The organism is Rhodococcus sp. ACT016 (genome assembly GCF_050477185.1).
Lineage (GTDB): Bacteria > Actinomycetota > Actinomycetes > Mycobacteriales > Mycobacteriaceae > Prescottella.
Map to the genome: position 1 here is coordinate 3705800 of NZ_JBEAET010000001.1, position 55925 is coordinate 3761724.

Genomic DNA, 55925 nt, shown 5'->3' on the forward strand with positions numbered 1-55925 from the left:
GCCCACTCCTGCGCGTGCGGTTCGCCGTGCTCGCCGTTGCCGAAGAACACCGCGGTGTCGCCCTCCCGTACACCCGCACCGTCCGGCCCGAGATCGACCACGAGCTGATCCATGCAGACCCGGCCGATACCCGGCCGACGGTCGTCACCGAGCCACACGTCGAAGTGTCCACCCAACGCGCGCGGGATTCCGTCCGCGTATCCGACGGGCAGCAACGCCACCGTCGTGTCGCGCGGAGCGATCCATGTGTGCCCGTAGGACACGCCGTCACCGGCTGCCACCTTCTTCACCAGAGCCACCCTCGATCGGAACGTCATGACCGGCCGCAGGCCGAACGTCCCCAGATCGGGAACCGGGGACAGTCCGTATATCGCGATTCCCGGCCGAACCATGTCGAATCGCAGGTCAGCGCGGGTGAGGGTGGCCGCCGAGTTCGACAGGTGCGCGGCCTCCGGGACCAGACCGATGCGCTTGGCATCCGCGAGCGCCCCGACGAACCGCTCGCGCTGCTGGTCGATCACCGGGTGGTGCGGCTCGTCGGCGTGCGCGAGATGCGAGAAGACCCCCTTGAAGCGGACGGCGCCCTCCGCCTCGACCCGGGCGAGATCGTTCAGGAAGCCCGGCCATTCCTCGCGGGAGACCCCGTTGCGATTCAGGCCCGTGTCGACCTTGACCGTCACGGTCGCCGCCGTCCCCACCCGGCGGGCCGCCTCGACGACAGACGCGAGATGCCGCGGCGACGACAACCCCAACTCGACACCCGCGGCGATCGCCGGAGCGAAGTCGGAGTCCGCCGTGTGCAGCCACGACAGGACCGGTGCGGTGATACCGGCGTTCTTGAGTTCGAGCCCCTCGGCGAGCGTCGTGACACCCAGTTCCCGGGCACCGGCGGCGAGGGCCGCCTCGGCCACCGGGACGGCGCCGTGGTTGTACGCGTCGGCCTTGACCACCGCCATGACGGCCGCGTCGCCCGCGTGCTCGCGCAGGATGCCGACATTGTGTGCCACCGCGTCGAGATCGATCACTGCTTCGGCCTGAGGCGCCGCCGCCGGACGCGGAGTATCCGCTGCGGTGACGCTCGTGGTCTTCGGGTCGGTGTCAGGCTCCTGCGCGGTGGTGGTCACGGCATTCGATCCTGCCACTGATCGGGGCGAAACCGTCGTGCGGGTACAACCCGACCAGTCACGATTCGGGTACAGCTGAGCTCGGGAACACGCGCAGTATCCGAATCGCCGACCGAAGGTGCGCGAGGAGCGTCGACGCGGAGATCGGAGCGAGCCCGGCCTCCCCGACCTCCTCGGCTCCCTCCCGGGCACCCAGATTGGCGGCCAGCGAGTGCGCCCGCGCGCCCGCCGCCGCGGCGAGCGCCGGCTCGAGTCCCGTCGCCATCAGGGCGCCGACGATGCCGGACAGCACATCGCCCGACCCTGCCGTCGCCGCCCACGATCCGCCCGCGTCGTTGACGTGTGCCCGCCCGTGCGGATCGGCGATGACGGTGGCCCGCCCCTTGAGCAGGACCGTGACCCCCCACTCCGCGGCCAACGCCCGCGTCGCCGCGACCCGATCCGGGACCGGCGCCACCCGGGTGAGCCGCTCGAACTCGCCCGCGTGGGGGGTCAACAGGGTCGGGGCGCTGCGGCCACCAAGCTCGTGCACCAGGTCGTGCTGCTCGGCCAGCAGGTTCAGCCCGTCGGCGTCGACGAGCACCGGCACGTCCGACGCGAGCACCGTGCGCAGTTCGTCGAGGGCGTCCCCGTCCGTCCCGATTCCGGGCCCGACGATCCACGCCTGGACGCGTCCGGCCTCGGCCGGCGACGGCGCCGCGACGACCTCCGGCCAGTGATTCAGCACCTCGGTAGCGGCCCGACCCGCATACCGGACCATGCCCGCCGTCGCGGTCACCGCCGCCCCCGACGTCAGCACCGCAGCGCCGGGATAGCGTCCGCTGCCGGCGACGACCCCCACGACGCCCTGCGTGTACTTGTCGTCCGCGGCGCGAGGCACCGGCCACAGCCGGCCCACCTCGGCCGGGTCGAGCGCGGTCATGTCGGGATCCGGCAGGTCCAGACCGATCGGCACCAGCTCGACCCGCCCGCACCGCGCGGCGGCGAGCACGTGGACCGGTTTGAGCGCGCCGAACGCGACCGTCACCGCAGCCGTCACCGCGGGACCGTCGACCGCACCGGTGTCGGGGTCGACACCACTGGGCAGGTCCACCGCGACGATCGGCGCGTCCAGCTGCGCCACGATCGCGGCCGCGGTGGGACGCAACGGCCCCTTCCCGGAGATCCCGACGATGCCGTCGAGCACCAGATCCGGATCGCCCGGATCCGGCGACACGCGCCCGCCCGCGGCCTTCAGTGCCGCGAGACCGGCTGCGTGCGCCCGCTCCGGGTTCAGCAGTACCGCGGTGACCGCCGCCCCACGCCGGCGCAGCATCGCCCCGGCCCACAACGCGTCGCCGCCGTTGTCGCCGGAACCCACGAGCAGCGTGACGGCGCGGCCCGCCACTCCCCCGGTGCGGGCCCGCAACTCGTCGGCGGCGACCCGCGCCAACCCGTACGCGGCGCGCCGCATCAGGGTGCCCTCGGGCAGACTCTCGAGCAGCGGCGCCTCGGCGGCCTTGACCAGTGCGGTCGTGTAGAAGTCCCGCATGTCTATCCGGCCGCCACCGGTCCCGAGATCATGAACGGGGCACCGTTCGGATCCGCGACTCGAGCCATCCGGCCGTGCTCGGAATCCCACGGTTCGCGCAGCACGGTGCCACCGAGTTCGGTGATCCGGGCGACCGCGTCGTCCGTGTCGTCGACCTGAACGAACATTTGCCAGTGCGACGGCACCTCGGCGGGCAGCGCCTTGCCGGCATCGAAGATCCCGGCCAAATCGTCGCCGTCGAACCTGCCTGTCGAATAACGGAATTCGTCGGTGTCGCTCAACGTGGCGAGCTCCCAGCCGAAGACGTCGCGGTAGAACGGCAGGGCCGCGTCGTAGTCCTTGGTGACCAGCTCGAACCAGGCCGGGGCGCCGGTCTCGCCGATCACCCCGAAGCCCTTGTGCTCGGCCGGCTGCCACGCGCCGACCACGCCACCGGACGGGTCCATGAACATCGCCATCCGCCCCTGCTGGGGCACGGTCATCGGCTCCATCATCAGCTGCCCACCGGCGCCCTCGACGGCCTTCGCGGTGGCGTCGGCGTCGGACGTGGCCAGGTAGGTCGTCCATACGTCCACGTACGGGTTGCCCGGCTGACCGGGCATCATCCCGGCGATCGGCTTGCCGCCCGAATAGAACATCACGTAGCCGCCGTACTCCGCACCGGACGACTCGTGGGTCCAGCCGAAGAGGTGGTCGTAGAACGCGGCGGCGCGGTCGACGTCGGAGGTCTGCAGTTCGATCCAGCACGGGGCGCCGAGTGGCGCGGAATCACGGGTGGGCATGACAACTCCTCGCTCGGGGTGGTTCGAGGTCGCGGAGGTGCGCCAGGGCACACTCGTGCTCAGACTACGCTGAATCACATGAACGCACGCTGGTCTGCACTGATTGCGGGAATCGCTTTGGCCGCAAGCATTTCCGGATGTTCCACGGAAGCCGAGAAGGATGCGTCCGCCGACCCGGCCAGCGCGCTGACCGTCACCGTCTCGAACATGACGTACTCGCCGTCGTCCATCACGATCTCCGTCGGGCAGACCGTGACCTGGGTGTTCGACGACCGCGGCACCCCGCACGACGTCGTCGGGGTCGGCGACGCGAAGTCCGTCCTGCGCAGCCCCCTGCTGATGTCGGGCACGTGGGAGTTCACGTTCACCGCGCCGGGCACGTACGACTACACCTGCTCGCTGCACCCGGACATGCACGGTGTGGTCGTGGTGGTCTGACCTGGGATCCGACCGCCACGACCGCACCGGGCAATCACGGGTCTACTCGACCGTGACCGACTTCGCGAGGTTGCGCGGCTTGTCGACGTCCAGGCCGCGGGCCACCGCGACCTCGGCAGCGAACACCTGCAGCGGGACGGTCGACAGCAGCGGCTGCAGCAGCGTCGGCGCCGCGGGGATCTCGATGAGATGGTCGGCATGCGCCCGCACCGTCTCATCGCCCTCCTCCGCGATCACGATCGTGACGGCGCCGCGAGCCTTGATCTCCTGGATGTTGGAGACCAGCTTCGAGTGCAGCACCGCACGCCCCTTCGGCGACGGCATCACCACGATGACCGGTAGGCCATCCTCGATCAGCGCGATCGGGCCGTGCTTGAGCTCGCCTGCCGCGAAGCCCTCCGCGTGCATGTACGCGAGTTCCTTGAGCTTGAGCGCACCCTCGAGCGCCACCGGGTAGCCGACATGGCGACCCAGGAACAGCACCGCCGACGCGTCGGCGAACTCGCGCGCCAGGGCCCGCACCGGCTCGACGGTCTCGAGCACCCGCGCCACCAGGTCCGGCATCGCGGCCAGGTCGGCGTACTCGCGCGCGACCTCGTCGGGGTACTTGGTGCCCCGCGCCTGCGCCAAGGCCAGTCCCACCAGGTAATTCGCGGTCACCTGGGCGAGGAAGGCCTTGGTGGAGGCCACGGCGATCTCCGGACCGGCACGCGTGTAGAGGACGGCGTCGGCCTCGCGGGGAATCTGCGCCCCGTTGGTGTTGCAGATCGCGAGCACCCGGGCCTTCTGGTCCTTCGCGTGCTTGACCGCCTCGAGCGTGTCCGCGGTCTCACCCGACTGCGAGATCGCGACGACGAGCGTGGAGCGGTCCAGCACCGGGTCGCGGTAGCGGAACTCGCTGGCGAGCTCCACCTCGACGGGCAGGCGCGTCCAGTGCTCGATCGCATACTTCGCGAGCAGACCCGAGTGGTAGGCGCTGCCACACGCGACGACGAAGACCTTGTCGACGTCGCGTAGTTCCTGGTCCGACAGGCGCTGCTCGTCCAGGACGATGTGCCGGTCGACGAAATGTCCGCGCAGGGTGTCGGCGACCGCCTGCGGCTGCTCCTGGATCTCCTTGAGCATGAAGTAGTCGTGGCCACCCTTCTCGGCGGCCTGCAGGTCCCAGTCGATCCGGAACGGGCGCCCCTCCTGCTCGTTGCCGGAGAAGTCCGTGATCGAGTAGCCGTCCGCGGTGATGACCACCACCTGGTCCTGACCCAGTTCGATCGCGTCACGGGTGTGCTCGATGAACGCCGCGACGTCCGAGCCGACGAACATCTCACCCTCACCGACACCGACGACCAGCGGCGTCGAGCGGCGGGCGGCGATGATCATGTCCGGATGCTCGGCATGCGTGAACACGAGGGTGAACGCCCCCTCGAGCCGGCGCAGCACCGACAGCGTGCTCTGGAGGAAGTCTCCCTTGGTGGGGCCCTCGTCGAACGCGCGCGCGACCAGGTGGACCGCGACCTCCGAATCGGTGTCGCTCAACAGGTCGACCCCGGCCGCCTCGAGCTCGGCTCGCAGCGGCGCGAAGTTCTCGATGATGCCGTTGTGCACCACGGCGAACGCCCCGCTCGCGTCGCGATGCGGATGCGCGTTGCGGTCGGTCGGCTTGCCGTGGGTCGCCCAGCGGGTGTGCCCCATGCCGGTGGTTCCCACGAACTTCTCGCGGCCGACCTCGTCGAGTTCGGCCTGCAGGTTGGACAGACGTCCCGCCTTGCGCTCCGTCGCGAGACCGCCCGAGCCGTCCAGCACGGCGATGCCTGCAGAGTCGTAGCCGCGGTATTCCATTCGCTGCAGCGCCTTCTCCACGACGTCCAGAGCCTGGCGGTGGCCCACGTAACCCACGATTCCGCACATGGTTAACCAGCCTACTTGGGCGACCGTGCAGAGCGAACTCGGTCCGCGATCGGATAACGTCACACGCGTGGCGCAGACACCGAAGTCCCTGGTATCCAAGCTGTCCAAGCGTGGCCCGCACCGGGTGCTGCGCGGAGACCTCGCACTCGCGGGCCAGCCCGGCGTGGTGTACACCCCCGCCGAGGGCTTCAATCTGCCCGCGGTCGCCTTCTCCCACGACTGGCTGGCAGGCTCCGCGAACTACGCGAACACGCTCGAGCATCTCGCGTCGTGGGGCATCGTCGTCGCCGCGCCGAACACCGAACGCGGACCCGTGCCGTCGCATCTCGGGCTGGCCGCCGATCTGGGTACGGCCCTCGACATCTGCACCGGCGTGCGCCTCGGCCCCGGCCGGATCAGCGTCCACCCCGACCGCGTCGCGTTCGCCGGTCACGGCATGGGCGCAGGAGTCGCCGTCCTCGCCGCCGCACAGCAGGGCCGCGCGAAGGCCGTCGCGGCGCTGTTCCCCGCCCCGACGGCGCCGTCCGCGGTCACCGCGGCCGCCAAGGTCGAGGTGCCGGGGCTGATCCTCGCCGGCGCGACGGACGTCGATGCACTCAACAGCAACGCGCTCCAGCTGCACGACGCGTGGAAGGGCGAGAGCCTGCTCCGCGTCGTCGCCAAGGGCTCGAGCACGGGACTCGTCGAGGGCCGCCGACTGCTCGGATTCCTCGGCGTCGGCGGTGCCGAGCGCCGGACGCAGCACGTGACCCGCGCGCTGCTCACCGGGTTCCTGTTGCGGCACCTCACCGACGACAAGGCGTACGCCGTCTTCTCGGACGCCGACGCCCACTTCCCCGGAACCCACCCGGCGCACCATGACGACGTCGAGGGCGCCGAGGGCGCCGAGGGTTTCGAGGAGCTGGCCCGCCGGGAGGATGCGGCGGCACACCACCTGGGCAACCAGGTCGGTCAGCTTCTCGGCCGCTAGGTCACAGCGGCCCTGCCTCGGCGAGCACCGGTTCGTCGGCGCCAGACGGTACTGCCCCCACTTCCGCGAGCGTCGGTTCCTCGACGGCGCGGGCCGCAGGTGCTGGACGCCCACCGAGGGCCCGATGCGCCGACGGCGCGATCTGCGGCTCCGCTGACGGCTCCGCGGATTCGGGACTCGGCGCGCAGTAGTCGGGCGGGGATTCCGCATCCGGCGTGGCAACCTCGGGCTCAGGCACCGGTTCGAATACCGCCTCCGGCGCGGGACACTCGTCGACCGGTTCCGGCTCGGCCTGCGGTGGTGGCGACTCGTCGACGGTCTGCGCGGTCGGCGACGCGGGTTCGGGTTCGGGCTCGGCTTCGGGGGCGCACTGGGCCTCGGCCTCGGGGGCGCACTCGCACGCGCACGCGGATGCCGTCCCGAGATTCAGGCTGTTGCCGCCGCGCACCGATTCGCTCACCACGTCGACGATGCCGAGCGCCACCTCCGCGACCGCACCCGCGATCGCGCCGACCGCGCGCACCGCGGCCGCGGCGACGGCACCGTCGATCGACAGCGAGCCACCGATCACCGCACCACCGCCCGCCGCCCCGGCGCTCGTCACCGGGGCCTGGACCCCAACCAGGCCGGGCGTCACCGCCGCCACCGACGTGCCGGCCGAAGCGCCGAGGGCCATCGAGCCCGTCGCAACCGCCGGGACCGCCGGGACCGCCGGGACCGCCGGGACCGCCGGTGTCGGTGTCGGTGTCGGTGTCGCCGCCATGGTCGGCAGGTCGCCGCACGTCGGCGGCGCGGCCACCGGGCGGCACTCGACCACGAGGGGATCGGGAATCGGGAACGCGCCGTCGTCGATTCCAGTGAACACGCATTCGAGGTTCCGGTACACCTCGTCGACCGCGGTCTCCGTTTCGTCGCACAGAGTCGTGAACCGGCACACCGTCTCCCGCACGTGCGCCAGGAACTGTGCGCCGGGCTGTTCATCGCATGCGCTGCCCAGGAGGGTGCGATCAATCTCGTCCGGTGTCAGTCCCCCGGCGGTCGACGGATCGAGCGCTCCGACCCAGTCCGCCTTGCGGGTCCCGGCGTCGCGCAGCGCCCGGGCCGCCTCGACCAGCGCGCTCCGGACGTCGTGGGCACCGCGGCGCACGCCGTCGGCACGCTCGAGATGCTCGGCCAGGTGTTCTCGAGCCCAGTCCGCGGCGACACCGGTCCAGGCCTGCTCCAGTTCGGGCGGAACCGCCGCCTGCTCGTCGTACCGGTCGTCGAGATCGGCGGCGACGCGGGCCAGGATCTCGATGTCGTCGTCGAGCGCCCCCAGGTCGATGCCCCGCTGCTCGAAGTACCGGGCTTCGACGTCGTCGTACGTCGGAAACGCGTCACCGGTTCCCTGCCGGGCAGCAACCGCCGCCGCGCGGGGCAGGAAGAGGTCGAAATACCGCAGGCCCTGGGCACCGGACCGCAGAACGGCGTCCACTATCGCCCGCTCAGTGCGACGACGTTGCCCGCGGTGACCGCGTCCTGACGTTCGTGGACGTCGGCGGTCTGCGCGAGCACGCGCGCGGTGACGTCCGAGGCGTAGGACCACGCGCCGATCGCACGCGCCAACCGCAGATATCCCTCGCGGATCGCGCGCTGCCGTGCGCCATCTGCGCCGGTCGCCCCGAATCCGCAACCGGCGATCGTCCGCACCGTCCCGTCGAGGGCCTCACCGCTCGCGCGCAACCCGCGGGCCGCCGCCCGCACCCTCGCGACATCGATCGAAACCACGTCACCCATTCGCTCCGCCTTTCGTGCTGTCGATTCGGCTCCTTCGTCCTGTTCGACGCACGTCGCGGCGCGGTGGTTCCGCCCGATGCGGCAGTTAGGCCGAGGCCACCTGCTCCGCGAGCGTCTCGGCGATGCGCTGGGCCGTCTGTGGGTCTGCGGCTTCGACCATCACCCGCACCAGCTGCTCGGTTCCCGACGGACGCAGCAGGACCCGTCCGGTGTCGCCGAGTTCGGACTCGGCCGCACCGATCGCGGCCTGGACGTGCGGTGCCGCCGCGACGGCCGCCTTGTCCGCGACGCGGACGTTGATCAGCACCTGCGGCAGCGACGTCATCGCGCCGGCCAACTCCGCGAGCGACTGCCCCGTCGCCGCCATGCGCCCCATCAGGCGCAGGCCCGTGAGCACGCCGTCACCGGTCGTGCCGTGCCCGGGCAGCACGACGTGCCCCGACTGCTCACCGCCGAGGCTGAAGCCGCCCGCGCGCAGTTCCTCGAGCACGTAGCGGTCGCCGACCGCGGTGGTCCGGACCTCGATCCCGGCCGCCCGCATGGCGATGTGCAGTCCGAGGTTGCTCATCACCGTCGCGACGAGCGTGTTGTCGACCAGTTCACCGGAATCGCGCATACCGATCGCGAGAACGGTCATGATTGCGTCGCCGTCGACGACGGCACCGGTCGCATCCACCGCGAGGCAACGATCGGCATCACCGTCGTGCGCCAGACCGATGTCCGCGCCGTGCTCGACGACGGCGCGCTGCAGCACCTCGAGGTGCGTCGACCCGCAGCCGTCGTTGATGTTGAGACCGTCCGGGTCGGCGTTGATCGCGATCACGGTCGCGCCGGCGGCCCGGTAGGCGTCGGGCGCGACGGTCGACGCGGCGCCGTGCGCACAGTCGACGACCACGGTGAGCCCGTCCAGGCGGGTGTCGAGCGCGCCCGCCAAGTGAGCGAGGTAGCGGCTGGTGGCGTCGAACGCGACGTCGACGCGGCCGATGCCGGCGCCCGTCGGACGGCGCGTGGGGCCGGCTTCGATCGCGGCCTCGATGCGGTTCTCGACGTCGTCGTCGAGCTTGTGTCCGCCGGCCGCGAAGATCTTGATGCCGTTGTCGGGCATGGGGTTGTGCGAGGCGGAGATCATCACGCCGAGTGCGGCGTCGTACGCACCGGTCAGGAACGCCACCGCGGGCGTGGGCAGGATTCCGACGAGGATCACGTCGACACCGGCGGCGGTCAGTCCGGCGGTGACGGCGGCCTCGAGCATCTCGCCGCTCGCGCGGGGGTCACGGCCGACGACCGCGACGGGGCGCGCAGACGCGCCCACCTGCGACGCGAGGACCTCTGCGGCGGCCGCGGCAACCTTCAACGCCAGTTCCGCGGTCAGCTCGGCGTTCGCCAAGCCGCGCACGCCGTCCGTGCCGAACATACGACCCATATGAATCCGATCCCTCGCAATCCGGGTAGGCGATCCGGGTGAGCTCCCCGGTAAAACACAAGAGCAGGCGTCCGGTAGCGAAGAACTCTACGAACGCCTGCTCTCGTGGAAGAACAGGTGCCGGAGCCGGCAAGGATGCCGGCTCCGGCGACACATCAGCGCTTGGAGTACTGAGATGCCTTGCGGGCCTTCTTCAGGCCGTACTTCTTACGCTCGACGGCGCGGGCGTCACGCGTCAGGAAGCCGGCGCGCTTGAGCGCGGGGCGATCCTCAGCGGTGACCTCGATCAGAGCGCGGGAGATGGCGAGACGCAGCGCGCCTGCCTGGCCCGAGGGGCCGCCACCGGTCAGGAGAGCGGTGATGTCGAACGACTCGGTGCGCTCGACCAGGACCAGCGGAGCCTTGATGAGCTGCTGGTGCACCTTGTTCGGGAAGTAATCCTCGAGGGTGCGGCCGTTGAGCTTGAACTCACCGGTGCCGGGGGTCAGGCGGACGCGGACGACCGCCTCCTTACGACGGCCGACGGTCTGGACCGGGCGGTCGATGACGATCGGAGCCTGCGGAGCAGCCTCGTACACCTCGGTGACCTCGGTCTCGGTGGTGTACTCCGAGTGCTCGTCTGCCGCAGCCTCGACGGCCTCGTTGAAGTCTTCGTTGCTCACTGGGCGACCTGCTTGATCTCGAACGGAACCGGCTGCTGCGCGGCGTGGGGATGGGTCGGGCCTGCGTAGACCTTCAGCTTGCCCGCGATGGCGCGGCCCAGCTTGTTCTTGGGGAGCATGCCGACGACGGCCTTCTCCACGAGGCGATCCGGGTTCTTCTCGAGAACCTCGCCGACCGAACGGGACTTCAGGCCACCCGGATGTCCGGAGTGGTGGTACAGGAACTTGTCCGTACGCTTGTTGCCGCTGATGGCAACCTTGTCAGCGTTGATGATGACGACGAAGTCGCCGCCGTCAACGTGCGGTGCAAAGGTGGGCTTGTGCTTGCCGCGGAGCAGGTTGGCTGCCTGCACGGCAAGGCGACCGAGCACCACGTCAGTGGCGTCGATGACGTGCCAGGTACGGGTCACGTCTCCGGCCTTCGGGGAATACGTAGGCACAGAACTTCCTCGTCTGTTCGTTTCTGCTGCTGGCCGAGCATGCTGTACGGATGGTTCCCGGCGGCCAGTTGAGACCCGGGAACCATCTCTCACCGCACACAGAAGCGGGGGCGAGAGACGGCACGCCGACGTAGAACGATACCGGCTGGGACCGAGCAGGGTCAAAAACGCCGGTCAGCCGACGAGTGCATCCGCGAGACGTTCGACGGCCCACGTGAGATCGTCCCGGCTGATCACGAGGGGCGGAGCGATCCGGATCGTCCCTTCGTGGGCATCCTTCGCGAGGACGCGCCGGGCCAGCAGACGCTCACAGATCACCCGCGCCGGCGGCTGCCCCGGCGCCAACTCGACGCCGGCCCACAGCCCCCGGCCCCGCACCTCGGCGACGTGGTCGGCAGGCAACTGACGCAGCATTGCGTGCAGGTAGTCCCCCAGCTCACGACTGCGCCGCTGGTAGACACCGCTCTCCAGAAGTCGGACGACCCCACTGCCGATCGCGCACGCCAGCGGGTTGCCACCGAACGTGCTGCCGTGCTGGCCCGGGTGGATGACGTCCATGACGTCGCGGTTCGCGACCACGGCCGAGACCGGAACGATGCCGCCACCCAGCGCCTTCCCCAGGATGTAGACGTCGGGGACGACGCGCTCGTGGTCGCACGCGAAGGTGTCACCGGTCCGGCCCAGACCGCTCTGGATCTCGTCGGCGAGCATGAGAAGGCGGTGCTCGTCGCACAGGGCCCGCACGCCGGCCAGGTAACCGTCCGGCGGTACCAGCACACCGGCCTCGCCCTGGATCGGCTCGACGAGGACCGCGACGGTGTTCTCGGTGATCGCCGCCGCCAGCGCGTCGACGCTGCCGTACTCGACGGACGGGAACCCCGGAGGGAACGGACCGAAGCCGCCGCGCGCGTCCGGATCCGTCGAGAATCCGACGATCCCGATCGTGCGTCCGTGGAAGTTCCCCGCGCAGGTGATGATCTCGGCCCGATCGTCCGGCACGCCCTTGACGTCGTAGCCCCACTTGCGCGCCAGCTTGAGCGCGCTCTCCACGGCCTCGGCACCGGTGTTCATCGGGAGCACCGCGTCCTTGCGGCACAGCCGCGCCACGTCGGCGCAGAATTCGGCGAACCGATCGTGCTGGAAGGCGCGACTGGTGAGGGTGAGCCGAGCGATCTGCTCACGCGCGATGTCGACCAGCTCGGGGTGTGCGTGCCCGAAGTTCAGCGCCGAATACCCGGCGAGCACGTCGAGGTAGTCGACGCCGTCGATACCGCGGACCCAGGCCCCCTCACCCGACGTGATCACCACCGGCAACGGGCTGTAGTTGTGTGCGCTGCGCTCGTCCGCACGGGCGAGCTCAGCCGCCGTCCCGGCCGTGACCGGCACGAGTTCGGCATCGAGATGATGTCCCGTCGTCATAGGGTCCGCCTCCCGGCCCGGCGCCGCGCGCCACCGCTTTCGGGTCAGGCCAGTATCCGCCGACCGGCACTCGGCGGCAATCGTTCTCGGGCCCGGATACGCGTGTGCCCCGACGGCTCTCCTCCGTCGGGGCACACGTTTCAGGCGTAGTCGGACTACGCCCAGCTGTTGGCAGCGGCGGTGTTCACCTGCTGCATGTCCGCATTGCCCTGACCCACGACGCGGCCGACCGCATCGAGGATCTGGTTGAGCTCGAGCGCCGCGGAGTCCCACTTGGCCTGCTGCGCCTGGTACGCCTCCGACGCCGAACCCTCCCACTCTGCGACCATCGGCGCGATGTGGCCCTTGAGGTCGTCGAGCTTGGAGTTCATCTGGGCCTGGATCTGGTCGATCCGCGCCTTGAGCGCTTCGATCTGCGCGAACGAGTAACGCATGGTCATGACTGCTCCTGTCGGTACTGGTCTGAGAATTGAGGCGATCGGGGTCAGAAGTTCAGGCTGCTTGCGACGTTGTTGAGCGAGCTCGTGTGATCCTGCTGCGCGGTGTCGTACGAGACACTGTTCGACTTGATGTTCTCGCTGATCGCCTCCAGCGCCTGGTTCAGCTTGGTTGCGCTGCCATCCCATCGCTCCATGAGGCTCTGGAACGCGATCGCCGCCGAGCCCTCCCAGCCACCGCGGATTCCGTCGACCTCACCCTTGAGGGTGCCCAGCAGACCCTGGATCTCGTTCCGCACGTCGCTGACGCGACGCGAGGTGGCCTCCATGGTCTCGACGGTGGTCCTCATCTGATCGCTCACTTCGACTCCTTCGGATGCACTCGGATGCGCTCGGCATCGTTGTCCCACTTCCGCGTCCCGCCCACCGATCCCCCCAGGGACTCGTCGCAGTCAGTTCGCGCCTACATCTGGTTGGACGCACTCGTCCGCCGATTCGGTTCCATCGATCCCGGAACTTTTTCCGAGACCCGCGTTTTCACGCCGCACCCACCTCGACACTGCGGACGGCCTGCTCGCAATCCGCTGCCAACGCGTCCCACTCACCGTCCCGGAACTGGCAGCCGATGCTCACCTGCACGCCGCGTTCGACGAGGACGTGCCAACGCACGCGCGATCGGCCGTCGGGCGACTCGACGTACGAGATTGCCTGCCGGCCCGCGAACGCGGAGTCCGGGTCGAACTCGGAGAAGGGGCCGTCGGGACCGCGGTCGACTATGCGGCGCTCGAGCGCGCGGGCCACGTCGGCACGGTCCGACCCCTCGGCGATATCGGTGGGAATCACCACGATGCGGCGTCCGCCCACCCCCTGCGGCGTCAGGTCGAGCCGCCCGGGTTTGGCCGGTTGCGCGTTCCACCCACCCGGCAACTGCACACTCACCGAACCGATCTCGAAGCGCTGCAACGGTTCAGCGGTGTCGGAGGCGTTCGCTCGTTCCCAGGGTCGCCAGAACCCGACGACGCTACCGGCGGCGGCCGCCACGACGAGCACGGCGGCCGCCACCACCACCGCGGCGCGTCCCGGCCCGCGCTGTGGTGGTGGCGCCGGGCGATGATCGAGCCACGCGGCGGGGATCGAGTCACCGTCGGACAACTCCGCCTCCCCTGCCGGCGCCACGCGGGCGAGATCCGCATCCGGAACGACCACGACACTCGACCCGATTCCGGCGGTGAGGATTTCGACGACGTCGGGGTCGGCCGCACCGGTCACGAGCACGTGCTCGACCGGACGACCGTCGGCGACTGCACACACCAGCCGGTCGAGCACCGCGACGCGGTCGGGGTGCTCACGAAGATCGAGACTGCCGGTGTCCGAGGCTAGTTCGCACGCGCGGACGGTCGGTTCACCGCGGCCGGTGCGCTCGACCAGGCTCGCCGTGGTCGCCAGCGGCGCGCATTCGAGCACCACCCAGCGTGCCCAGTCCGGCGGCGCCGACACCGCGAGCGCGATCGGTAGCAGCGCCACTTCGTGGGCCGATCGTCGCGCGGCCGACTCGAGCACGCCCCGCCGCGCCGATCCCCAGTGGGACGGGTGTGTGACCGTCACCGAGGGTACGAAACCCGTTCCCTGCGTGCCCGTTCCGATCACGCGGTGAAGCGCAGTCGCGAGGGCGTCGACCGTCGCGACCGGCTGCGCACCCACGAGGACACGCTCGTCGTCGATGCACTCGAGACAGTGCTGGATTGCGTCGTCCCGCACGCGGACCACGCCGGACGACGACGCCACCCAGACGGCGCAATCCGCGAGGTGCAGCGCGACACTCGCTTCGGTCACAACGGCGGCAACCACGCGAGCTGGACGAGCGACGTCGCGCTCCGGGCGATGAAGGTTCCGCGTCCCGGCGGCTGCTCGCTGGGCCGGACCGTACCGATGAGGTTGCCCTCGTCGCGGCTGCCGCTCATCACCATTCCGGCGGGCACCAGGTCACGGATCCTCGCGATCACCGGCTCGTACAGCGCCCGGGACGCGCCGCCGGAACGACGGGCGACGATCAGGTGCAGGCCCAGATCCTTCGCGTGCGCAAGGTAGTCGAGCAACGGGGTCAGCGGGTTTCCACTCGACGTCGCCACCAGGTCGTAGTCGTCGACGACGACGTAGATCTCCGGACCCGACCACCAGGATCGTTCCCGCAGCTGTTGCTGCGTGGTGTCCGGACCCGGCATGCGGCCGGCGAGGATACCCGCGAGATCGTTCATCATCGTCGTGAACGTCGACGCCGAGGCGGCGTATCCGGCCAGGTGATCGCCCTCCACCACGCCGAGCATGGTCCGCCGGTAGTCGCCGATGATCAGCTTCGCCTGCTGCGGGGTGTTCGATTCCATCAGCCCCAGGCAGATTCCGCGCAGCAGCGTCGTCTTGCCGCATGCGCTGTCACCGAACATCAGGAAGTGCGGCTGATCGGCGAAATCGAGGTACACCGGCGCGAGTTCGGCCTCGTCGATACCGATCGGCACCGACAGGCACGCGCCGTTCGACCCGCCGGGTCGCGGCCAGTGTTCTGCGGTGGCGGCGAGCACGCCCTCCCGCGGTATCCGATCAGGCAGCATCCGCACGCGCGGCGCGAGCGCACCGGAGCGAACCGCCCCGAGTCGGGCGACGGCGTCGGCCACCCCGGCGCCGAGGTCGTCGCTGCGACAGATCCCGTCCACGCGCGGCAGCGCCACCAGCAGGTGCAGTCCCTCGCGGGTGATGCCGCGCCCCGGCCTCCCCGCCGGCACGAGCATCGCCTTGGCGCGGCCGACATCGGAGTCGGTCGGATCACCCAGCCGCAGTTCGATTCTCGTGCCGAGTTGATCCTTGAGCGCGGGCCGGATGTCGGCCCAGCGCGGAGTCGCCAGCACCACGTGCACACCGAACGACAGGCCCTGCCCCGCGAGGGCGGTTATCTGCGCTTCGAGCGCCTCGAAGTCCTGCCGGATGCTCGGCCAGCCGTCGACGACCAGGAAGACGTCCCCGAACTGGTCCTCGGCCGCCCCTTCCGCTGCCGGACCGTCGACTGCGCCGCCGCGCAGTTGCCGGAACTGCGCCATGGACTCGATGCCGAGTTGCCGGAATCGCCGCTCGCGCTGACGCACGAGGGTCGCCATCTCGGCCACCGTGCGCCGAACCAGGTCGACGTCGAGCCGGTTCGCGACCGAACCCACGTGCGGTAGCCCGGCCAGGCCCGAGAGCGTGCCGCCACCGAAATCGAGGCAGTAGAACTGCACCTGACGTGCCGAGTGCGTCGCCGCCATCGACATGATCAGCGTGCGCAGCAGCGTCGACTTGCCGGACTGCGGGCCGCCGACGACGGCGACGTTGCCCGTCGCGCCCGACAGGTCCGCCACCAGCAGGTCCCGGCGCTGGTCGAACGGTCGGTCGATCACGCCGATCGGCGCACGCAGCGAACTCACGGCGGGCACGGATTCCGTGATTGTGGCCGGCGGGAGGATCTGGTCGAGGGTGGGCGCGACATCGAGCGGCGACAGCCACACCTCGTGCGCTGCCGGCCCGCGGCCGCGGATGCGATCGACGAGGACCTCGAGGACCGACCGCTGATCGCCCCCGCCCTCGACGTCGGGCACCGGCTCCGGCACGATCGGGATCACCGGCTCCTCGAAGGGCAGGACGACCGGCGTCGCGGTGAACGGACGCGGGCGCAGGTCGACATTCGGCACGCGCCCGTCCGTCGACCGGCGCACCCGCTCGGTCTCGTAGGGGCCCGACACGTAGGAGGCCTGGAAGCGCACGATCTCCGCGGAGTCGCACTTGAGGTAGCCGGCGCCCGGCGACGCCGGCAGGTGGTAGGCGTCGGGCACGCCGAGCACGGTGCGGGACTCGTTGGCCGAGAAGGTCTTCAGGCCGATTCGGTAGGACAGGTGACTGTCGAGTCCCCGCAGCTTGCCCTCCTCGAGCCGCTGGCTCGCGAGCAGCAGGTGCATGTGCAGCGACCGTCCGAGTCGACCGATCGCGACGAACAGGTCCGCGAAGTCGGGCTGCTGACTGAGCAGTTCGGAGAACTCGTCCACCACGATGAACAGCGCCGGCATCGGCGCGAGGTCGGCGCCGGCGTTGCGCGCCTTCTCGTAGTCGGTGACGTTCGCGAAGTTCCCGGCCGCCCGGAGCAGTTCCTGGCGCCGGTTCATCTCACCGGCGAGCGCGTCCTTCATCCGATCCACCATCGCCAGTTCCTCGGCGAGGTTGGTGATGACCGCGGCGACGTGCGGCGCACCTTCGAGTCCGAGGAAGGTCGCACCACCCTTGAAGTCGACGAGGACCAGGTTGAGCGCCTCGGGTGAGTGGGTCGCGAGCAGACCGAGCACCAGGGTACGAAGGAACTCGGACTTGCCGGATCCGGTGGCGCCGATGCACAGGCCGTGCGGACCCATGCCGTTCTCGGCAGCCTCCTTGAGGTCCAGTTCGACCGGGCTGCCGTCGACCCCGATACCGATCGGGACGCGGAGCCGATCCCGTCCGTGCCTGGGCGCCCACCCGTGCACCGGGTCGAAGCGGCCGACGTCGCCGAGCCCCAGCAGCCGACTCCACCCGGCCGCGACGGGCGCCCCGTCGTCGTCCCCCGTGTCGGCGGCGGTGCGGGCGGCGATCCGGAACGGGGCGAGCCGCCGGGCAGCGGACAACGCTTCCTGCGCCGTCAGTGCGTCCGCGGTCGCGAACGTCTCGACACCGGCGCCGCTGCGCGCACCGAGGGCACCGTCGGTCGTCACGAGTTGCAGACCGCGGGTGGCCGCGAGCCGCGGGCAGTACCCGCTGAGGTCGAGCAAGGTGACCGAGTCCAGACCGCCGTCGGTGACGGCACCGCTGTCGCCGTCGAGAATGCCCCCGTCGATCACGACCACGAACTGCGGCACCCCGGCCGTCGGCGGGGCGCTGCGAGAAAATCGCCCTCGCATCGAGAAATGCTGTCCCAGAGCCATTTCGAGTTCGATGATCGACCCGAACACCATCCGGGCCGACCCCGCACCGTCGGACACGTCCGGGTGCTGCGCATGCGGAAGCCACTTGACCCAGTCCCATTCGGCGACGGTGTCGGGACCGCACACGACCGCGATCTGGAGCTGATCGGGTCCGTGGAACGTGCACAACTGGACCAGCATCGCCCGGACCAGTCCGCGCGCGCCGTCCGGGTCGCCGTCGACGGAGATCGCCGCAAATCCCCGCAGCGACACCGCCGTCGGCAGGTCCGGCACAACCGAATGGGCGCGCACGAACCGGCGCAGCGACACCGCGGCCACCGGCTCGAGGTCTTCGACCGGCCCGGTCTCCGGTGGGATGAGGCGGGTTGCGAGCCGCTGGCTGCCCCGGCCGACACGCACGTGGCAGTAGTCCGGATCGGTGGTGCGGCGCTCCCACATGCGGACCGATCCGGCCAGGGTCCACAGCGCCGCGGGATCCGGATGGCTCCACGCGAGCGCCTTGCGCTGCTGCGTCCCGGTGTCGAGCGCGGTGCGTCGCAGTTGGTCGAGGTAGCGCAGGTAGTCCTTGCGATCCTCGTTGGCCTCGGCCGCTTTCGCTCCCCCGCCGCGGCCCGACCCGGCCAGCATGCCGAGCATCGACACCACCATCATCACCGGGAAGAGCAGCGACATCGGGTTCGTGGCCATCCCCGAGGTGAACATCAGGGCGGTCATGCCGACCATGGCCGCGACCATCACGATCGGCAACAGCTTGGTCATCAGGTTGCCGGGCGTGATGCGGGGAATCTCGGGGGGCGTCTGCAGACTCACTTCACCGCCCGGCGTACGCGGAGCCTCTCGACGTGCCCGGCGCACGAAATGCACGGTGCCCATGCTTTTCCACCCCCACAACAAGGCCAGCCCTCGCCCGGCCGATCGCGTCGACCACACCGAGTCACCCCCCACGGGCTCCGGACTCGCGAACTGAGAAACTACAGCACGGCACCGACGATGCACAGGGTGGAGGACCGGGCCCCACTGCCGGTATGGTGCCGATGGTTTCGAAGTGGGCGGTGCGGATGGGGTTCCGGATCGCGGATCCGGGGGGATAATCGTGACAGCTCTGTCTGCCGAGCACGCAGTCGGCGGAGGTACGCGTCCGCGTGGGCCGGCCGATCTGTGTCGGCTCACGATTCTCGCGCCGCACACCCAGATCGATCTCGCGCTGCCGAATGCGATCCCCGTCGAACTCCTGATCCCGGGCATCGCCGATCTCGTCCGAAAGCACAGTGCCGCCAACGACTTCGATGTCGCAGAGGAGCGCACCGAGCCGGTCCGCTGGACCCTGTCCCGCGTCGGGACCCCACCGCTGTCGCCCGCACTGAGCCTGCAGGAGCACGGCGTCCTCGACGGCGAACTGCTGGTGTTCGACAGCGCCGAGGCCAGTCCGCCGCCGCCGCTGTTCGACGACATCATGTACAACGTCGCCGTCGCGGACACCGGTCACACCCACCCCTGGACGCCTCGGATCGCGCGCCTGACGGGCTCCGCGATCGCGGTGGCCGCCACCGTCGCCGGTTCCTTCGCGCTGCTGCAGGTCGAGGGTTCCGTGCAGTCCCTCGTCGGAGCCGGGTGTGCGCTGCTGGCGCTCGTCCTGTTCCTGGTCACCGGGGCAGTCGGGAGCCGGGTCTACGGCGACTCGGGCGCCGCCCTCACCCTCGGCGCCGCGGCACTGCCCCTGGCGTTCGCGTCGGGAATGCTGATGGTCCCCGGCGACCGGGGAGCGCCGCACGTGCTGTTGGGGCTCGTGATGGTGGGGGCCACTGCGGTGTTCGCGCTACGTGCCTGCGGTGTGGGGCACACCGTGTTCACCGCCGCTGCCGCAGTGTCGCTGCTCGGTGCCGGGGCCGCACTCGCAGCGACTCTCACCGAGCAACCGCTACGCGCCGTCGGTGGTGTGCTCGCCGGTGCGGCGCTGACCGGGTTGGTCGCCGCGCCGCGCGTCGCGATGCTGCTCGCGAAGCTTCCCCTTCCGCCGGTCCCCGCGCCGGGCACGTCGGTCGACCCGGCCGAGGACGATCCTGACGACACCCGCAGCGTGCCGTCGTACGAGTCCGTCGCGGCCCGCGCGGACCGGGCACGACGGTTCCTCACCGGACTGGTCTGCGCGATGACGCTGCTCACCGGTTTCGGTGTGCTCGCGGCCGCCGTCCCCTCCTCCGGCGCCGGGATCTACTGGCCGGGAACGGCCCTCGCCGTCGCGGCCGCGACCGTGCTGATGTTCCGGGGCCGCACGTACAGCGCAGCCGAACAGGCGGTGCCGTTGGTCGGCGGCGGTGGGGCGATCCTCGTGCTGCTGTGCGCCGTCACGGCGGTCGCGGTGCCGGACGCGGCACTCGGGTTGTTCGCCACCGCGGCACTGGTCGTGGTGGGAGCGCTGGCGCTCGGAATCGTCGCCCCGCGCAAGACCTTCTCGCCGGTGCAGCGGCGTGCCACCGAACTGCTCGACTATGCGGCGATCGCGGCCGTCGTTCCGCTGGCGTGCTGGGTGTCCGGAGTCTTCGCCACCGTCAGAGGGCTGTGAGCGGGATAGTGGCGGGTACCGCACGACGCCGAACGCTCGGCGCGTCGGCCGTCGCCGCGCTGGTGGCGTTGACCGCGTCACTCGGTCCGGGCGTGGCGGCCGCTGTCACCCCCGCGCCGATCGACCCCGGCAGGCTGCCGTCGCCCTCACGACCGGCCCCACTCGTGCCCACCGAGCAGCGCAACACGTGCGCGGTGGCGCTGCCGATGGGTGACGGCCCGGATGTGCCACTGCCCCAGCGCACGATGGATTTCGCGTCGGTGTGGCCGCTGACCCGCGGTCAGGGACAGACCGTCGCGGTCGTCGACACCGGCGTCACGCGGCATCCGCGGCTTCCCCACCTCATCCCCGGCGGCGACTACGTCTCGAACGGAGACGGGACCGGTGACTGCGACGCGCACGGCACCATAGTCGCCGGGCTGATCGCCGCCGCACCCGTCCCCGGATCGGGCTTCGCCGGCGGCGCCCCCGACGCTCGGATCATCACGATCCGCCAGTCCAGCGCGAACTTCTCCGAGGCACGGCGGCGAGACGATCCGAACGACGTGCAGAATTCGAGCGGCTACGGCAACACCCAGACGATGGCGATGGCGGTGCGGCAGGCGGCCGACATGGGTGCGACGGTCATCAACATCTCGGAAGTGGCGTGCCGGTCGGCCGCCGACGGCATCGGCGACCAGTCGCTCGGCGCCGCCGTCGAATACGCCGCCACCGTCAAGAACGTGGTGGTGGTCGCGGCCGCCGGGAACTACGGCTCGGGTGGGTGCGCAACACAGAATCCGCCGATCGATCCACTGAACCCGCATGCAAACCAATGGGACTCGGTGTCGATGATCGCGACGCCCGCCTGGTACGACGACTACGTCCTGACGGTCGGATCGGTGAATCCCGACGGCTCGGCGTCGGAGTTCAGCCTCGGCGGCCCGTGGGTCGACGTGGCCGCACCCGGCACCGGGATCGTGTCCCTGAGCTCCGACGGTCGCGGTCAGACGCGGCAGTGGGTGACGGCGCAGGGAGAGCAGAGGCCCTTCGACGGAACCAGTTTCGCGGCACCGCTCGTCTCCGCGACCGCCGCGCTGGTGCGCGCCCGCTACCCGCATCTGACGGCGCAGCAGGTGATCGCGCGGATCGAAGCCACCGCGCAGGCCCCCGCCGAGGGATGGAATCCGTTCGTTGGGCACGGGGTGGTCGATCCGGCGGCCGCCGTGAGCGCGGATGTACCCCTCGACGGCGTCGCCATCGACCTGGCACGCTCGGCGCCCATTGCGGCGCCCGCACCCGCGCCGACACCCGACACCCGGCCGCGCACGGTGGCGCTGGCCGCGACCGGCGGGATCGCCGCGGTGGTGGTGCTGGGAGTCCTCGCGTCGTATCCACTGCGGCGGCGCCGCAACATGTGACTGCGGCGGCGCCGCAATATGTGACTGCGGCGGCGTCGCAATATGTGACTGCGGCGCGGCCGGCGGGCGTCAGTTGCCGGCGGCCACCGGGGCGGCGGCGTCGTCCGGGGCGACGCCGTCGTGGGCGACGAGCGCTTCCTCGCGGCCGAGTGTAGGCCCGGGAGCGAGGAGTTCGACGATTCGCCACGGCGCCGGCGGACCGGGCACCTCGAATCCGAGGGCCTTGGCGGCGTCGGCGTTCTTGACGCCGTAGCGGACGCCGGTGTCGGCGACGAAGAACAGGCCACCCTTGCGGGTGCTGCCGGACTCGAGGCCTGTGGCTTGGACGAATCCGCTGCTGCCGGGGCGCACGTAGACGGCGTCGGCGTTGTCGCCGGGGCCGTCCGCCTGTGCCAGTCGGACGGTGCGAGCGTCGTCGGGGATTGGGAGCGCGCGGCCGGCCGACACGGCCAGCGTGGCGTCGACCCGGCCGGAGTCGTCGCCCTCGACGGATCCCTGCGGGGTCCAGGTGAGGCAGCCGACGGGCTCGTCGGTGTCACTGACCAGGCGTGGCGGGGCACTCGGGAACGTCGCGACGTCGAGCCCGTGCGAGGCGGGCGCCTTGGCGAGGGCGTCGGGCGCGACGGTGGGCACTTCCGACTGTCCCTGTGAGTCCGAGAAGTGGATGAGGACGGCTGTCGCCTCACTGACCTCCTGGACGCCGTCCTGCAGCACCACGTAGTAGCGGGCGTCGTCGCCGCGTTTGACCTTGACGACGGATCCCACTGTCCTTCCGGCTATTTCGTAGTTCGGCGCGGATCCTGCCCCGTCGACGGGGGGAGCCGCGATCGGCAGGGTCTCGGGGATCGCGTTGAGCATGCCGCGGCTGATCGGGCGCGGGTGTGCCCCCTCGAGCCCCAGCGCGCGGGTGACCGCCTGGTCGTCGAGATCGATGGGGGCGCGGTGCCCGTCGTACACCAGGAACGTCGCATCCGACTGCGACACGAGCAGGGCCTGCCCCGAATCGAGCTGTCCGACACGGTCACTCCACGTGGGTTCGCCCACCACGACCGTCGTCGTTGCAACCGATCGGCGCCCGTCCGGCGAGACGGTGTCGCACACGGTCCACGGCTGCCCTTCCGTGCCGCCGCCCGCAGGCAGCGCCGACGGCGCGCCAGGGATGCCGACCAGGGCGCCGCGGGGCCGGGTGTCGATCTCGGATTCCTTGATCATCACGGGCTTGGCGGATTCGCCGACGACGAGCCGCGCCGAGGCGAGGTTCAGGACCGGATGCAGGGTGCCGTCCATGACGACAAACATTGCGCCCGAGTCCTTTCCGACGACGATGGACGCGTTGCCGATCTTGTCCTGGGGCCTGATCAGCGCGAGGGCCGCGCACGCCGCAAGCCCGATGCAGGCGACGACCGCCCCCACCGCCAGTGCCCGCGACTGCGCTCGCATCGGGTCGTTGAGCATCCGCACGTCCCGCCGCACGAGCGCATGTTCCATGCGCCGAACCAGGAATCGGTACCCGCTGACCTGCCATCGCGTAGTCGGCTGTGCTGCCATGTTCCCTCCCCCATCAGGCGCACGCTACGGACCCACACAGTACAGTTTGCCTGCAATCACACTTCGGCGGGCGATGGTCCGTCTGGTTCAGGTATCGGGGAGGAACCGTGGACCAATTCCGTGCCGGGCGCCGTCCGTATGCGGCTGCAGCCACAGTGACGACGATCGTCGTCGCGCAGGTTCTCGCGGTCGCGGTCTGTCTGCTCGCGCTGGGGGCGGGGCCGCCGCTGTGGGCCGCGGGCGTCATCGCGCTGATGCCGTGTGCGGCGCTGTTCGTCCGGATCGGCGGTCGGCTGCCCGTGTCGTGGGCCGAGGCCGCCTGGCATTTCGCCCTGGGGCGGCGCCCCGGAATCGGTCGTGGGAAGGACTTCCATGCGCCCGGGGAGACGGTGGGGCTGCACTGGGTCGACGGACAGGTCCTGTCGGTGGTCGAACTGCTGCCTCCGGCGCGGAGCTGGACCCGGCTCACGCGTGAGACCTGTGAGTTCGCGGAGCATCTGCCGCTGGCGGCACTCGCGGACTGCCTCGAGCAGAACGACGTCTCCCTGAGCGGCATCGACGTGGTCAGCCACGGCAGCCGCGCGGTGGCGGGCACCCCGGCCGCCGACGTGTACGACACCTTGGTCGGCCCGCTGCCGGCCGCGGCGCAGCGGATCGTGTGGGTGGTCCTGCGGTTCGACGCGTCGGCAAACGAGGCGTCCGTCGCCCGTCGTGGCGGCGGCGTCGACGGGGCCTCGCGGACGCTCGCGGTCGCCGCCCGCCGGGTGGTGCGCGCGCTCGCCGACACCGGGTGCCGCTCGCGGATCCTGTCCGCTGCCGAGATCGAATCGGCATGCGCCCGGATCTGTCGCGGGGTGCACCCGGACACGATGGACCAGGAATGGGACCACGTGCCGCTCGCCGGAGTGCAAAACGTCGGGAACGCCGTCGATCCACGCCATCTCTCCCGGGAGCTGCTGACGGGCGTGTGGGCCGCACCGAGCCTCGGCACGACCGTCGCGGTGCGGCTGCGACCGGCGCAGCGAGCGGGAGCGGTCCAGGTGGGCGCGGCCTTTCGCCGCAGCACCCGCACCGCACCGGAACCGGTACAGCTACCCGGACTGATCTCGATGCAGGGCCGGCACCGTGATGCACTGCTCGCGCACTTGCCGGCGTCGTCGGCAGGCCTCGACGACCTCACACCGATGAGCGAGGTCGGGCCCGAGCAGCTCGACGCGTTGCGGCTTCCGGTAGCCGGGTGCGGTCAGCTCGTCGGCTCCGACGCCTACGGCTATGCGGTGACGGCGCGCCTCACCGGCCCGGGAGTCACGAAGGTCTACGTCGCGGGCGAGCTCTACCTGGCACAACAGCTGGTCTTCCGCGCGGTGGCGACGGGAGCGCGCGTACTCGTCCGGACCGACCGCCCGCACGCCTGGCACATGCTGGTCGAAACCGTCGGTACCCCGGTGCGGCTGCGTCTCGCACACGAATCCTCGTGGTCCGACACGGGATTCGACACCATCGTCGTCGACGGTGTTCCGGTTCCTCCCGCTCGCGCGGGGGTGACGACCGTCCACGTGCACCACGATCCGCGCACGTGGCCGCAGTCGGTCCCGGAGGTGGCGATCGCGCAACCGGGGGCGTCCGGCGACCGGATCGTGCTCACGGTCGGTGATCAGCGGGTCGACCTCGTGCTCGTGGCGATCGCGTCCGAAACAGCATTCGTGGGACGACCGGGCGGCACGTCGGCACGGCTCGCCGCGGTGCGCTGACCCCGTCAGCCCGGATACGGGGTGTGCGCGCGTTGGGTCCCGAGCGCGTCCGCCCACCACGCCAACTGGGTGAGCATCCGCTCGGCGGCGTCGTTCGCGGGACCGTCGTCCGGGTCGAAATGCTTGCGGGCCTGATGGAAACTGACCGCCTCGCGTATCGAGACCATGTGCAGTTCCGCCACCACCTGGCGCAACTGCTCGACCGCGCGCAACCCGCCCGACATCCCGCCGTACGCGACGAAGCCGATCGGTTTGGCGCGCCACTCGTACTTCACCGTGTCCAGCGCGGTCTTCAGGGCCGCCGGGTAGCCGTGGTTGTACTCGCTCGTGACGACGACGAACGCGTCGGCCCGCCCGATACGGTCGGTGAACGCGTCCACCTCAGCCGTATGCGAAAGATCCTGCGGCAGTGCCGCGTCGGCCAGGTCGAGAACCGCGGTGTCGAAAGTGTCGCGGGCCCGCGCCCGCTCGACGAACCAGTCGACGACCACCGGCGCGAACCGCTTGACGCGGACGCTGCCGACGATCACCTCGAGTCGCAACGGTCGATCCAACTCCATCGGTTCGCTCCCTTCCGAATCCGATCGTATGACGCCGGCTCGGGGTCCCCGGGTTGCCGTTCGGAAAACAACACCGAACTGCCAGTGAGCCGGGCACTCGGCGGGTGTCAGCCGATGGGCGTCCCGGTGAGCGGTGCGATCGGCATGCAGGGCGCCGGACGCTGATGCTGCGGATCGAGTGCGTTCAGAACGTGCGCCGCGGCGATCGGCGAGGCGCCCATCGCCGCGTGCTCGGAGTAGTCCTGCAGGCACTGGTCCTGGACAACGATGTTGACCGTGTTCGGTCCAGGCACCAGCCCGCTGGTGTACGGGACGACGAGCTCGTCGTACCGGGTGGCGATGTTGGTGTACGAGACACCGGGGGCGTACGGGCCGCCGCCTTCGTTCATCTTGTCGACGAATTCGCTTCCCGGCGCCATGTCCAAACACGCGGCACACAGCTGTCCGAATGTCTGCTCCTGCAGCGGTTTCAGTCCGTGTTCCCGCGCGAACGCGGTGATCTCCTCAGCCCAGAACGCGCCCGCTCCCAGCCACAGCGGCGCGAGTGACACATACTTGTCGACCTTGGCGGCCCCGCCGAGGAACTTCACGTAGTAGTTCGGCATCAGGGTGCCCTGGGAGTGCCCGACGATGTCGACCTTGTCGGCACCGGTGGCCGCGAGCACTTCGTCGACGAACTCGCCGAACTGGTGGGCACTCTCCTCGAGCGGGGCCAGCCCACCGACGGCGCTACCGGGCCACGAGGCGCCGGAGCGGGCGCCGTAGGTGGGCGCGAACACGCAATACCCGTTGTTCTTCAGCAACGGAACATATGTCGCCCAGTTCGTCTGCCGGTTGGCTCCGGTTCCGTGGACCAGGATGACCGGGCGGGGATGCGCCGCGGAGGGCTTGCACGTCCAATCGTTCGATCCGGGGAGCGACCCGCCGGGATCGGCCATCTCCTCCGCGATACCGGCGTAGAAGTTCTGCGGAACAGGCATCGGCTCCTCGGCCGAAGCCACGACGGGGGCCGCGAACGCGGTGCCGATCGTGACCGCCGCCAGGAAGATCGCGGCAACGAAGGACGGACGCATGCGCGGCTCCCATCACCAGAACACGACGTTCCCGAGGGACTGTCTGCGACGGTATCAGCCCCCGGGCGGGCGACGCCGTGACTCGGGCACACCGATTCCGGGCGATCGCCCAGCGCGGGTGCTACCGACGTCTCAAAGATGGGCGGTGACGGTGACGACCGCCAACCAGATCAGCAGAACCACCTTGACCACCTCGAACGCCACATACAGGAGGTGGGCGCGGGACCGCGGGAGCTCCTCGCCCGCGAGGACCCTGTCCGACCGGCGGCTCAGCGGCGGACGAATGCCCGCGACCTGGATCGCCAGCACGATCGTCAACGCGGCGAGCAGGTTCCGCTCCCCGGCGCTCGGGGACACATCCGCCGCGAGCGCCGCCACCCACAACACGACCAGCACCACGATCTCGACGATGTTCAACGCCCGGAAGACACGTCGACCGATACCCAGCCCGATCGGAATCGTCACGCCCGGCGCGCGGAACTTGATCGGTGCTTCCAGGAACGAGATCGCGACGACCAATCCGAGCCAGAACGCAGGCCCCAGCAACTGAAGGGCGGTCCACAGTTCGTTCATCGTCGCGTTCCTCGTCGTCAGAGGTCCGGGCAGCCGATTCCGCGGGTGACCGCGTCGAGCGTCAGGCTACTCCCCGCAGCACCCCGCCCCACCCGGATCGACCGCCGTGCGCATCTCCCGGGTGGCTGCGTTGCGCGCAGCCAGATCCTCGTCGGCCGGATAGTCGACGCGGACCAGCGAAAGCCCGTGTGCCGGAGCGACGGCGACCGCGCTCGCGCGCTCGCGCTCCGCCAGCAGACCCGCCATCCACTCGACCGTCCGGCGCCCCTCGCCGACCGCAAGCGCGGCACCGACGAGGCTGCGCACCATCGACCAGCAGAACGCGTCGGCGCTGACGAAGGCCGTCAGCTCTTCGCCCTCGTGCGCCCAGTCGAAGCGCTGCAGTTCGCGCACCGTCGTCGCACCCTCACGGCGCTTGCAGAACGCGGCGAAGTCGTGCAGGCCCAGCAGCCGCGACGACGCCTCCCGCATCGCATCGACGTCGACGTCCTTGGGCCACGCCACCGTGTCACGAGCACGCAGCGGCTCGGCCCCGTAGGGCGCGGTCGTCAGCCGGTACTCGTAGTGCCGGCGGATCGCCGAGAACCGAGCATCGAAGTGTTCGGGAGCGAACGAGACGTCCTTGACACGAACGTCCTTGGGCAGAAATCGGGCGAGCCTGCGCACCAGGCGCGACGGGTCGTCCGGGATCATATCGGCCGGCACGTCCACGTGCGCCACCTGGCCACTCGCGTGGACACCGGCGTCGGTGCGGCCGGCCACCGTCAGCAGCACCGGGGTGCGCACGATCGCGCTCAGCTTCTCCTCGATCTCACCGCACACCGTGCGGCGACCGGGCTGGCGCGCCCACCCCGAAAAATCAGTGCCGTCGTACGAAACATCGAGGCGCAATCGAACGAACCCGCCGTCCCCAACGGGAACGACGGGTTCGTTCGATTCAGCGTGTGCCGAAACCAAGTGGACTAGTCCTTCTTGGCCTCGTCGGCATCGGCTGCGGCCTCGACGACCTCGGCCTCGGGGGCCTCGGCCTCGACCGCGGTCTCCTCGGCAGCCGGAGCAGCCTGCGAAGCAGCGACGCGGCGAGCGCGGTCCGCCTCGGAGGTGACCGTCTTCTCCTGGACAAGCTCGATGATCGCCATCGGAGCGTTGTCACCCTTGCGGGGGACGGTCTTGATGATGCGGGTGTAACCACCGTCGCGGTCGGCGTAGAACGGGCCGATCTCCGCGAACAGGGTGTGCACGACATCCTTGTTGCGGATGACCTTGAGAACCTCGCGACGGTCGGCCAGGGAACCAGCCTTGGCCTTGGTCACGATCTTCTCGGCGTACGGACGCAGGGCCTTGGCCTTGGCCTCCGTGGTGGTGATTCGGCCGTGCTCGAAGAGAGCAGTCGCCAGGTTGGCGAAGATCGCCTTCTGGTGCGACGCCGACCCGCCGAAGCGGGCACCCTTCTTGGGCTTGGGCATTGGAGCTCCTCTGGGGCTCGCCCAGCACATTTGCCCATGTGCCGGGTGATACGGGTTACAGCTGTTCGGTCTCGGCGTAGTCCTGGTCGTTGCCCTCAGCGTCGCTGAAGGCACCGGCGTCGGTGTCGCTCCACGTACCGGTGGCGGCGTCGTAGCCGGCAACGGTCGTCGGATCGAAGGACGCAGGGCTGTCCTTGAGGGCGAGGCCGAGCGAGTGCAGCTTGACCTTGACCTCGTCGATGGACTTCTGTCCGAAATTGCGGATGTCGAGCAGATCGGACTCCGTGCGTGCCACCAGCTCGCCGACGGTGTGAACACCCTCGCGCTTGAGGCAGTTGTAGGAGCGGACCGTCAGGTCCAGGTCCTCGATGGGGAGTCCGAAGGAAGCGATGTGATCGGCCTCGGCGGGCGAGGGTCCGATCTCGATGCCTTCTGCTTCGACGTTCAGCTCACGGGCCAGGCCGAAGAGCTCAACCAGGGTCTTGCCCGCCGAAGCGAGCGCGTCCCGAGCGGTGATGGAGTTCTTGGTCTCCACGTCGAGGATCAGCCGATCGAAGTCGGTGCGCTGCTCGACACGGGTCGCTTCCACCTTGTAGGTGACCTTGAGCACCGGCGAGTAGATCGAGTCGACCGGGATACGGCCGATCTCGGCGCCGGACGCCTTGTTCTGGACGGCGGGGACGTAGCCGCGACCGCGCTCGACGACGAGCTCGATCTCCAGCTTGCCCTTGTCGTTCAGGGTGGCGATGTGCAGATCCGGGTTGTTGACCGTGACGCCTGCCGGCGGAACGATGTCACCCGCAGTCACGACCCCGGGGCCCTGCTTGCGGACGTACATGGTGACCGGCTCGTCCTCTTCGGAGCTCACGACCAGGCCCTTGAGGTTCAGGATGATGTCGGTGACATCCTCCTTCACGCCCGGAACCGTGGTGAACTCGTGGAGAACGCCGTCGATACGGATGCTGGTGACAGCAGCGCCGGGGATCGACGACAGCAGGGTGCGGCGCAGCGAATTGCCGAGGGTGTACCCGAAGCCTGGCTCGAGGGGCTCGATGACGAACTTCGAGCGGTTTTCAGCGATGACCTCTTCGGTCAGCGTGGGTCGCTGAGAAATGAGCATTGGATTTCCTCCTGTACGGACGTCCGCTATATGACGCCCACGATGGGAAAGGCTTGGGGCCTGGGAGCGGCCGTTTCCGACCGCTCCCAGGCATCACGCCTTACTTCGAGTAGTACTCGACGATCAGCTGTTCCTGCAGCGGAACCTCGATCTGCGCACGCTCGGGGAGCTGGTGCACCAGGATGCGGAGGCGTCCACCGACGACCTGCAGCCAGCCCGGGATCGGGCGATCGCCCTGGGTCTCACGGGCGATCTGGAACGGCAGGGTCGCCAGCGACTTCTCGCGGACATCGATGATGTCGTACTGCGAGACGCGGTAGCTGGGGATGTCGACCTTCTTGTTGTTCACGAGAAGGTGGCCGTGCGTGACCAGCTGACGCGCCTGACGGCGGGTGCGAGCGAGGCCTGCGCGGTACACGACGTTGTCGAGACGCGACTCCAGGATCTGGAGCAGGTTCTCACCGGTCTTACCGGGGCGGTTGACCGCCTCCTGGTAGTAGCGACGGAACTGCTTCTCCATGACGCCGTAGGTGAAGCGAGCCTTCTGCTTCTCCTGCAGCTGGAGCAGGTACTCGCTCTCCTTGATACGCGCGCGGCCGTGCTGGCCGGGCGGGTACGGACGCCGCTCGAATGCCTGGTCGCCTCCGACGAGGTCGACGCGCAGACGACGCGACTTGCGGGTGATGGGTCCGGTATAACGTGCCATGTTCTTTTACCTATCCTTCCCGCTACTTAAACCCGACGCCGCTTGGGCGGACGGCAGCCGTTGTGCGGCTGGGGGGTGACATCGGAGATGGTGCCGACCTCGAGGCCTGCAGCCTGCAGCGAGCGGATCGCGGTCTCGCGGCCCGAGCCCGGGCCCTTCACGAAGACGTCGACCTTCTTGACACCGTGCTCCTGCGCCTTGCGGGCAGCATTCTCAGCGGCGAGCTGAGCAGCGAACGGCGTCGACTTGCGCGAGCCCTTGAAGCCCACGTGGCCCGACGACGCCCAGGAGATGACGTTGCCGGCCGGGTCGGTGATCGACACGATCGTGTTGTTGAAGGTGCTCTTGATGTGAGCGGCACCGTGCGGGACGTTCTTCTTGTCCCTGCGACGCGCCTTCTGGGTCTTCTTCGGACCGGTGCTACGTGACTTGGGAGGCATTACTTCTTCTTTCCTGCGACGGTGCGCTTCGGACCCTTACGAGTGCGAGCGTTGGTCTTGGTGCGCTGTCCACGCACGGGCAGACCACGGCGGTGGCGCAGGCCCTGGTAGCAGCCGATCTCGATCTTGCGGCGGATGTCCGCCTGCACCTCGCGGCGCAGGTCACCCTCGACCTTCACCGACTCCTCGATGTACTCGCGGAGCTTGGCGAGGTCCTCGTCGGAGAGGTCCTTGCTGCGCAGGTCCGGGCTGACGCCGGTAGCCGCGAGGATCTCCTTGGAGGTGGTACGGCCGATGCCGTAGATGTAGGTCAGTGCGATCTCCATGCGCTTTTCGCGAGGAAGATCAACACCTGCGAGACGTGCCATGTGGCATTCCTATCGGTGTGCGGAGGTCTGCTCCCAGTCCGTCCCCTGCGTCTGAAAAACTCTGCGGTCAAACACTCGCAGTGGGGCCCCGGCCTCCGTGCCGGGGGTCGACCGCTACCTGCCTTCGGTTTCCCTGGGCCCGGGTTGCAGTTGGTGCTGGGAGGTCTTCTTTGCGCTTGTTGCCAAGCCGATCTCGAAGAAGGCCGTGATCTGTCGGATTAGCCCTGACGCTGCTTGTGGCGCAGGTTGTCGCAGATCACCATGACGCGCCCGTTACGGCGGATCACCTTGCACTTTTCGCAGATCTTCTTGACGCTAGGCTGAACCTTCACGTGCGTCTGATCTCCTGTTGTCTGTCCACCCGAGGGCAGACATAGTTCTCCCCGGCCGGATGTGGCCGGGGAAGCTATTACTTGTAGCGGTAAACGATGCGCCCACGCGACAGGTCGTAGGGCGACAGCTCCACGACGACGCGGTCCTCGGGAAGAATGCGAATGTAGTGCTGACGCATCTTGCCGCTGATGTGTGCGAGGACCTTGTGGCCGTTCTCCAGCTCAATGCGGAACATCGCATTGGGCAGCGGCTCGACAACTCGTCCCTCGACCTCGATGGCCCCGTCCTTCTTAGCCATATCCTCCGCGATCCGTTGAGTGGCGTATGGGTGCATCGGTTACCGTCGCCGGTATCCGCTACAACAGTGGTCCTGGCCGGCCGAAAAACGACACCCGACTCGAGGTCGGACACGCAGACAACCGATACGCAGGGCGCACCGTTGTTCCATCCTACCGGCAATTCCCAACCAGGCCAAATGCGGCCTGCAGCCGCCCACTCCCCCACACGAAGGAAGAAACAGCCACATGCGAGCACTCGTCCAACGGGTCACGTCGGCAGCCGTCACCGTCGACGGCGAGGAGGTGGGCCGGATCTCGCCACCCGCCGGCGGGCAGGGACTGCTCGTGCTCCTCGGCGTCGGCCACGACGACGACCCGATCGCCGCGTCGAACCTCGCCCGCCGCGTGTGGCGGCTACGGATCCTCGACGACGAGAAGTCTGCGTCCGACGTCGATGCCCCCGTCCTCGTCGTCAGCCAGTTCACCCTCATGGCCGACACCCGCAGGAGTCGACGGCCGTCGTGGTCCCCGGCCGCGCCGCGCGCCGTCGCCGAACCGCTCGTCGACGCGTTCGGGGCCGCGCTGCGCGAACTCGGCGCCACCGTCGAAGTCGGTCGGTTCGGCGAGCACATGCAGGTGAGTCTCGTCAATGACGGACCGGTGACCGTCCTGCTCGAGAGCTGACCTTCGCACACACGAACGCCGAGCGGGCCGTGAGTTCAGTGAACTCACGGCCCGCTCGGCGTTGTTCGATCTCAGTTGTCGCCGGGACGCAACGTCAGGATCCGCGGACCGTCCTCGGTGACGGCCACGGTGTGCTCCCAGTGCGCGGCACGACTGCCGTCGGTGGTCACCACCGTCCAGTCGTCGTCGAGAACCTCGGTCTCGTACGTGCCGAGTGTGAGCATCGGCTCGATCGCCAGGACCGACCCGATCACCAGGTGCGGCCCCTTGCCGGGAGCGCCCTCGTTCGGCAGGAACGGATCCATGTGCATCTCACGCCCGATCGCGTGACCGCCGTAGCCGTCGACGATCCCGTAGTGGCGACCGTGCGTGGACTCGGCGGCACGAGTGCCCAGTTCGATCGCGTGCGAGACGTCCGTCAGCCGGTTGCCGTCCACCATGGCAGCGATGCCGGCTTCCATCGACAGCCGCGTCGCCTCGCTCAGCTGGGCATCGGCTGCGCTGAGCTCACCGACACCGAACGTCCACGCGGAGTCGCCGTGCCACCCGTCGAGGATGGCCCCGCAGTCGATCGACACCAGATCGCCCTCGACGAGGAGCTCGTCGGCGGACGGAATGCCGTGCACGACGCGGTCGTTGACCGACGCGCAGATAGATCCGGTAAAACCGTGGTACCCGAGGAACGACGGCACTGCGCCCGCGTCGCGGATGACCGATTCGGCAACCCGGTCCAGCTCCAGTGTGCTGACTCCGGGCTTGGCCGCGTCTCGCACCGCCACGAGGGCGGCCCCGACGATCGCACCCGCCGCCGCCATGGCATCGAGCTCACCCGCCGTGCGGAACGGAACGACCTTGCGCTTGCGGCCGAACGCCATTACTTCCCCAGCGCGGCGAGGGCGCGGGCGTTGACCTCTTCGACGGCACCCACGGCATCGACCGTGACGATCTGGCCGGCGTAGTGATCCAGCAGCGGCGCGGTCTCCTCGCGGTAGACACGCATGCGGTTACGGATGACGTCCTCGGTGTCGTCGGCGCGACCACGGGCCAGCATCCGCTCGACGACGACCTCGTCGTCGACGTCGAACGCGAGCACACCGTCGAGCTTGGCACCGATGCCCTCGAGGATCTCCTCGAGCGCCTTCGCCTGATCCACCGTGCGCGGGAAACCGTCGAGCAGGAAGCCGTTGGAGGCGTCGGGCTCGGCGACGCGCGCCTTCACCATGTTGTTCGTGATTTCGCTCGGGACCAGGTCGCCCGCGTCGAGGTACTTCTTGGCCTCGAGTCCGAGCGGGGTCTCCTGACCGATGTTCGCGCGGAACAGATCGCCGGTGGAGATGTGGGGAATGCCCAGCTTCTCGGACAGGATCGCGGCCTGGGTGCCCTTACCGGCACCGGGAGGACCAAGGAGGACAAGTCTCACTTGAGGAACCCTTCATAGTTTCGCTGCATGAGCTGGCTCTCGATCTGCTTCACGGTATCGAGGCCCACACTGACGATAATCAGCACCGCCGTGCCGCCGAACGGCAGGTTCTGTGCGCCACCCGAGCTGCCGATCTCGAGGAACAGATTCGGCAGGACGGCGATGACGCCGAGGTAGATCGCGCCCGGCAGGGTGATGCGGCTCAGCACGTAGTTGAGGTAGTCGGCGGTCGGTCGTCCCGGACGAATGCCCGGGATGAATCCGCCGAACTTCTTCATCTCGTCTGCGCGCTCCTCCGGATTGAAGGTGATCGCGACGTAGAAATAGGTGAAGAAGACGATCATCCCGAAGTAGATCAGGATGTAGACCGGGTTGGCCGGGTTCACCAGATACTCGTTGATCCAGCGCTGCCACCAGCTCGGATCGGGATTGGTGTTGGCGCCGGTGAGCTGCACGATGAGGTTGGGCAGGTACAGCAGCGACGACGCGAAGATCACGGGGATGACGCCGGCCTGGTTGACCTTGAGCGGCAGGTACGTGGACGAGCCGCCGTACATCTTGCGGCCCACCATCCGCTTGGCGTACTGCACCGGGATGCGGCGCTGACCCTGCTCGACGAAGACGACACCGGCGATGATCACCAGCGCCGCGACACAGACCAGCGCGAACACCAGGCCACCACGGCTGTCGAGAACCGTGCGGCCCTCGCTCGGGAGACGCGAGGCGATGCCGGCGAAGATCAGCAGGGACATACCGTTGCCGACGCCGCGCTCGGTGATCAACTCACCGAACCACATGACGAGCGCGGCACCGGCCGTCATGACGAGCACGATGATGATCAGGCCGAAGACGCTCTGGTCGGCGAGGATCGGTTCCGAACAGCCCTGTAGCAGCTGACCGCGGGCCGCGAGAGCGACGATGCCCGTCGACTGCAGGATCGCCAGCGCGACCGACAGATAGCGCGTGTACTGCGTCATCTTCGTCTGTCCCGACTGGCCCTCCTTGCGGAGCTCCTCGAACTTCGGGATGACGACGGTCAGCAACTGAATGATGATGCTGGCCGTGATGTACGGCATGATGCCGATCGCGAAGATCGACAGCTGCAGCAGCGCGCCGCCGGAGAACAGGTTGATCAGCGAGTAGATGCCCGCGGACTCGCCACCGGACACCTGATCGATACACGCACGGACGTTGCCGTAGTCGACACCCGGTGACGGCAAGGTTGCGCCCAGCCGGTACAGGGCGACCAGACCGAGCGTGAAGAGGATCTTCCGCCTCAGGTCAGGCGTCCTGAGGGCCGAGACAAAGGCGGAAAGCAAAGATCCTCCTGGCGCACGACATACGGAGAGCCGATCTGACTGACCCGCCCATGAATTGGATAACTCTAGAACTCTAACAGTGACACATGAAAACACAGCCCCGTTGCATGGGCTGGTCGCTCACCAGTATGCCCGTTCGCACACGGTGAAGCGGCGAATGGCCGCAACTCGCCCCCGGAAGGAGGAGTTGCGGCCATTCGACGATCAGTTGAGCGAGATCACAGCTCGGTGGTGGTACCACCGGCAGCGGCGATCTTCTCCTTGGCGGCGCCGGAGAACTTGTTCGCGGTGACCTGAACGGCCACCGTGAGCTCGCCCTCGCCGAGAACCTTCACCAGCTGGTTCTTGCGAACCGCGCCGGCGGCAACGAGCTCGGCAACGCCGATCTGTCCACCCTCGGGGAACAGACGAGCGATGTCGCCGACGTTGACGACCTGGTACTCGGTGCGGAACGCGTTCTTGAAGCCCTTGAGCTTCGGCAGACGCATGTGCAGCGGCATCTGCCCGCCCTCGAAGGCGGCCGACACGTTCTTGCGGGCCTTGGTGCCCTTGGTGCCGCGACCAGCGGTCTTACCCTTCGAGCCCTCACCGCGACCGACGCGAGTCTTGTCGGTCTTGGCTCCGGGGGCAGGGCGCAGGTGGTGCAACTTGATGGTCATGGTTAGACCTCCTCAACCGTGACGAGGTGGCGCACCACGTTGATCAGACCACGGTTCTGCGCGTTGTCCTCGCGGACGACGGACTGACGGATGCCCTTCAGTCCGAGGGTGCGCATGCTGTCCCGCTGGTTCTGCTTGGTGCCGATGGTGCTCTTGACCTGGGTGACCTTGAGCTGTGCCATTACTTCACGCTCCCAGCCTGTGCACGAGCGCGCAGCATCCCGGCCGGGGCCACGTCCTCGAGGGGCAGGCCACGACGGGCTGCGACCTCTTCCGGACGCTGCAGACCCTTGAGGGCGGCAACCGTCGCGTGCACAACATTGATCGCGTTGTCGCTACCGAGCGACTTGGCGAGGATGTCGGAGACGCCCGCGCACTCGAGCACGGCACGCACCGCGCCACCGGCGATCACACCGGTACCCGGGCTGGCCGGACGCAGCATGACGACACCGGCCGCCGCCTCGCCCTGAACCGGGTGGGTGATGGTGCTGCCGATAAGCGGCACACGGAAGAAGCTCTTGCGAGCCTCCTCGACGCCCTTCTGGATGGCCGCAGGAACTTCCTTGGCCTTGCCGTAGCCGACGCCGACGAGTCCGTTGCCGTCGCCCACGATCACGAGAGCGGTGAAGCTGAAGCGACGACCGCCCTTGACGACCTTCGACACGCGGTTGATGGAGACGACGCGCTCGATGTGGTTCGACTTCTCGGCAGCGTTGTCACGACGGTTGTCGCGACGGTCGCGGCCACCGCGGTTGTCGCCCTGAGGGCCATTCTGTCCGGCGGGTCCGCTTCCGCCGTCACGCCTTTGACGTCCCGGCATCAGGCATTCCTTCCGTTAGTAATGTTGGTCATCAGAACTTCAACCCGCCTTCGCGAGCGGCATCGGCCAGGGCCGCGATGCGGCCGCTGTAGGTGTGGCCACCGCGGTCGAAGACCACGGCCTCCACGCCGGCTGCCTTGGCACGCTCGGCGATCAGCTGACCGACCTTGGCGCCACGGGCCTTCTTGTCGCCGTCCAGTGCACGCACGTCGGCCTCGATGGTCGACGCGGCGGCAAGCGTCTTGCCGGCCAGGTCGTCCACCAGCTGCACGTGGATGTGACGCGAGGAGCGGTTCACGACGAGACGCGGACGCTCGGGGGTGCCGGAGACCTTCTTGCGGAGACGGAAGTGACGACGCGCCTTCGACAGACGACGCGTGGTGGACACGTCCTTGCCCAGCGGAATCCGCTTGGCTTTCTGGTTTGCAGTCTGGCTCATATCACTTACCCGTCTTTCCGACCTTGCGACGGACCTGCTCACCCTCGTAGCGGATGCCCTTGCCCTTGTACGGGTCGGACTTGCGCAGGCGGCGGATGTTGGCCGCGATCTGGCCGACCTTCTGCTTGTCGATGCCGGAGATCGAGAACCTGGTCGGCGACTCGACAGCGAAGGTGATGCCCTCCGGAGCCTCGATCAGTACCGGGTGGCTGAAGCCGAGCGAGAACTCGAGGTCCTGGCCCTTGAGCGCCACACGGTAACCGACACCGTGGATCTCCATCTTGGTGTTGTAACCAGCGGTCACACCGACGATCATGTTCTGCACGAGGGTGCGCGACAGACCGTGCAGCGCGCGGCTGCGACGCTCGTCGTCGGGACGGGTGACCTGCAGGGCACCGTCCTCACCCTTGGCGACCGAGATCGGCTCGGAGATCGTCAGCGACAGCGAGCCCTTGGGGCCCTTGACCGCGACGTCCTGACCGGCGATGGTCACGTCGACGCCCGCGGGGACGGCGACAGGAATCTTTCCAATACGCGACATTGTGGTGGCCTCCCTTACCAGACGTAGGCGAGGACTTCCCCGCCCACTCCCTGATTGGCCGCCTGACGATCGGTGAGCAGACCGGACGACGTGGAGATGATCGCCACGCCGAGGCCGCCCAGGACCTTGGGCAGGTTGGTGGACTTCGCGTACACGCGCAGACCGGGCTTCGAGACACGGCGGACGCCGGCGAGGCTGCGCTCGCGGCTGGGGCCGTACTTGAGGTCGACGATCAGCGTCTTGCCGACCTCGGCATCCTCGGTGCGGTAGTCCGCGATGTAGCCTTCGCGCTTGAGGATCTCGGCGATGTTCGCCTTGATCTTCGAGTGCGGCAGCTTCACCTCGTCGTGGTACGCCGAGTTGGCGTTGCGCAGACGCGTCAAGAAGTCTGCGATCGGATCAGTCATGGTCATGTGTTGACCTGTGCACCTTTCTCGTTGGGGTTCCCATGCAACACCGATCCGGTCCCGCTCCGCCGAGAATCGGCGGAGCGGGACCGGCCCGATCGTGGGCCTACAACGAAGTGGTTCTTACCTTCACCGCCCCGCGGGTGCGGAACGGAAGTCTGTTGTTCGGCCGCTTACCAGGAGCTCTTGTGAACGCCCGGCAGCTCGCCGGCGTGCGCCATCTCGCGAACGCAGATTCGGCACAGGCCGAACTTGCGGAACACGGAGTGCGGACGGCCGCACTTCTGGCAGCGGGTGTACGCGCGCACCGCGAACTTCGGCTTCTTGTTGGCCTTGTTGACCAGTGCCTTCTTAGCCATGGGCTCAGTTCTCCTTGAACGGGAAGCCGAGGTGCTTGAGCAGCGCACGGCCTTCTTCGTTGTTGGTGGCGGTGGTCACGACGGTGATGTCCATACCGCGCGGACGATCGATCTTGTCCACGTCGATCTCGTGGAACATCGACTGCTCGTTGAGGCCGAACGTGTAGTTGCCGTTGCCGTCGAACTGGTTGCCCGACAGGCCGCGGAAGTCGCGGATACGGGGCAGCGCGATGGACACCAGGCGATCCAGGAACTCCCACATGCGGTCGCCACGGAGCGTGACGCGCGCGCCGATCGGCATGCCCTCACGCAGCTTGAACTGCGCGATGGACTTGCGGGCCTTGCGGATCTCGGGCTTCTGGCCGGTGATCAGGGTGAGGTCGGCGACCGCACCGTTGATCAGCTTCGCGTCACGTGCGGCGTCGCCGACACCCATGTTCACGACGACCTTGACCAGGCCGGGGATCTGCATGACGTTCGCGTAATCGAACTCAGCGTTCAGCGCATCCTTGATCTCCGCACGGTAGCGGGCCTTCAGACGCGGCTGGGTCTTGTTCTCGGTGGAGGTCATGTCAGATGTCCTTCCCGTTCTTCCGGGAAATGCGAACGCGCTTGCCGGTCTCGTCATCCGTGCGGTAGCCGACGCGAGTCGGGTTTCCGTCCGAGTCGACGACCATGACGTTGGAAACGTTGATCGGGGCTTCCTGCGTCACGATGCCGCCGGAGGAGGCGCCGCGCTCGTTCGCAGACACCGCGGTGTGCTTCTTGATGCGGTTCACGCCCTCGACCAGGATCTTGTTGGTCGCGGGGTAGGCCTGAATGACCTTGCCCTTCGCGCCCTTGTCCTTGCCGGCAATGACCAGCACGGTGTCACCCTTGTGCACCTTCATCACAGCACCTCCGGGGCGAGCGAGACGATCTTCATGAACTTCTTCTCGCGCAGCTCACGGCCGACGGGTCCGAAGATACGGGTGCCGCGAGGATCGTTGTCCGCCTTGATGATGACGGCAGCGTTCTCGTCGAACTTGATGTACGAGCCGTCCGGACGACGGCGCTCCTTGGTGGTGCGGACGATGACGGCCTTGACGACCTCGCCCTTCTTCACGTTTCCACCCGGGGTCGCGTCCTTGACGGTGGCGACGATGATGTCGCCGATCCCGGCGTAGCGACGAGACGAGCCACCGAGAACGCGGATGCAGAGAATCTCCTTGGCACCCGTGTTGTCGGCGACGCGCAGTCGCGACTCCTGCTGAATCACTAACTTCTCCTTGACCTGGCTTGTTTCGACCGGGCGACGCGCGTGCGAATCACCTGGTCATGCGCGGCAGATTTCCGACCCGACGCGCGCGGTCCGTACCCGCCGATGGTGGGGCTGCCACTGCTTCCACAGGGCAACCCCACCATCGTACTGGATACACTCTCAGGCTCTTACTTGGCCTTCTCGAGAACCTCGACCAGACGCCAGCGCTTGGTCGCCGACAGCGGTCGGGTCTCCATGAGCTGGACGCGGTCGCCGATGCCGGCGAGGCCGTTCTCGTCGTGCGCCTTGACCTTCGAGGTCCGTCGGATGATCTTGCCGTAGAGCGGGTGCTTCACCCGGTCCTCCAGCTCGACCACGATGGTCTTCTCCATCTTGTCCGAGACCACGTAGCCGATGCGGACCTTGCGGCTGCCGCGCTCTTCGGTGCTGTTGGTGCTCACTGCCTTTTCCTCACTCATGCCGCGTCACCTGCGTCCGGACCGGAGGCCAGGCCGAGCTCACGCTCGCGCAGGACGGTGTAGATGCGCGCAATCTCGTGACGGACCGTGCGCAGCCGGCGGTTGTTGTCCAGCTGACCGGTGGCCATCTGGAAACGAAGGTTGAACAGTTCTTCCTTCGCCTCGCGGAGCTTGGTGACCAGTTCTTCGTCGGTCAGCTCGCGGAGCTCTGCAGCAGGGCTGGTGGTTGCCATCAGAACTGCTCCTCCCTCGTCACGATCCGGCACTTGCACGGGAGCTTGTGCATCGCGCGGCGCAGGGCCTCGCGGGCAATCTCCTCGTTCGGGTAGCTCATCTCGAACATGACCCGACCGGGCTTGATGTTCGCGACCCACCACTCCGGCGAACCCTTACCGGAACCCATGCGGGTCTCGGCAGGCTTCTTGGTGAGCGGACGATCCGGGAAGATGTTGATCCAGATCTTGCCGCCACGCTTGATGTGGCGAGTCATGGCGATACGAGCGGACTCGATCTGCCGGTTGGTGATGTAGGCGGGCTCGAGAGCCTGGATTCCGTACTCACCGAAAGCCACCTGGGTACCGCCCTTGGCGGCACCCGAACGGCTCGGGTGGTGCTGCTTGCGGTGCTTGACCCGGCGCGGGATCAACATGCGTCAGCCCTCCTTCTGCTCGGTAGAAGCGGGAGCATCGGCGGTTGCAGTCGCAGCGCGACCGGCCTCGGTGCTGGTCGCCGTGGTGCCGGCAGCACCGGAGCGACGCGGACGGCTCGGGCGCTCGCGACGCGGGCGCTCGGCCGGGGCAGCGGCGGACAGCTCACGCTTGCCGCCGACGATGTCGCCCTTGTAGATCCAGACCTTCACGCCGATGCGACCGAAGGTGGTCTTGGCCTCGTACAGGCCGTAGTCGATGTCCGCACGCAGCGTGTGCAGCGGAACGCGACCCTCACGGTAGAACTCCGAGCGGCTCATCTCGGCGCCGCCGAGGCGGCCCGAGCACTGCACGCGGATGCCCTTGACGTTCGGCTGACGCATGGCCGACTGGATAGCCTTGCGCATCGCACGACGGAACGCGACACGGTTCGAGAGCTGCTCGGCGACACCCTGTGCCACGAGCTGAGCCTCGGCCTCGGCGTTCTTGACCTCGAGGATGTTCAGCTGGACCTGCTTGCCGGTCAGCTTCTCGAGCGCGGCGCGGATGCGATCGGCCTCGGCGCCACGGCGACCGATGACGATGCCCGGACGCGCGGTGTGGATGTCCACACGCACACGGTCGCGGGTGCGCTCGATCTCGACCTTCGCGATGCCCGCGCGCTCCATGCCGGTGGCGAGGAGCTTACGGATCTCGACGTCTTCCTTGACGTACTCCGCGTACTGCTTGTCTGCGTACCAGCGCGACTTCCAGTCGGTCGTGATGCCGAGACGGAAGCCGTGCGGGTTGATCTTCTGGCCCACTACTGACCACTTCCCTTCCGGCGGTTACGACCCGAGGCGGAACCCCGGCTGGCCACACTTTCCACGATGACCGTGATGTGGCTCGAACGCTTGCGGATCCGGAAGGCCCGGCCCTGCGCGCGCGGCTGGAACCGCTTGAGGGTCGCGCCCTCGTCCACGAACGCCGTCGCGACGACGAGCGTGGAGGGATCCAGGTTCAGGTTGTTCTGCGCGTTGGCAGCTGCGCTGGCGATCACCTTCGCGACCGGCTCGGCAGCGGCCTGCGGTGCGAACTTGAGGATCGCGAGAGCCTCGTCGACCGACTTGCCGCGGACGATGTCCACGACACGGCGCGCCTTCATGGGGGTCACGCGCACGTGGCGCGCGACCGCCTTCGCGGTGGGGTTCTGGGTTTCAGTACTCATCGACGCTTGCTCTTCCGGTCGTCCTTGATGTGGCCCTTGAACGTCCTGGTCGGTGCAAACTCTCCGAGCTTGTGGCCAACCATCGAATCCGAAACGAACACCGGAACGTGCTTGCGTCCGTCGTGGACGGCGAACGTGTGACCGATGAAGTCCGGAATGATCGTGGAACGACGGCTCCAGGTCTTGATGACCTGCTTGGTGCCCTTCTCGTTCTGCACGTCCACCTTCGCAAGGAGGTGGTCATCGACGAACGGGCCCTTCTTCAGGCTGCGTGGCATCCTTCACTCCCTCCTTGACTAGCGCTTCTTGCCGGTACGGCGACGACGGACGATGAGCTTGTCGCTCGCCTTGTTCTTGCGGGTGCGGCCCTCGGGCTTGCCCCAGGGGCTGACCGGGTGGCGACCACCGGAGGTCTTACCCTCACCACCACCGTGCGGGTGGTCGACGGGGTTCATGACCACACCACGGACGGTCGGGCGGACGCCCTTCCAGCGCATGCGGCCGGCCTTGCCCCAGTTGATGTTCGACTGCTCGGCGTTGCCGACCTCGCCGACGGTGGCGCGGCAGCGCACGTCGACGCGACGGATCTCACCGGACGGCATACGCAGCGTGGCGTAGGTGCCTTCCTTGCCCAGCAGCTGGATGCTGGCGCCGGCGGAGCGGGCCATCTTGGCGCCGCCGCCCGGACGCAGCTCCACTGCGTGGATGGTGGTACCGGTGGGGATGTTGCGCAGCGGCAGGTTGTTGCCCGGCTTGATGTCGGCGCCTGCGCCGGACTCGATCGGGGCGCCCTGCACCAGGCCCTTGGGGGCGATGATGTAGCGCTTCTCGCCGTCCGCGTAGTGCAGCAGCGCGATGCGAGCGGTGCGGTTGGGGTCGTACTCGATGTGAGCGACCTTGGCCGGCACGCCGTCCTTGTCGTTGCGACGGAAGTCGATCAACCGGTAGGCGCGCTTGTGACCGCCACCCTTGTGACGGGTGGTGATGCGACCGTGGGCGTTACGACCACCGCGACCGTGCAGCGGGCGAATGAGCGACTTCTCGGGCGTCGACCGAGTGATCTCGGCGAAGTCCGAGACGCTCGAGCCGCGGCGGCCCGGGGTAGTCGGCTTGTACTTACGGATTGCCATGAGTCTTCTCGTCCTCTATATCTCGTCAAGTCCCAGACGCTTACGCGACCGGGCCTCCGAAGATCTCGATGGGCTTGCTGTCGGCCGAGAGGGTCACGAGCGCACGCTTGGTGTCCTTGCGCTTGCCGTAACCGAAGCGGGTCCGCTTGCGCTTGCCCTGACGGTTGGCGGTGTTGACGCTGGTCACGGTGACGCCGAAGACCTTCTCGACGGCAATCTTGATCTGCGTCTTGTTCGAGTCCGGGTGCACCAGGAAGGTGTAGGTGCCTTCCTCGATCAGTCCGTAGGACTTCTCGGAGATGACCGGGGCCAGCAAGATGTCGCGGGGGTCGGCGATGGTGGTCACTTGCTCTCCTCCTCGTTCTTGGCCGGGCCCGCGATGAAGGTGTTCAGAGCCTCGAGGCTGAACACGACGTCATCGCTGTTGAGCACGTCGTAGGTGTTGAGCTGGTCGGGTGCGATGGGGTGCACGCCGTCCAGGTTCTGGACGCTCTTCCACGCTGCGATGTCCTCGCGGCCGACGACCAGCAGGAACTTCTTGCGGTCGGACAGCTCGCCCAGGAACGACTTCGCCGTCTTGGTGGACGGGACCTGCCCGGCGACCAGCTCGGTGATGACGTGGATGCGCTCGCTGCGGGCCCGGTCGGAGAGGGCGCCACGCAGTGCGGCAGCCTTCATCTTCTTGGGGGTGCGCTGCGAGTAGTCACGCGGCTGCGGGCCGTGGACGGTGCCACCGCCGGCGAACTGCGGCGCGCGGGTCGAGCCCTGACGTGCGCGGCCGGTGCCCTTCTGGCGGTACGGCTTCTTGCCACCGCCGCGGACCTCGCCGCGGGTCTTGGTGGAGTGCGTGCCCTGACGTGCCGCAGCGAGCTGCGCGACGACGACCTGGTGCATCAGAGCGATGTTCGCGGTCGCGTCGAAGATCTCGGAGGGGAGATCGACGGTGCCGTTGGTCTTGCCACCGGCTGCCTTGACGTCGAGGGTCAGCTTGGTTGCGGTCTCGGTCATGCCGAAGCACCACCCTTCACTGCGGTCTTGACGATCACGAGGCCGCCCTTGCGGCCGGGGATCGCACCCTTGATCAGCAGCAGACCGTTCTCGGCGTCCACCTTGTGGACCGAGAGGTTCTGCGTCGTGATGCGGTCGTTACCCATGCGGCCCGACATGCGCATGCCCTTGAACACGCGGCCGGGGGTGGCGCAGCCACCGATGGAGCCCGGGCGACGGTGCACAGCCTGCGCACCGTGGGAGGCACCCTGGCCGGCGAAGCCGTGACGCTTCATGGTGCCGGCGAAGCCCTTGCCCTTGCTGGTGCCGGTGACGTCGACGTAGCCGCCGTCCTCGAACACCTCGGCCGTCAGCTCCTGGCCGACCTCGTACTCGGAGGTGTCGGCGACGCGGAGCTCGACGACGTGGCGACGCGGGGTGACGCCGGCCTTGGCGAACTGACCGGAGGTCGGCTTGTTCACCTTGCGCGGGTCGATGGCGCCGAACGCCAGCTGCACGGCGCTGTAGCCGTCACGCTCTTCGGTACGGATCTGGGTGACGACGTTCGGCCCGGCCTTGACGACGGTGACCGGGACGACCCGGTTGTTCTCGTCGAAGACCTGGGTCATGCCGAGCTTGGTGCCCAGGATTCCCTTGATCTGATTAGTCATTTGATATCTCCGCTGCGTCTTCCCAAGCTCACTGGATGTTCACGTCGACGCTGGCCGGAAGGTCGATGCGCATGAGCGCGTCGACCGTCTTCGGCGTCGGGTCGAGGATGTCGATCAGCCGCTTGTGAGTACGCATCTCGAAGTGCTCGCGCGAGTCCTTGTACTTGTGCGGCGAGCGGATGACGCAGTACACGTTCTTCTCGGTGGGCAACGGCACCGGGCCGACCACGCGGGCCCCGGTACGGGTCACCGTCTCGACGATCTTGCGCGCTGACGCGTCGATCGCCTCATGGTCATAGGCCTTGAGCCTGATGCGGATCTTCTGTCCCGCCACGCTTAGTGTCCTTTTCTTGCCGCGTTTCGTAGAACCCGAACGAGTCGGGGGCTACCTCGTCTGCACAGTCCCCGACTGGAAACACGACACGAACAACAATTGCGCTCGAGACATCACTCGATCCGCTGCCGCTGTTCATCTGTCATGGTTCTCCGGTCCACGCGGTCGGGCGTGTCGCCCGGCCGTTCATTTCCGGGCCCTGGAAATCGCTCTCCAGAAGCCGCGGAAACGCGCACCGGTTGCACCCACAGGGGGTGCAACATTGGGTACTGCTTCCGTCTTGCATCGTCGTGACCAGGCTTTTCAGCCCGATACTCGACTTTCATCCAGCCCGACTCGAGTCGCAACGGATCGCGTCCCAGTCAAGGCAACCCGATCAGTATGCCGTAGCGACCCCGAGAGTTCAAATCACCCCCGCGACGACGTCCGAGGTCAGGGGCCATGACGGGCCCAAATCGGCCACGCCTATCTTACTTTCCAGTAAGGTCGGCTCGCATGACGGTTCCCACGACGCCTTCGACCGCCACGTACCGCACTTGGCAGCGATTGCCGCACAACCGATTCGGCCGTGCGTTGTTCTCGATCGGCATGTGCGTGCGGGTCCCCTACTTCGCGACGGTGCTGCCCACAGTCGAGCGCATGGAGCCCGGCCGCTGCGAGGTCTCGGCGCCCAAGTGGTGGGGCGTGCACAACCACATCAAGACCTTCCACGCGATCGCCGCGTGCAATCTGGCCGAGGCCGCGATGGGGATGCTCGCCGAGGCGACGGTGCCCTCGACGCACCGCTGGATACCCAAGGCCATGAACGTGCGCTACACCGCGAAGGCCGAGTCCCGGTTGCGCGCGAGCGCGGTGCTCGACGAGATTCCCGACTTCGGGTCGATCGCGGAGGGCACCGAGTTGACGGTCCCCGTCTCGATCACCGACCGCGAGGGGCGCGAGGTCGTCCACGCCGACATCACCGTCTGGATCACGCCGCGCTGACGGCCGGTCGACTCAGGGCTGTCGGGCGCCCTCGGCGCGCTCGCCCGGGAAGTGCCGCATCATCCCGCGATACTGCTCGCGCTCACCGCGCCGCAGGAGCCAGTCGGGTCCGCCGGGCACGATCCGCGCCGCGGTGTGCTTGACGAAGTTCGCGGGGATGCGGACCGCCGCGTACCAGGGCAGCGCGAAACCGAGCCCGAGTTCGGCCAGTCCGTCGCGACCGACGTGGGCGGCGGACACCGAGCGGATCTTCTGGTACTGGAACCGCCGGCGTAGTGCGCGCAGCCGTCCGTAGTCCAGCGACAGCCGCGAGTCGACGAGCGCGCGGGCGAGCGTCACCGCGTGCTCGTCGGGAGCCGGTGACGTGAGCAGCACGTGGTAGAGCTTGCGACGCCCGTCCTGCTCGTCGAGGGCGAGGAAGCGTTCGTCGACACCCATCAGCCAGCCGATGTACCGCCACAGATGCATCACGGCGTGTCCCTCGGCGCGGGTGATCGGCATGCCGAGGCTGCGCATGCCCATCAGATAGAACGAGCAGAAGAGTTCGTACGTCGCGGACTGGTCGGCCTGGTTGATCGGCAGTCCCCAGTCCTCGACGCTCCAGTCGTCACGGTGCGCGTAGTGCCGATTGATCAGTGCGTGCATCAGCCGCACGTGGACCGTGAGCTGCCAGCCCTGGCTGCCGCGCTCCATCCCGCCGGGCTGCACGCACTCGTACCACCACTTGACGGTCTCCCCCACCCGCCGACGCGCACCGTCGCCGTTCGGCCGTCCGGTCCGCATGAGCAGATCGGTCGTCGCCGAACTCCGGTAGCCCGCGAGGAGCGCGGAGCCGAGCACGTCGAGGCTGTTGACTCCCCCGCGCCGGCACACCTCGGCGCCGCGACGTAGGAGGGCGTCGTCGACCCAGTCGGGCCGCCGCTCGATCGGTACGAAGAACGCCCGCAGCGCCTCGGGGGCGTCGGGCACGGCGTCGATACCGCCCGCGAGTGCCGCCCGGAACTGCGCCATCGTCACAGAGCGGTCCTGCGTGATCGCCGCGGCGAGAGCGTCACCCGCGTCGTCGCACCGCGTCAGCGCGTCGGCGACCAACGCGAGGTCGTCGGCCGTGGGCTCGGGGTCGATCCGGATGAATCGGCGGATGGGTGCGCCCGCTCGTCGCGCCCACTCGGGTGAGAGCATGAACCGCCGTGGCACTCCCGCCCGATTCGGCTCGGGCAGCCGCAACCGGTCGATCCGCGCCACGTCCCGTCGCCCTACTCTGGCCCCAACCCCCGCCACCGGTGTCCCCCGTCCGTCGAGCGCGCGGATTCTCCGCCCGTTTGACCCGATATATTCGACCGGATCTGATTGTTGCACGCATCACATCGGTGGCCCCGGTATCGGACACGCCACTGCCGGTCGTCGATGCTGACGACGGCGGGCACGCGCGCGTCCCGCGAAGGAGTACTCATGGTCCCGCCTGCCGCATCTCGATCCGCCTCGGCCCGCACGCTGCGCCGCCGCCCCCAATTGTCCGACGACGTCGCGGTGCACGTGCGGAACCTGATCATGTCGGGCGGAGCCCGTCCCGGTGACTTCATCCGATTGGACGAGACCGCGGCAGACCTCGGCGTCAGCGTCACGCCGGTTCGGGAGGCGTTGTTGACGCTGCGGGGCGAGGGCCTGGTCGAGCTGGTCCCCCACCGCGGCTACGTCGTCGCACCCTTGAGCCGCGACGACGTCAACGACATCTTCTGGCTCCAGGGGCAGATCGCCGAGGAGCTGGCGATTCGGACCGTCGAGCACGTCGACGACGAGGTTGCCGCCGAACTGACGGAGATCAACGAACGCCTGCGGCGCGCCGTCGACGTCGGGGACTCGGCCCTGGTCGAGGAGCTCGAGTTCGGCTTCCACCGGCGCCTCAACCGCCTAGCCGGGGCGCGGAAGCTGTCGTGGTTCCTGTTGGGCGCCACCCGATACACGCCGGTGCACTTCTATTCGTCGGATCCGCACTGGGGCGACGACGCGGTGGCGAGTCACACACGGCTGGTCACGGCGCTCCTCGCCCGCGACCACGAGGCCGTCGCGGCGGAGACCCGAGCTCACTTCGAGGACGGTGCAAAGCGCCTGGTTCGACACCTCGAGTCGGCGGGCATCTGGGAGTGACGGGGCGGTGAACCGAACCTGAGTGCGTGATTCCCACCCGACCGCACGGTCCCAGGGACGGCGCCTTATCGGTCCGGTGCGGCGCCCCCTCCGGGTAACATTTCCCCGGAGCGGCGGGAATACACGTCGACGGATGGACGCGCGGACCTGAGCGGCGGTCACCCATCCAACCCAGGTGAACTAGCGGAGTGTCGATGCCCATATTCCAGGACGCAGCTGTGCTGGTCGATGATGTCCACAAGTCCTTCGGCGACGTGAAGGCCTTGCAGGGCGTCAGTTTCGAAGCCAAGCGCGGCACGGTCCTCGGGATCCTCGGGCCCAACGGTGCCGGCAAGACGACCACGGTGAAGGTTCTGTCCACGCTGCTGCGCCCCGACAGCGGGCGCGCGGTGGTCGCCGGACACGACGTCGTCACCCATGCCGCCGATGTGCGGCGTTCGATCATGATGACCGGCCAGTACGCCGCCCTCGACGAGACGCTCTCCGGCCGCGAGAACATCGAACTGTTCGGGCGGCTGATGGGTCTCGATCGCGCGTCCGCCAAGCAGCGGGCTCAGGCACTGCTCGCCGAGTTCGATCTCCTCGACGCGGGCAAGCGAGCCGTCCGCAACTACTCCGGCGGTATGCGGCGCCGCATCGACATCGCGTGTGGACTGGTCGTCCGCCCCGAGGTGGTGTTCCTCGACGAGCCGACGACAGGTCTCGATCCGCGCAGCCGGCAGGGTGTGTGGTCGCTCGTCACGTCGCTGAAGGAGCAGGGCATCACGGTGTTGCTGACCACGCAGTATCTCGAGGAGGCCGATCTGCTCAGCGACAACATCATCGTCATCGACCGCGGCACCGTGATCGCGGAGGGCACGGCGGACCAACTCAAGGCTCGTACCGGTGGCAGCTACTGCGAGGTGGTGCCGCTCGATCCGCAGAAGTTGCCGTGGGCCGTGCACGCGCTCGGCAATCTCGTTCCGCCCGAGGTGCGGGCCGAGGTCGCCGAGGGTGGTGAAGGCCTCGATCGCATCTCCTTGCCTGCTCCAGACGGTGCCGCGACGCTGTCCGAGGCGCTGCGCCGACTGGACGCCGCAGGCATCGAGCTTGCCGACATCGCGCTGCGCCGCCCGTCGCTGGACGACGTCTTCCTGTCCCTGACGGGTCATTCCGCGCCGGAGACTCAGCGATGAGCACGCCCGCGAACAGCGCGGCCAAGGGGCTGTCGGTGCCCGCCGCAACGGAGCGGGCCGCTTTGGCGGTTCCGGCGAAGCGGATCGGCTCGCACCGGCGTCCGGATCCCAACGGCTTCCAGCAGTGGCTCGCGCTGACGGGCCGCACGCTCAAGTCGATGATCAAGACCGGCGAACTCGGGGTCGCGGTCATCGCGCCGCTGATCTTCACCATCGGCTTCTATCTGCCGCTGCGGTTCGTGATGAAGATGCAGGGCATCGACTACGCGCAGTTCCTGATGCCGATCATCGTGCTGCAGGCGATGGCCTTCACCGCGATCTCGGCATCGCAGTTGGCGTCGGTCGAGGCCCTGCACGGCTTGACGACCCGGTTGAAGACGATGCCCGTGGCCGGTCCCGTTCCACTGCTGTCCCGCATGACGAGCGGACTGGTACGTTCCACGATCACGCTGACGGCGGCTCTGGTGTACGGCTACGCCATCGGGTTCCGATTCAGCGGCGGAGTGCCGCTCGCCGTCCTGTTCTGCGTGTTGGCGCTCGCGATCAGCCTCGCACTGTCGCTCGGCGCCGACGCAATCGGCACGCTGTCGAAATCCCCCGAGGCGACGTCGCAGGCACTCGCGTTGCCACAGTTGATCCTCGGCATGCTGTCGACAGGTTTCGTTCCGATATCCGGATTTCCCGAGTGGATCCAGCCGTTCGTGCGCAACCAGCCGATCTCCCAGTTCTCCTACGCGATGCGCGACATGGCCGCGGGCAGCCTGACCGCGTCGACGCTGTTCCCCGCGGCCGCATGGTGCGTGGGGCTGATGGTGGTCTTCGCGCCCCTGGCCGTGTGGGCGAGTGTGAGGCGCAAGTGAGCAAGCCCTCGAGATCGACCATGACGCCCGAATCCACGTCGACGGCGTCCACAGTGGTCGCCGACGCCGCGTTCGCGTTCCCGCTGCCCACCGAGACGTGGCGCGAATCCTCCGCCCGCGCGCTGTGGACCCACAGCTCGATCCAGTGCAAGCGACTGCTCATGCGCTGGTCGCGCGATTCGTCCACGATGATCCAGGCGCTGCTGTACCCGGCCCTGACGCTCGTGATGTTCCGGATCGTCATCGGGAACACGGTGACAGCGGCGACCGGGCAGCCGGCCGTCTACGGCCAGGTCCCGATGATCATCCTCGTCGGTGCGATGTTCGGCTCGATCGTCAGTGCCGTCGGCTTACGCGCCGAACGCAAGACGGGTCTGCTGTCACGCTTCTGGACGCTGCCCATCCATCGCGCCGCGGGGCTCGTCGGGCGAATGATGGCGGAGGCCGTGCGGGTTTTCGTCACGACGATCGTGATCCTGGCGGTGGGCGTCGTACTCGGGTTCCGGCTGACGCAGGGGTTCCTGCCGAGCCTCCTGTTACTGGTGGTGCCGATCGTCTTCGGCATGGGCTTCGCGATGATGGTGACCGCGTTGGCCACCGTCGCCGGCGATGCGCCGCTGGTCGAAATCGTGTCGATCAGCTGCACACTGCTGATGTTCTTCAACTCGGGATTCGTGCCGGTGATGGCGTACCCGACGTGGCTCCAACCGATCGTCGCCGCGCAGCCGATGTCGTGTGCGATCGACGCGATGCGGGGGCTCGCGATGGGCGGACCGATCCTGGTGCCCGTGCTGCAGACGTTCGCGTGGTCGTTCGGGATGATCGCGGTGTTCGTCTACCCGGCCATCCGCGGTTACCGGCGAGCGGCCGAAACCGGCTGATCCCGTTCGTTCGGTGTCTCCGACCCGACTCGACAGGTACTCACCGGGTCCGTCGAGTCCTCTGAATCATCCCGCAATTCGCCTGTTTCTCGGGGCGGCCTACTCTTCTCGTCTGATATCAATTTCAGCGAATCAACCTTTCCTTCTTTCTTCCGGGAGCCCCCAGAATGATCGTTCGACGCCGCCGGCTGGCGAGCCTTCTCGCGGCAGCCTCCGCGGTCCTCTTCGGTGCGATCGGCTTCCAGCCGGCCACCGCGACGGCTGATCCTGCGGTGGGAAGCGCCGAACTGGGCGCACCTCCGGAGGCCGCCGCTGCCATGTCGACTGACGGGGCCCCGAGGGGTGCGAACGACTGGTCCTGCCGACCGTCGGCGGCGCACCCGCGGCCGGTGATTCTCGTCCACGGCACCGGCATGAACATGGTGCAGACCTGGGACGTGCTCGCCCCCGCGCTCAAGAGCGAGGGGTACTGCGTTTTCGCCTTGAACTACGGCGCCGGAGCGCAGTTCTGGGGGTCCGGCGACATCCGCAATTCGGCCCGCGAGCTGTCCGCGTTCGTCGACGCCGTCCGAGCCGGCACCGGTGCCGCCCAGGTCGACATCGTCGGGCACTCGCAGGGCGGCACCATGGCCCGCCAGTACCTGCGGTTCGAGGGCGGCGCCGACCCCGCAGTGCCCTCACGCAACAAGGTGAACAGACTCGTCATGCTCGGTCCCACCACGCACGGGACCACATTCGGAGGGCAGCAGGGGCTCGTCGACGCGTTCACGTCATTGCGCGTCACCGACGAGGGCACGAACGAAATGCTCGCGGGGATGAGCTTCGGCGTCGCCTCGTATCAGCAGTTCGTCGGCTCACGGTTCCTCGCCGATCTCAATGCAGGACGCGAGACGCTGCCGGGGATCGCCTACACGGTCATCGCGTCACGGACCGACAACGTCGTGACACCGCCCGAGGGCTCGTTCCTCGTTCCGGACGCCGGGTCGTCGGTACGCAACGAATGGGTTCAGGACAGCTGCCCGGGGGCGACGATCTCGCACCTGGGGCTTTACGCAGATCCCCGCTCGCTTTTCCTTGTGCAGCGCGCGCTCGACCCGGGTTACCGGTTCGGCGCTGCGGCGCCCTGCTGATCCGACCGATACGGATCCGACCGATACGACAGGAGGGCCGTTCCTCGTTTCGAGGAACGGCCCTCCATCGTTCTGCTGATCGGGTCGGCGCTCAGGACCTCAGACGCCGGTCGAGGACCGGCCCGATCACCTGCATCGCAGCGGGCGACGTCATGTTCCAGTGCGTCACCGCGACCGGCACCGTCTCTACGTCGCCGCCGATCGCCTCGCGCCACCGGTCGACGCCGTGCGCGCCGTCGAGGTCGGCGCTGAAGTACAGCAGGTCACCTTCGAACCGGGTGGCCGGACGGTAGGCGGCGGCCACCGCGGACGAACGGACGGCGCCGTCCACGATCCGCTCGATCTGTTCGGCGGTGAAGTCACCCATCGGGCGCAGCATCTCGCGAAGCATCTCGACTGCGGTGGATCGATCCAACTCGTCGAGGGATGCGGTGGCACTCGAATCGATGCCGAGGCCACCGAGCATGTCGCCGAGTCGCACGGTCACTCGCGGCTGCTCGCGCGGCTCGTCGTCGACGAGGTGGCTGTCGAGCATGGCGAGGGTTGCCACCTCCTCACCGGCAACGGACAACTGGACGGCCATCGCATGCGCGATCGCGCCGCCCATCGACCAGCCGAGCAGGTGGTACGGGCCGTGCGGTTGGATCCGACGAATCTCGTCGACGTAGAGCGACGCCCACTCCTCGATCGAGCCAGGCAGCTCGTGTCCGCCGCTCAGTGCAGGCGACTGCAGGCCGTAGATCGGTCGGTTCGTATCGATGCTCCGGGCGAGCCCCGCGAAACTCCACGACAGACCGGTGACGGGGTGGATGCAGAACAGCGGTGCGGCATCACCCGATGCTCGCAGCGGCAGCAGGACACCGAGCCCACGCGTGTCGTCGTTCGCGGCCACGTGACCGGAGCCGAGCCGGTCCGCGAGCCTCCCGACCGTCGGGCTGCCGAACAGCCACTGGACGCGGATGTCGCCACCCAGTCGTTTCTTCAGCCGCGCCACCACCCTCACCGCGATCAGCGAGTTGCCGCCGAGCGCGAAGAAGTCGTCGTCCAGGCCCACCCGATCGACGCCGAGAACCTCGGCGAACACGCCCGCCACGGCCTCCTCCACCGGGTTCGCCGGCGCGCGGAACACCGTCGCCTCGGACACCGGCTCCGGCAACGCCTTCCGATCCAGCTTGCCCGACGAATTGAGCGGGAACGCGTCCAACACCACGTACGTCGACGGCACCATGTACGACGCCAGCGACCGCGACAGTTCGGCCTTCACCGCGCTCTCGTCGACCGCCGAACCGGGCGAGGGCACCACGTAGGCGACCAACTGATCGTTGCGCACCAGCACCGCCGACTGTGCGATCTCCGGGACGGCCGACAGCGCCGCCTCGATCTCGCCCAGTTCGATCCGCAGGCCCCGCAGCTTCACCTGGAAGTCGGTGCGCCCGATGTACTCCAGCTCCCCCGACGCGTTCCAGCGCACCAGGTCGCCCGTGCGGTACATGCGGGCACCGCTGTCGGAGAACGGATTCGCCACGAAGCGGTCCGCCGTCAGGTTGCTGCGCCCGAAGTAGCCACGCGCCACCTGCACGCCGGCCAGGTACAGCTCACCCGCGACACCGGCGGGCACCGGCCGCAGCCGCGAATCCAGGACGTAGGCAAACGTGTTCCACACGGGTGCACCGATCGGCACACTCACACCGTCGAGGGCGCTCACCTCGTGCCGCGTCGCCTGCACCGTCACCTCGGTCGGCCCGTACAGGTTGATCACCGACGCATCACTGACGCGCCGCACCCGCTCGACGACCGACCCCGTCAACGCCTCGCCACCGCAGAACACACGGGTGAGCGCGACGGCGCGGCCCCGCAATTCGTCGGCGACCGCTGCCAGCACCGAAGGCACGAACTGCACCACGTTGATCGACTCCTCGACGATCGCGTTCGCGAGGTAGGCCGGATCCCGGTGACCATCGGGTGCCGCGACGATCGCGGTCGCCCCGACCTGCAACGGCCAGAGGAATTCCCACACCGACGCGTCGAAGGTGGACGGCGTCTTCAGCAGCACACGATCCGACTCGTTCATCGGGTACTCGTCCTGCATCCACCGCAGCTGGTTGACCACGGAACCGTGAGCGACCGCGACACCCTTGGGGCGGCCCGTCGAGCCCGACGTGAAGATCACGTACGCCGCATTGTCGGGTCGCAGCGGCGCGGACCGCTCGGCATCGGTGACAGGCGCATCCGAGTACATCGAGACATCGAGGGCGTCGAGGCGCACGACCTTCTCCGCCCCCGGGAGATCGGTCCCGTCACGCGACGTGCTCAGCACCAGAACCGGATTCGCGGTGTCGAGAATGTAGGCATTGCGCTCGGCCGGCTGATCCGGATCGATCGGCACGTAGCCGCCGCCGGCGGCCAGCACCGCGTACATGCCCACCAGCAGGTCCACCGAACGACGCATGCCGAGGCCGACGAACGACTCCGGACCCACACCCTCCGAGATCAGGAACCGGGCCGTGCGATGCACCCGCGCCACGAACTCGGCATAGGTCAGCGACTCCCCCTCGGAGACCAACGCCGTCGCGTCCGGCGTCCGAACCGCCTGGGCCTCGAACAGATCCACCAGCGTCGACCCCTCGACCGCATGCTCGGTGGCGTTCCGCCCCTCGAGGAGCAGCGAGCGCTCTGCACCGTCGAGCAGTTCGACGTCGCCGACCACGGCGGACGGATCCGACGTGACGGTCGCCAGGACCCGAACGAACCGATCGGCGAACGTCGTCATCGATGATTCGTCGAACAGATCCGTCGCATACGACAGGTCGACGGCGAGGGTGGAGTCGATCCGACCCGGCGCGGTTTCGCTGATCGTCAGCGAGAGGTCGAACTTGGCAGTGGTGACGTCGGACGGGAACTCCGAGATGGCCAGGTCCCCGGTGCTGACCTCGGCGCGCGAGAGATTCTGGAATGCGAGCATCACCTGGAACAGCGGATGCCGTGCCTGCGAGCGTTCCGGATTGAGCGCCTCCACCAACCGTTCGAACGGCACCTCGGCGTGGCCGAACGCTCCGAGGTCCGATTCACGGACGGACGCCAGCAGGTCTTCGAACGACCGCGCGCCGTCCACCTGTGTCCGCAGCACCAGCGTGTTGACGAACATGCCGACCAGGTCGTCCAGCACTCGCTCGCCGCGCCCGGCGACCGGGGTACCGATCGCGATGTCCGATGTCCCGCTCAACCGTGCGAGCAGCACCGCCAGAGCGGCATGGACCACCATGAACGGGGTGACGCCGCGCGCTCGTGCCAGTTGGGTGACGGCCCGGTTCAGGTCGGACCCGATCTCGAACCGGTGGGTGCGGC

General features: G+C 68.4%; 64 protein-coding genes (2 of these 64 running past the window's edge). 12 read left to right on the plus strand and 52 right to left on the minus strand.

Annotated elements, in window-relative coordinates:
* The 3 genes from alr to ACQ5DX_RS17110 form a co-directional block, all read right to left on the minus strand.
* On the minus strand, positions 1–1025 hold the 5' portion of the coding sequence (alr, locus tag ACQ5DX_RS17100) for an alanine racemase (RefSeq protein WP_430335718.1). Its footprint begins 94 nt before the window's first position; only the first 1025 of its 1119 coding nucleotides appear in the window; the start codon lies at positions 1023–1025; its stop codon lies off the left edge, out of view.
* A 157-nt stretch (positions 1026–1182) separates the two neighbouring features.
* Complete coding sequence (locus ACQ5DX_RS17105) at positions 1183–2655, minus strand: NAD(P)H-hydrate dehydratase (protein WP_430333719.1); 1473 nt, start codon at positions 2653–2655, stop codon at positions 1183–1185.
* A gap of 2 nt (positions 2656–2657) precedes the next feature.
* Positions 2658–3437 (minus strand): VOC family protein, encoded by a 780-nt coding sequence (locus tag ACQ5DX_RS17110; protein WP_430333720.1) that lies wholly within the window; start codon positions 3435–3437, stop codon positions 2658–2660.
* 78 nt (positions 3438–3515) lie between these two features.
* On the opposite strand from ACQ5DX_RS17110, the gene ACQ5DX_RS17115 reads away from it, so the two are divergent.
* On the plus strand, positions 3516–3875 hold the full coding sequence (locus tag ACQ5DX_RS17115; RefSeq protein WP_430333721.1) for a cupredoxin domain-containing protein: 360 nt from the start codon (positions 3516–3518) through the stop codon (positions 3873–3875).
* A 42-nt stretch (positions 3876–3917) separates the two neighbouring features.
* On the opposite strand, the gene glmS is transcribed toward ACQ5DX_RS17115, so the two are convergent.
* Positions 3918–5780 carry a glutamine--fructose-6-phosphate transaminase (isomerizing) gene (glmS, locus tag ACQ5DX_RS17120; protein WP_430333722.1) on the minus strand — a complete coding sequence of 621 codons (1863 nt, stop codon included), beginning with the start codon at positions 5778–5780 and terminating at the stop codon, positions 3918–3920.
* Positions 5781–5847: 67 nt separating this feature from the next.
* Here glmS and ACQ5DX_RS17125 point away from each other — a divergent pair, with 67 nt between their 5' ends.
* On the plus strand, positions 5848–6750 hold the full coding sequence (locus ACQ5DX_RS17125; RefSeq protein ID WP_430333723.1) for a dienelactone hydrolase family protein: 903 nt from the start codon (positions 5848–5850) through the stop codon (positions 6748–6750).
* Position 6751: 1 nt separating this feature from the next.
* Here ACQ5DX_RS17125 and ACQ5DX_RS17130 read toward each other — a convergent pair whose 3' ends face one another.
* The 10 genes from ACQ5DX_RS17130 to eccCa form a co-directional block, all read right to left on the minus strand.
* Positions 6752–8224 (minus strand): hypothetical protein, encoded by a 1473-nt coding sequence (locus ACQ5DX_RS17130; RefSeq protein ID WP_430333724.1) that lies wholly within the window; start codon positions 8222–8224, stop codon positions 6752–6754.
* Positions 8224–8526 (minus strand): N-acyl-D-amino-acid deacylase, encoded by a 303-nt coding sequence (locus tag ACQ5DX_RS17135; protein WP_430333725.1) that lies wholly within the window; start codon positions 8524–8526, stop codon positions 8224–8226. The genes ACQ5DX_RS17130 and ACQ5DX_RS17135 overlap by 1 nt, the downstream gene beginning before the upstream one ends.
* An 85-nt stretch (positions 8527–8611) precedes the next feature.
* On the minus strand, positions 8612–9949 hold the full coding sequence (gene glmM, locus ACQ5DX_RS17140) for a phosphoglucosamine mutase (protein ID WP_430333726.1): 1338 nt from the start codon (positions 9947–9949) through the stop codon (positions 8612–8614).
* A gap of 155 nt (positions 9950–10104) precedes the next feature.
* Positions 10105–10611: a 30S ribosomal protein S9 gene (gene rpsI / locus ACQ5DX_RS17145; protein WP_430333727.1), complete on the minus strand. Its 507-nt coding sequence runs from the start codon at positions 10609–10611 to the stop codon at positions 10105–10107.
* On the minus strand, positions 10608–11051 hold the full coding sequence (gene rplM, locus ACQ5DX_RS17150; RefSeq protein ID WP_280758572.1) for a 50S ribosomal protein L13: 444 nt from the start codon (positions 11049–11051) through the stop codon (positions 10608–10610). Before rplM ends, rpsI begins: the two co-directional genes overlap by 4 nt.
* Before the next feature lie 174 nt (positions 11052–11225).
* The gene (gene rocD / locus ACQ5DX_RS17155; protein ID WP_430333728.1) at positions 11226–12470 is read right to left on the minus strand and encodes an ornithine--oxo-acid transaminase; all 1245 of its coding nucleotides are present in this window, start codon (positions 12468–12470) and stop codon (positions 11226–11228) included.
* A 155-nt stretch (positions 12471–12625) separates the two neighbouring features.
* The gene (locus tag ACQ5DX_RS17160; protein ID WP_430333729.1) at positions 12626–12910 is read right to left on the minus strand and encodes a WXG100 family type VII secretion target; all 285 of its coding nucleotides are present in this window, start codon (positions 12908–12910) and stop codon (positions 12626–12628) included.
* Between the two features lie 44 nt (positions 12911–12954).
* Positions 12955–13269, minus strand: coding sequence for a WXG100 family type VII secretion target (locus tag ACQ5DX_RS17165; protein WP_430333730.1), 315 nt, complete (start codon positions 13267–13269; stop codon positions 12955–12957).
* Between the two features lie 175 nt (positions 13270–13444).
* A complete protein-coding gene (locus ACQ5DX_RS17170) occupies positions 13445–14740 on the minus strand; it encodes a type VII secretion-associated protein (protein WP_430333731.1) in 1296 nt (431 codons plus the stop codon).
* Positions 14737–18753 carry a type VII secretion protein EccCa gene (gene eccCa, locus ACQ5DX_RS17175; protein ID WP_430333732.1) on the minus strand — a complete coding sequence of 1339 codons (4017 nt, stop codon included), beginning with the start codon at positions 18751–18753 and terminating at the stop codon, positions 14737–14739. The genes ACQ5DX_RS17170 and eccCa overlap by 4 nt, the downstream gene beginning before the upstream one ends.
* 220 nt (positions 18754–18973) lie before the next feature.
* Between eccCa and eccD the strand changes: the two genes are divergently transcribed.
* Both eccD and mycP read left to right on the plus strand, forming a co-directional pair.
* A complete protein-coding gene (gene eccD / locus ACQ5DX_RS17180; protein WP_430333733.1) occupies positions 18974–20443 on the plus strand; it encodes a type VII secretion integral membrane protein EccD in 1470 nt (489 codons plus the stop codon).
* A 5-nt stretch (positions 20444–20448) separates the two neighbouring features.
* Positions 20449–21843 carry a type VII secretion-associated serine protease mycosin gene (mycP, locus tag ACQ5DX_RS17185; RefSeq protein ID WP_430335719.1) on the plus strand — a complete coding sequence of 465 codons (1395 nt, stop codon included), beginning with the start codon at positions 20449–20451 and terminating at the stop codon, positions 21841–21843.
* A 69-nt stretch (positions 21844–21912) separates the two neighbouring features.
* Here mycP and eccB read toward each other — a convergent pair whose 3' ends face one another.
* A complete protein-coding gene (gene eccB / locus ACQ5DX_RS17190; RefSeq protein WP_430333734.1) occupies positions 21913–23391 on the minus strand; it encodes a type VII secretion protein EccB in 1479 nt (492 codons plus the stop codon).
* A gap of 107 nt (positions 23392–23498) precedes the next feature.
* Here eccB and eccE point away from each other — a divergent pair, with 107 nt between their 5' ends.
* Positions 23499–25142 (plus strand): type VII secretion protein EccE, encoded by a 1644-nt coding sequence (gene eccE, locus ACQ5DX_RS17195; RefSeq protein ID WP_430333735.1) that lies wholly within the window; start codon positions 23499–23501, stop codon positions 25140–25142.
* 5 nt (positions 25143–25147) lie between these two features.
* Here the strand turns inward: eccE and ACQ5DX_RS17200 are convergent, their stop codons facing one another.
* The 11 genes from ACQ5DX_RS17200 to infA all read right to left on the minus strand — a co-directional run bounded on the left by ACQ5DX_RS17200 (position 25148) and on the right by infA (position 32079).
* Positions 25148–25702 carry an NADPH-dependent FMN reductase gene (locus tag ACQ5DX_RS17200; protein ID WP_430333736.1) on the minus strand — a complete coding sequence of 185 codons (555 nt, stop codon included), beginning with the start codon at positions 25700–25702 and terminating at the stop codon, positions 25148–25150.
* A 107-nt stretch (positions 25703–25809) separates the two neighbouring features.
* Positions 25810–26775 (minus strand): esterase/lipase family protein, encoded by a 966-nt coding sequence (locus ACQ5DX_RS17205; protein ID WP_430333737.1) that lies wholly within the window; start codon positions 26773–26775, stop codon positions 25810–25812.
* Between the two features lie 132 nt (positions 26776–26907).
* Positions 26908–27348: a hypothetical protein gene (locus ACQ5DX_RS17210; RefSeq protein ID WP_430333738.1), complete on the minus strand. Its 441-nt coding sequence runs from the start codon at positions 27346–27348 to the stop codon at positions 26908–26910.
* A gap of 66 nt (positions 27349–27414) precedes the next feature.
* Positions 27415–28239 (minus strand): tRNA pseudouridine(38-40) synthase TruA, encoded by an 825-nt coding sequence (gene truA / locus ACQ5DX_RS17215; protein ID WP_430333739.1) that lies wholly within the window; start codon positions 28237–28239, stop codon positions 27415–27417.
* Between the two features lie 71 nt (positions 28240–28310).
* Positions 28311–28814 (minus strand): 50S ribosomal protein L17, encoded by a 504-nt coding sequence (rplQ, locus tag ACQ5DX_RS17220; protein WP_430333740.1) that lies wholly within the window; start codon positions 28812–28814, stop codon positions 28311–28313.
* A gap of 55 nt (positions 28815–28869) precedes the next feature.
* On the minus strand, positions 28870–29934 hold the full coding sequence (locus tag ACQ5DX_RS17225) for a DNA-directed RNA polymerase subunit alpha (RefSeq protein WP_430333741.1): 1065 nt from the start codon (positions 29932–29934) through the stop codon (positions 28870–28872).
* Between the two features lie 100 nt (positions 29935–30034).
* Positions 30035–30640, minus strand: coding sequence for a 30S ribosomal protein S4 (gene rpsD / locus ACQ5DX_RS17230; RefSeq protein WP_114718865.1), 606 nt, complete (start codon positions 30638–30640; stop codon positions 30035–30037).
* A 26-nt stretch (positions 30641–30666) separates the two neighbouring features.
* Positions 30667–31080 carry a 30S ribosomal protein S11 gene (gene rpsK / locus ACQ5DX_RS17235; protein WP_005239680.1) on the minus strand — a complete coding sequence of 138 codons (414 nt, stop codon included), beginning with the start codon at positions 31078–31080 and terminating at the stop codon, positions 30667–30669.
* Positions 31080–31448, minus strand: coding sequence for a 30S ribosomal protein S13 (rpsM, locus tag ACQ5DX_RS17240; RefSeq protein WP_127918771.1), 369 nt, complete (start codon positions 31446–31448; stop codon positions 31080–31082). The genes rpsK and rpsM overlap by 1 nt, the downstream gene beginning before the upstream one ends.
* A gap of 218 nt (positions 31449–31666) precedes the next feature.
* Positions 31667–31780 carry a 50S ribosomal protein L36 gene (gene rpmJ / locus ACQ5DX_RS17245; RefSeq protein ID WP_025347279.1) on the minus strand — a complete coding sequence of 38 codons (114 nt, stop codon included), beginning with the start codon at positions 31778–31780 and terminating at the stop codon, positions 31667–31669.
* A gap of 77 nt (positions 31781–31857) precedes the next feature.
* On the minus strand, positions 31858–32079 hold the full coding sequence (gene infA / locus ACQ5DX_RS17250; protein ID WP_003418601.1) for a translation initiation factor IF-1: 222 nt from the start codon (positions 32077–32079) through the stop codon (positions 31858–31860).
* 226 nt (positions 32080–32305) lie between these two features.
* Between infA and dtd the strand changes: the two genes are divergently transcribed.
* Positions 32306–32743: a D-aminoacyl-tRNA deacylase gene (gene dtd / locus ACQ5DX_RS17255; protein ID WP_430333742.1), complete on the plus strand. Its 438-nt coding sequence runs from the start codon at positions 32306–32308 to the stop codon at positions 32741–32743.
* Between the two features lie 71 nt (positions 32744–32814).
* On the opposite strand, the gene map is transcribed toward dtd, so the two are convergent.
* The 24 genes from map to rpsJ all read right to left on the minus strand — a co-directional run bounded on the left by map (position 32815) and on the right by rpsJ (position 45402).
* A complete protein-coding gene (gene map / locus ACQ5DX_RS17260) occupies positions 32815–33618 on the minus strand; it encodes a type I methionyl aminopeptidase (RefSeq protein WP_430333743.1) in 804 nt (267 codons plus the stop codon).
* Positions 33618–34163, minus strand: coding sequence for an adenylate kinase (locus ACQ5DX_RS17265; RefSeq protein WP_430333744.1), 546 nt, complete (start codon positions 34161–34163; stop codon positions 33618–33620). The genes map and ACQ5DX_RS17265 overlap by 1 nt, the downstream gene beginning before the upstream one ends.
* The gene (secY, locus tag ACQ5DX_RS17270; protein WP_430333745.1) at positions 34160–35482 is read right to left on the minus strand and encodes a preprotein translocase subunit SecY; all 1323 of its coding nucleotides are present in this window, start codon (positions 35480–35482) and stop codon (positions 34160–34162) included. Before secY ends, ACQ5DX_RS17265 begins: the two co-directional genes overlap by 4 nt.
* A gap of 218 nt (positions 35483–35700) precedes the next feature.
* The gene (rplO, locus tag ACQ5DX_RS17275; protein ID WP_280758543.1) at positions 35701–36141 is read right to left on the minus strand and encodes a 50S ribosomal protein L15; all 441 of its coding nucleotides are present in this window, start codon (positions 36139–36141) and stop codon (positions 35701–35703) included.
* A gap of 2 nt (positions 36142–36143) precedes the next feature.
* Complete coding sequence (gene rpmD, locus ACQ5DX_RS17280; protein ID WP_005518394.1) at positions 36144–36323, minus strand: 50S ribosomal protein L30; 180 nt, start codon at positions 36321–36323, stop codon at positions 36144–36146.
* On the minus strand, positions 36323–36961 hold the full coding sequence (gene rpsE / locus ACQ5DX_RS17285; protein ID WP_430333746.1) for a 30S ribosomal protein S5: 639 nt from the start codon (positions 36959–36961) through the stop codon (positions 36323–36325). Before rpsE ends, rpmD begins: the two co-directional genes overlap by 1 nt.
* A gap of 31 nt (positions 36962–36992) precedes the next feature.
* Positions 36993–37400: a 50S ribosomal protein L18 gene (gene rplR / locus ACQ5DX_RS17290; protein WP_348604255.1), complete on the minus strand. Its 408-nt coding sequence runs from the start codon at positions 37398–37400 to the stop codon at positions 36993–36995.
* A 1-nt stretch (position 37401) separates the two neighbouring features.
* A complete protein-coding gene (rplF, locus tag ACQ5DX_RS17295) occupies positions 37402–37941 on the minus strand; it encodes a 50S ribosomal protein L6 (protein ID WP_430333747.1) in 540 nt (179 codons plus the stop codon).
* Positions 37942–37955: 14 nt separating this feature from the next.
* The gene (gene rpsH, locus ACQ5DX_RS17300; RefSeq protein ID WP_031937772.1) at positions 37956–38354 is read right to left on the minus strand and encodes a 30S ribosomal protein S8; all 399 of its coding nucleotides are present in this window, start codon (positions 38352–38354) and stop codon (positions 37956–37958) included.
* A 167-nt stretch (positions 38355–38521) separates the two neighbouring features.
* Positions 38522–38707, minus strand: a complete 186-nt coding sequence (locus ACQ5DX_RS17305; RefSeq protein WP_005518383.1) for a type Z 30S ribosomal protein S14 — start codon at positions 38705–38707, stop codon at positions 38522–38524.
* A 4-nt stretch (positions 38708–38711) separates the two neighbouring features.
* Entirely contained in the window at positions 38712–39278 is a 567-nt protein-coding gene (gene rplE, locus ACQ5DX_RS17310; protein ID WP_005518382.1) for a 50S ribosomal protein L5, read from the minus strand.
* A 1-nt stretch (position 39279) separates the two neighbouring features.
* Positions 39280–39597 (minus strand): 50S ribosomal protein L24, encoded by a 318-nt coding sequence (gene rplX / locus ACQ5DX_RS17315; RefSeq protein WP_430333748.1) that lies wholly within the window; start codon positions 39595–39597, stop codon positions 39280–39282.
* Positions 39597–39965: a 50S ribosomal protein L14 gene (rplN, locus tag ACQ5DX_RS17320; protein ID WP_107982809.1), complete on the minus strand. Its 369-nt coding sequence runs from the start codon at positions 39963–39965 to the stop codon at positions 39597–39599. Before rplN ends, rplX begins: the two co-directional genes overlap by 1 nt.
* 170 nt (positions 39966–40135) lie before the next feature.
* Positions 40136–40426, minus strand: coding sequence for a 30S ribosomal protein S17 (rpsQ, locus tag ACQ5DX_RS17325; protein WP_137725383.1), 291 nt, complete (start codon positions 40424–40426; stop codon positions 40136–40138).
* The gene (rpmC, locus tag ACQ5DX_RS17330) at positions 40423–40659 is read right to left on the minus strand and encodes a 50S ribosomal protein L29 (RefSeq protein ID WP_137725382.1); all 237 of its coding nucleotides are present in this window, start codon (positions 40657–40659) and stop codon (positions 40423–40425) included. The genes rpsQ and rpmC overlap by 4 nt, the downstream gene beginning before the upstream one ends.
* Entirely contained in the window at positions 40659–41075 is a 417-nt protein-coding gene (gene rplP / locus ACQ5DX_RS17335) for a 50S ribosomal protein L16 (protein WP_005518375.1), read from the minus strand. The genes rpmC and rplP overlap by 1 nt, the downstream gene beginning before the upstream one ends.
* 3 nt (positions 41076–41078) lie before the next feature.
* Positions 41079–41876: a 30S ribosomal protein S3 gene (gene rpsC, locus ACQ5DX_RS17340; RefSeq protein WP_430333749.1), complete on the minus strand. Its 798-nt coding sequence runs from the start codon at positions 41874–41876 to the stop codon at positions 41079–41081.
* Positions 41876–42280, minus strand: coding sequence for a 50S ribosomal protein L22 (rplV, locus tag ACQ5DX_RS17345; RefSeq protein ID WP_430333750.1), 405 nt, complete (start codon positions 42278–42280; stop codon positions 41876–41878). Before rplV ends, rpsC begins: the two co-directional genes overlap by 1 nt.
* Positions 42277–42558 (minus strand): 30S ribosomal protein S19, encoded by a 282-nt coding sequence (rpsS, locus tag ACQ5DX_RS17350; protein ID WP_005518370.1) that lies wholly within the window; start codon positions 42556–42558, stop codon positions 42277–42279. The genes rplV and rpsS overlap by 4 nt, the downstream gene beginning before the upstream one ends.
* An 18-nt stretch (positions 42559–42576) precedes the next feature.
* The gene (rplB, locus tag ACQ5DX_RS17355; RefSeq protein WP_005518369.1) at positions 42577–43410 is read right to left on the minus strand and encodes a 50S ribosomal protein L2; all 834 of its coding nucleotides are present in this window, start codon (positions 43408–43410) and stop codon (positions 42577–42579) included.
* Between the two features lie 40 nt (positions 43411–43450).
* Positions 43451–43756 carry a 50S ribosomal protein L23 gene (gene rplW / locus ACQ5DX_RS17360; RefSeq protein ID WP_005518367.1) on the minus strand — a complete coding sequence of 102 codons (306 nt, stop codon included), beginning with the start codon at positions 43754–43756 and terminating at the stop codon, positions 43451–43453.
* Positions 43753–44418, minus strand: a complete 666-nt coding sequence (gene rplD, locus ACQ5DX_RS17365) for a 50S ribosomal protein L4 (protein WP_430333751.1) — start codon at positions 44416–44418, stop codon at positions 43753–43755. Before rplD ends, rplW begins: the two co-directional genes overlap by 4 nt.
* On the minus strand, positions 44415–45068 hold the full coding sequence (gene rplC / locus ACQ5DX_RS17370) for a 50S ribosomal protein L3 (RefSeq protein ID WP_430333752.1): 654 nt from the start codon (positions 45066–45068) through the stop codon (positions 44415–44417). The genes rplD and rplC overlap by 4 nt, the downstream gene beginning before the upstream one ends.
* Before the next feature lie 28 nt (positions 45069–45096).
* Entirely contained in the window at positions 45097–45402 is a 306-nt protein-coding gene (rpsJ, locus tag ACQ5DX_RS17375; RefSeq protein ID WP_003938093.1) for a 30S ribosomal protein S10, read from the minus strand.
* Positions 45403–45897: 495 nt separating this feature from the next.
* Between rpsJ and ACQ5DX_RS17380 the strand changes: the two genes are divergently transcribed.
* Complete coding sequence (locus ACQ5DX_RS17380; RefSeq protein WP_430333753.1) at positions 45898–46386, plus strand: hotdog fold domain-containing protein; 489 nt, start codon at positions 45898–45900, stop codon at positions 46384–46386.
* A 12-nt stretch (positions 46387–46398) separates the two neighbouring features.
* On the opposite strand, the gene ACQ5DX_RS17385 is transcribed toward ACQ5DX_RS17380, so the two are convergent.
* Entirely contained in the window at positions 46399–47631 is a 1233-nt protein-coding gene (locus ACQ5DX_RS17385; protein ID WP_430333754.1) for an oxygenase MpaB family protein, read from the minus strand.
* 207 nt (positions 47632–47838) lie between these two features.
* Here ACQ5DX_RS17385 and ACQ5DX_RS17390 point away from each other — a divergent pair, with 207 nt between their 5' ends.
* The 5 genes from ACQ5DX_RS17390 (at position 47839) to ACQ5DX_RS17410 (ending at position 52580) form a co-directional block, all read left to right on the plus strand.
* Complete coding sequence (locus ACQ5DX_RS17390) at positions 47839–48534, plus strand: GntR family transcriptional regulator (RefSeq protein WP_430333755.1); 696 nt, start codon at positions 47839–47841, stop codon at positions 48532–48534.
* Positions 48535–48728: 194 nt separating this feature from the next.
* Positions 48729–49709, plus strand: coding sequence for an ATP-binding cassette domain-containing protein (locus ACQ5DX_RS17395; RefSeq protein WP_430333756.1), 981 nt, complete (start codon positions 48729–48731; stop codon positions 49707–49709).
* Positions 49706–50569, plus strand: a complete 864-nt coding sequence (locus ACQ5DX_RS17400; protein WP_430333757.1) for an ABC transporter permease — start codon at positions 49706–49708, stop codon at positions 50567–50569. Before ACQ5DX_RS17395 ends, ACQ5DX_RS17400 begins: the two co-directional genes overlap by 4 nt.
* A gap of 20 nt (positions 50570–50589) precedes the next feature.
* Positions 50590–51450 carry an ABC transporter permease gene (locus ACQ5DX_RS17405; RefSeq protein WP_430333758.1) on the plus strand — a complete coding sequence of 287 codons (861 nt, stop codon included), beginning with the start codon at positions 50590–50592 and terminating at the stop codon, positions 51448–51450.
* A gap of 167 nt (positions 51451–51617) precedes the next feature.
* Entirely contained in the window at positions 51618–52580 is a 963-nt protein-coding gene (locus ACQ5DX_RS17410) for an esterase/lipase family protein (RefSeq protein WP_430333759.1), read from the plus strand.
* Positions 52581–52671: 91 nt separating this feature from the next.
* Here the strand turns inward: ACQ5DX_RS17410 and ACQ5DX_RS17415 are convergent, their stop codons facing one another.
* A protein-coding gene (locus ACQ5DX_RS17415; protein ID WP_430333760.1) for a non-ribosomal peptide synthase/polyketide synthase crosses the window boundary here: on the minus strand, positions 52672–55925 show its 3' portion. Its footprint extends 12106 nt past the window's final position; only the last 3254 of its 15360 coding nucleotides appear in the window; the start codon falls outside the window, past its right edge — the gene reads right to left on this strand; it ends in the stop codon at positions 52672–52674.

Coding starts and splice junctions, on each gene's coding strand:
- ACQ5DX_RS17105 (WP_430333719.1), bottom strand. CDS start 2,655: ATGCGGGACTTCTACACGACCGCACTGGTCAAGGCCGCCGAGGCGCCG.
- ACQ5DX_RS17110 (WP_430333720.1), bottom strand. CDS start 3,437: ATGCCCACCCGTGATTCCGCGCCACTCGGCGCCCCGTGCTGGATCGAA.
- ACQ5DX_RS17115 (WP_430333721.1), top strand. CDS start 3,516: ATGAACGCACGCTGGTCTGCACTGATTGCGGGAATCGCTTTGGCCGCA.
- glmS (WP_430333722.1), bottom strand. CDS start 5,780: ATGTGCGGAATCGTGGGTTACGTGGGCCACCGCCAGGCTCTGGACGTC.
- ACQ5DX_RS17135 (WP_430333725.1), bottom strand. CDS start 8,526: ATGGGTGACGTGGTTTCGATCGATGTCGCGAGGGTGCGGGCGGCGGCC.
- glmM (WP_430333726.1), bottom strand. CDS start 9,949: ATGGGTCGTATGTTCGGCACGGACGGCGTGCGCGGCTTGGCGAACGCC.
- rocD (WP_430333728.1), bottom strand. CDS start 12,470: ATGACGACGGGACATCATCTCGATGCCGAACTCGTGCCGGTCACGGCC.
- ACQ5DX_RS17160 (WP_430333729.1), bottom strand. CDS start 12,910: ATGACCATGCGTTACTCGTTCGCGCAGATCGAAGCGCTCAAGGCGCGG.
- eccCa (WP_430333732.1), bottom strand. CDS start 18,753: ATGGGCACCGTGCATTTCGTGCGCCGGGCACGTCGAGAGGCTCCGCGT.
- eccB (WP_430333734.1), bottom strand. CDS start 23,391: ATGGCAGCACAGCCGACTACGCGATGGCAGGTCAGCGGGTACCGATTC.
- ACQ5DX_RS17200 (WP_430333736.1), bottom strand. CDS start 25,702: ATGGAGTTGGATCGACCGTTGCGACTCGAGGTGATCGTCGGCAGCGTC.
- ACQ5DX_RS17205 (WP_430333737.1), bottom strand. CDS start 26,775: ATGCGTCCGTCCTTCGTTGCCGCGATCTTCCTGGCGGCGGTCACGATC.
- ACQ5DX_RS17210 (WP_430333738.1), bottom strand. CDS start 27,348: ATGAACGAACTGTGGACCGCCCTTCAGTTGCTGGGGCCTGCGTTCTGG.
- rplQ (WP_430333740.1), bottom strand. CDS start 28,814: ATGCCCAAGCCCAAGAAGGGTGCCCGCTTCGGCGGGTCGGCGTCGCAC.
- ACQ5DX_RS17225 (WP_430333741.1), bottom strand. CDS start 29,934: ATGCTCATTTCTCAGCGACCCACGCTGACCGAAGAGGTCATCGCTGAA.
- rpsD (WP_114718865.1), bottom strand. CDS start 30,640: ATGGCACGTTATACCGGACCCATCACCCGCAAGTCGCGTCGTCTGCGC.
- rpsK (WP_005239680.1), bottom strand. CDS start 31,080: ATGCCTCCCAAGTCACGTAGCACCGGTCCGAAGAAGACCCAGAAGGCG.
- rpsM (WP_127918771.1), bottom strand. CDS start 31,448: ATGGCACGTCTCGCAGGTGTTGATCTTCCTCGCGAAAAGCGCATGGAG.
- infA (WP_003418601.1), bottom strand. CDS start 32,079: ATGGCTAAGAAGGACGGGGCCATCGAGGTCGAGGGACGAGTTGTCGAG.
- dtd (WP_430333742.1), top strand. CDS start 32,306: ATGCGAGCACTCGTCCAACGGGTCACGTCGGCAGCCGTCACCGTCGAC.
- map (WP_430333743.1), bottom strand. CDS start 33,618: ATGGCGTTCGGCCGCAAGCGCAAGGTCGTTCCGTTCCGCACGGCGGGT.
- rplO (WP_280758543.1), bottom strand. CDS start 36,141: ATGACCATCAAGTTGCACCACCTGCGCCCTGCCCCCGGAGCCAAGACC.
- rpmD (WP_005518394.1), bottom strand. CDS start 36,323: ATGGCACAGCTCAAGGTCACCCAGGTCAAGAGCACCATCGGCACCAAG.
- rpsE (WP_430333746.1), bottom strand. CDS start 36,961: ATGCCGGGACGTCAAAGGCGTGACGGCGGAAGCGGACCCGCCGGACAG.
- rplR (WP_348604255.1), bottom strand. CDS start 37,400: ATGAGCCAGACTGCAAACCAGAAAGCCAAGCGGATTCCGCTGGGCAAG.
- rplF (WP_430333747.1), bottom strand. CDS start 37,941: ATGTCGCGTATTGGAAAGATTCCTGTCGCCGTCCCCGCGGGCGTCGAC.
- rpsH (WP_031937772.1), bottom strand. CDS start 38,354: ATGACCATGACTGATCCGATCGCAGACTTCTTGACGCGTCTGCGCAAC.
- ACQ5DX_RS17305 (WP_005518383.1), bottom strand. CDS start 38,707: ATGGCTAAGAAGGCACTGGTCAACAAGGCCAACAAGAAGCCGAAGTTC.
- rplE (WP_005518382.1), bottom strand. CDS start 39,278: ATGACCTCCACCGAGAACAAGACCCAGCCGCGTCTGAAGGCCCGCTAC.
- rplX (WP_430333748.1), bottom strand. CDS start 39,597: ATGAAGGTGCACAAGGGTGACACCGTGCTGGTCATTGCCGGCAAGGAC.
- rpsQ (WP_137725383.1), bottom strand. CDS start 40,426: ATGAGTGAGGAAAAGGCAGTGAGCACCAACAGCACCGAAGAGCGCGGC.
- rpmC (WP_137725382.1), bottom strand. CDS start 40,659: ATGGCAACCACCAGCCCTGCTGCAGAGCTCCGCGAGCTGACCGACGAA.
- rplP (WP_005518375.1), bottom strand. CDS start 41,075: ATGTTGATCCCGCGCCGGGTCAAGCACCGCAAGCAGCACCACCCGAGC.
- rplV (WP_430333750.1), bottom strand. CDS start 42,280: ATGAGTACTGAAACCCAGAACCCCACCGCGAAGGCGGTCGCGCGCCAC.
- rpsS (WP_005518370.1), bottom strand. CDS start 42,558: ATGCCACGCAGCCTGAAGAAGGGCCCGTTCGTCGATGACCACCTCCTT.
- rplB (WP_005518369.1), bottom strand. CDS start 43,410: ATGGCAATCCGTAAGTACAAGCCGACTACCCCGGGCCGCCGCGGCTCG.
- rplD (WP_430333751.1), bottom strand. CDS start 44,418: ATGACCGAGACCGCAACCAAGCTGACCCTCGACGTCAAGGCAGCCGGT.
- rplC (WP_430333752.1), bottom strand. CDS start 45,068: ATGACTAATCAGATCAAGGGAATCCTGGGCACCAAGCTCGGCATGACC.
- ACQ5DX_RS17380 (WP_430333753.1), top strand. CDS start 45,898: ATGACGGTTCCCACGACGCCTTCGACCGCCACGTACCGCACTTGGCAG.
- ACQ5DX_RS17390 (WP_430333755.1), top strand. CDS start 47,839: ATGGTCCCGCCTGCCGCATCTCGATCCGCCTCGGCCCGCACGCTGCGC.
- ACQ5DX_RS17395 (WP_430333756.1), top strand. CDS start 48,729: ATGCCCATATTCCAGGACGCAGCTGTGCTGGTCGATGATGTCCACAAG.
- ACQ5DX_RS17400 (WP_430333757.1), top strand. CDS start 49,706: ATGAGCACGCCCGCGAACAGCGCGGCCAAGGGGCTGTCGGTGCCCGCC.
- ACQ5DX_RS17405 (WP_430333758.1), top strand. CDS start 50,590: ATGACGCCCGAATCCACGTCGACGGCGTCCACAGTGGTCGCCGACGCC.
- ACQ5DX_RS17410 (WP_430333759.1), top strand. CDS start 51,618: ATGATCGTTCGACGCCGCCGGCTGGCGAGCCTTCTCGCGGCAGCCTCC.